Consider the following 57,671-nt stretch of genomic DNA (forward strand, 5'->3'; position numbering starts at 1 on the left):
AAAACAGTTCTGATTCAGATATCGAATTGGTCTCTTCGGCGTGTCGTGGGCACGTGTCGCTATCCTCCGGCGTCCCGGAGTCGTAGCGTGTGTGAGCAAAGTTACGCGTGAGACGCCGGTTCAAGGATGAGAGACACGTTGTGTGAGAACGTGATAGTGGTTCTCTGACCGGCGTCATCGAGGAGTAGATGATGGGAGCTTACTCGACAGCGTCGCGGCGTGGTTCGTCCCGCGCCGCAGAAGATGGCGTGTCGGCAACGGCACAGCATCTCGCGTCGAACCAGCAGGGCCGTTCGCTGTCCACGATCGTGTCGCGGACGCTCGCCTGGCTGATCTTCATCGGCGGACTCGTCGGGGCGGTGCTCGGCATCGCGGGCCTGCACGTCGAAATCACGGTCGCCGGACTCATTCTCGCCTGCACCGCGGGACTGGTTCTGCTCAAACTCCGCGCGGGTGGCGGCGAAGCCGACTGACCGCAAACCGGCCGGTCGCCTGCCGACCGGCTCGGCGCCGAGCGTGAGAAACGTAGGCGCGCAACATTTCAGGCGCCTACCGTGATCTGTATGAGGATCGAGATCACCACCGACGCCGCCGAGTTCCGCTCGGTCGCGGGGGCGTTCCTGCTCCGCGATCCGCTGCGGCACACCGTGCTCACCACGAGCGTCGCCAACCACGTCACGGGCCTGGACGCCCCGGCCGAAGCATCGCGTTTTCTGTCCGTCCTCGGCGAGGACGCGGCGGTGATCGGCGCCGCCATGCGCGTGGCCGGTCGCGACGCGTATCTCGGTGCGCTACCGCCCGACGGGATTCCCGCGGTGGCTCGCGCGCTGGCCGAGGTCGTCCCCGAGAACGCGGGCGTCGAGGGCGTGGTCGCCGACGCCACCGCTTTCGCCGAGCAGTGGCACGGCCTGCTCGGCAGGGACTTTCGCGAGTCGTACCGTGCCCGGCTGCACCGGCTCGGCGCGCTGCGGATCCCGGACGTGGCCGGAGCGCCGCGTCGCGCCCTGGTCTCCGATGTCGCGCTGTGCGCGAAGTGGATGGCGGCCATGGAGGAGGAGTCCGAAGCGGGACCCCGCCTGGACGAGGCCGCGATCCGGCGCCGGGTGGAGGCGGGCCGCTGGTGGCTGTGGGAACGCGAGGGAGAGCCGGTCAGCCTTGCCGCGCATCAGATCCCGATCCAGGGTTGGTCGCGGATCGGGCCGGTATACACCCCGCCCGACGCGCGCGGCCACGGTTACGCCTCCGCGGTGACCGCGCACGTCGCGCGGCTGCTGCGGACCGAGAACCTCGACGTATGCCTGTTCGCCGATCCGGCCAACGCTACGGCCAACCGGATCTACCGTGCGCTCGGCTTCCACCCGACCCACGAGTTCGCCCACTACGTCTTCGAATAACCGGCCGGGTACGCAGGGGCGGCGGCGAACCCGGCGAACGGACTCCGCGGTCCTGGTCATCCATTCCGCAGGGAAGAACTCAGTTCAGCGGCGCGGACCTCCACCAATCCATGAACTCCGCTTCAGTGGCGATGAATCCGGCGCTGTACATCAGCATGGCTGCTCGGCCGGGGTCCGTCGGGAAGGCGGTGACCATGCGCGGGCGCAGGTTGCGGCTGCCGCGCAGGGTGTAGTTGGTGTAACTGTGACCGCTGTCGTTGGTGGCGTTCGCGCGATCGTTCGGCGGTAAGGTCGCGAGGACGCCCTGCGCGTCAGCGGGCGAGCCGTAGAGGTAGAAGTCGAAGGACGCCTTGTTCGGCCCGCCGAAGCAGCTCCACATCATCAGCCAGGGGCCGAAATCCGGATCGTCGTGGTCGCGTGTCGTCGCCTCGTCCGGAGCATGGGCGAAACAGCCCGCCTTGTTGTATCCGGTGCCGGAGTGCACCAAGCGGTCGGCGGAGGTCTCCGGCAGCATGCCGGGGAACGCGGCGCTCAGCGCGGCCGCGCGTGCGCCGATCGTGGCCCGGTCCGTGGTGGCCGAGACACTCGTCGCCGGTCGCCCGGTGGTCGGCGAGGCGGTGGCGTCGGTGTGCGGCGCGGACACCGTGGTGGTCGGCGCGGCGGAGCCGGACGGGGTGTCGTAGAAGGAGGGCGCGGCGAGTGCACCGGCCAGACCCAGTGCCAGCGTCAGACCGATCACGGCCCCCAGCCGATCTCTCCGCCGGGGGCGCCGCTGCGGACGACGGCCCCCACCCGCGCCGGGAAGCGGTGGGTCCGGGGGCGGATGATTCGGCGGAAGCCACCCAGTGGGTGCGGCCAGCGCCTGCCGTGCGGCGGCGGCGAACTCGGCGCACGAACCGAATCGATCGGCAGGCCGCTTGGCCATCGCTGTGGCCAGCACGCCGTCCAGCGCTCGCGGCAAGCCGGGCCGCAGCCTGCTGACCTCGGGCGGCGGCGCGCCGAGATGCCCCTGGATCACCGCGACCGGATTGGTGGCGTCGAACGGCACCGTGCCGGTCAGCAGCCGGAACAGGGTGCAGGCCAGTGAATACTGGTCGGCGCGGTGATCCAGCGGCGCACCGGACAGCTGTTCCGGTGCGGCGTAGGCGAGGGTGGCGGTGAAGGTGCCGGTCTGGGTGAGCCGTCCGGTGTCGTCGCGGAACCGGGCGATGCCGAAGTCGGAGAGGTAGACCCGCTCCTGGTCCCCCGCGACGCGCTCCAGCAGGATGTTCGCCGGTTTCACGTCGCGGTGCAGCACGCCGCGGCTGTGCGCGAAGTCCAGCGCCTTGGCCGTCTCGGCGATGATCTGCACCGCCCGCTGCGGCGGCAGCGCCCACGCCTCCAAAGCCGCGGCGTCGGTGCCGTCGATGTAGCGCATGCAGATCCACGGCTGCTCACCTTCGACGCCGCGGTCGAACACCGTGACGATGTTCGGGTGGTCCAGCCGCGCGACGAGGTCGGCCTCCCGCTCGAAACGGGTGCGGGACTCGGTGTCGTCGAACAGGTCCGGGTTCAGCAGCTTCATCGCCGTCAACCGGGGCAGCCGCGGATGCCGGGCCAGGTACACCGATCCCATCCCGCCGCGGCCGAGCAGGCGTTCGATGGTGTACCCCGCGAAGACCTCACCGGTGTGCGGCATCGGTCAGTTCAGCGGAGCCGAGCGCCACCAGCGCAGCAGCTCGTCGACCGTGGTGTGGGAGAAACCGTCGGTGTACATCAGGTACTGGGTCCGATCGGGGTCGCCGGTGAACGCGGTGACCATCTTGGCGCCGTCGTCGACGTACTTGTAGTTGGTGTAGGACTTCCCGCCGTTGGTGTCGGTGGATTTGGCGGCCGACGAGGGCAGGCCCTTCAACACCGCCTGGACGTCGGCCGGCGTCTTGTAGACGTAGATGCGGTAGTACGGATCCTCGTTGTTGCCGCCCTTGAAGCAGCGCCACTGCGCGGCCCAGTCGCCGAAGTCCGGTTCGCCCTTCGACGGTGACGGCGGCGAACTCGGCGAGGCCAGCCAGCACTCGGCGCCGTTGTACCCCACCTCCTCGGTCTTGGAGGCGGGCACCATCCGCGGGAACTCCGCGCTGACCGACTCGGGGGTCGCGTCGACGAGATTCGGTTTCACCGCCGAAGTGGTCGTCGTGCCCGCGTTGTTCGAGCCGGAATCGGAGACGGCGCCGATGATGCCGAGCACCACGACGATCAGCACGACGACGCCCACCACCACACCGATGATCAGGCCGGTGTTCTTCTTGGGCGGCGGCGCGGCCGAGGGGTGGACGTGCGCGCCGTGCGGCGGGGCGAAGGTGGAGAACCCGGTCTGCTGCTGGGGAAACGGGTTGGCGGCCGTCGGCTGCGGCGCGGGACCGGTGTGCGGGCGCGAGTTCACCACCGGCGCGGGCGGCGGAGTGGCGGGCGACCCCGAGGCGAGCGCGTTCGGCCCGCTGGTCTGCGGCGTGTGCACCTGGTGGCCGGGCCCGCTGACGTAGTGGCCCTGCGCAGCCGGATACGGCGATCCCGTGGTCGGGATCTGCGGGCCGGTCGCCGGGCGCGGTCCCGCCGTCGCGTGCGGCGGACCGGTGACCGGGCGCGGACCGCCCACCACCGGCATCGACGGCACGCTGGAACCGGTCAGCGCCTGCTTGGCGGCGGCGGCGAATTCCGCGCAACTGCCGTACCTGTCGTCGGGTCGCTTGGCCATCGCCTTGGCCAGCACGCCGTCCAGCGCGAAGGGCAGGCCAGGCCGGACGCTGCTCAGCGCCGGCGGTGTGCCTTGCAGATGCCCTTGGATGACCGCGGCGGGGTTCGTCGCGGAGAACGGGCCGGTGCCGGTGAACAACCAGAACAGCGAGCAGGCCAGCGAATACTGATCGGAGCGGTGATCGAGCGACGCGCCGGTGAGCTGTTCGGGCGATGCGTAGGCGAGCGTCGCGGTGAAAGTGCCGGTCTGGGTGAGATGACCGGTGTCGTCGCGCAGCCGCGCGATGCCGAAGTCGGTGAGATACACCCGTTCACCGCGACCGGCGGTGGAGCGGGCCAGCAGGATGTTCGCGGGTTTCACGTCGCGGTGCAGCACCCCGTTGCCGTGCGCGTAATCCAGCGCGTCGGCGGTCTCCTTGATGATCTGCACCGCGCGCTCGGGCGGCAGCGACTTCGGTTCCACCGAGGCGGCGTCGATGCCGTCGACGTACTGCATCGAAATCCACAGCTGCTCGTCCTCGAGGCCGCGGTCGTAGACCGTGACGATGTTCGGGTGATCGAGCTGGGCGACCAGATCCGCCTCCCGTTCGAACCGCGCCCGCACCTCCTTGTCGAAGAACATCTCCCGATTCAGCAGCTTCAGCGCGGTCATCCGCGGCAGCCGCGGATGTTTCGCCAGATAGACCGAGCCCATGCCACCGCGGCCGAGTTGCCGCTCGATGACATAGCCGGCGAAAACGTCACCGCTGGCCAGCATGACTGCTCCACTTCCCGCCGCCCGCCGGGACCCACCGGCGAACAGGCGTACAGCAAAAGAATGCGTGGCCGGAGATGGGCCCGACCACGGAAAACATCGAAACCATAGCAGTAGTCGCGCCTTGCCTATCGCTCGTCGAGCGTGGTGACGCGTGGGCGATCGACCTGGGCCGCGCCGTCCGGCGGAGGCCGGGGGTCCGGAGGTTGCTGGTGCGGTCGCACCGCGGAGCCCGGACGCATGGGAAGGTTGGGCAATTCGATCAGGCCGGGATGCGCAGGGCGGCGCGGCGGCAGGAAACTCGGGCGCGGCGCGGCCGGGCGCGGGGTTCCCTGCGGGATCGGCCGGTGCTGCGGCGCGGCCGGGGCGGTGCGGTACGTCGGCGCGGCCGGGTACCCGTCGGGGCGGATGCCGTGCGGCGCCGTCCGGGGACCCGCATGGTCGGCGATGGCGTGTTTCGCCGCGGCGGCGAACTCGGCGCAACTGGTGAAGCGATCGTCGGGCCGCTTGGCCATGGCGCGAGCCAGCACCGGATCCAGCGCGGGCGGCAGGCCGGGACGTGCACGGCTGAGCACCGGGATCGGCGCGTACAGATGGCTGTTCACCACGGCCGCCGGGTTGGCACCCGGATACGGCGGCGCGCCGGTGAGCATCCAGAACAACGTGCACGCCAGCGAGTACTGATCGGCGCGGTCGTCCAGCGGCCTGCCGATCAATTGCTCAGGGGCGCCGAAGGCGAGCGTCGCGGTGATCGTGCCGGACGAGCCGATCGTGCTCTCCGCGCCGCGGATGCCCGCGATCCCGAAATCGGTGAGCAGCACCCGTTCCTGCTGCCCGATCGGCGCCTTGGCCAGCAGGATGTTGGCCGGTTTCACGTCGCGGTGCAGCACCTGGTTCGCGTGCGCGAAGTCCAGCGCCGCCGCGGTGTCGGCCACGATCTGCACCGCGCGCCACGGAGCGAGCACGTCGACGTCGGCGCAGGAGGCGTCCGCGCCGGGCACGTACTGCATCGAGATCCACAACTGCCGGTCCTCGGCGCCGCGATCGAACACCGTGACGATGTTCGGATGATCGAGGCGCGCCACCAGATCGGCCTCGCGTTCGAAGCGGCGGCGGATGTCGGTGTCGGCGTACAGTTCGCGTTTCAGCAGCTTCAGTGCCGTCAGTCGGGGCAGCCGAGGATGCTGGGCCAGGTACACCGTGCCCATACCGCCATGGCCGAGAACGCGTTTGACGACGTAGCCCGCGAAGATCTCGCCGGTCTGCAACACCTTTACACCCCCTTGTCGAGTCGAGCGCGCGGACGCTATCCATGTATCTCGATCAGCCATCGGGATGCAACAGTCGCGGCGCGACATCGATTGTCGTCGGTAGCAGCCAGTACTGTGACCCGCATGCGCATTGGAGCACACGTCCGGCTCGACAGCGACCCGATCGGCTTCGGGGAGAAACTCGGCGCCGACGTCATCCAGATGTTCGTGGTCGATCCGCAGAGCTGGGACAAACCCACCCCGCACCCGCGGACCGAGGAGATCCTCGCCAGCCCGATCGAGGTCGTGGTGCACTCCTCCTATCAGATCAACGTCGCGAGCCTGAACAACCGGCTGCGCATGCCGTCGCGCAACGCGGTCGCCCAGCAGGCGAAGGCGGCCGCCGACCTGGGCGCGTTCGGTCTGGTGGTGCACGGCGGGCATGTGCGTTCCGACGCCGAGCTCGAGACCGGAATCGACAATTGGCGCAAACTGTTCGAGCGTCAGCAGGACAAAGGCGGCTTCGCGGTGCCGATCCTGATCGAGAACACCGCGGGCGGCAACCACGCCATGGCCAGGCATTTCGACTCCATCGCCCGGTTGTGGGACGCGGTCGGCGATTACGGCGCCGGATTCTGCCTCGACACCTGCCACGCCTGGGCCGGCGGTGAGGAGCTGATCGGCGTCGTCGACCGGATCAGGGCGATCACCGGCCGGATCGACCTGGTCCACTTGAACTCCTCGCGCGACGAATTCGACTCCGGCGCCGACCGGCACGCCAACTTCGCCGACGGCACCATCGACCCGCAACTGCTCGCCGAGGTGTGCCGCACGGCGGACGCGCCGGTGGTCCTGGAGACTCCGGCCGACGGCCTCGCGGAGGACCTGGCCTACCTCCGCGAGCACTGTGGTTGATCTGCGGCGCTGGTTGTTCGGTGCGTGAGCCCGACCGCAAGTCGGTGCTCGGATCGGCTTGCGTTCGGTGGGCCGAAGTGGCCGTTCTTGCGCGCCGTTTGCGATCAGGGCGACGAAAACCCTGGTCAGCGGGGTTGTTCGGGTGGTCTGCTCTCTGGAGCAGTAACCGATCTCGACAGCGAAGGTGATCTCATGACGGTCGCACCCGCCACCCCATCCACGGCCTCGGTGACCAGGCTCGGCGCTCGTATCGGCGCGCGGATCGACAACGTCCGGCTCGGCGGCGACCTGGATCCGGCCACCGTCGACGTGATCCACCGCGCGCTGCTGGAGCACAAGGTCATCTTCTTCCGCGGGCAGGACCACCTGACCGAGGACGGGCAGTACGAGTTCGCCCAGCTGCTCGGCTCGCCGACCACCCCGCACCCGACGGTCACCTCGCACGGCGTGAAGAGCTTGGCGATCGATTCCGAGCACGGCCGCGCCAACAGCTGGCACACCGACGTCTCCTTCGTCGACCGCGTCCCGAAGGCGTCCATCCTGCGCGCGGTGCGCCTGCCGTCCTACGGCGGCGCCACCACCTGGGCGTCCACCGTCGCGGCCTACGAGTCGCTGCCCGAGCCGCTCAAGCGGCTCGCCGAGTCCCTGCGCGCCGTGCACACCAACGTCTACGACTACGCCCGCGTCGAGGAGACCCCGCGCCCCAACACGGCCGCCTACCGCGCCGAGTTCGAGTCCACGTACTACGAGACCGAGCACCCGGTGGTGCGCGTGCATCCCGAGACCGGGGAGCGGGCGCTGCTGCTCGGCCACTTCGTCAAGCACTTCGTCGGGCTGTCCAGCACGGAGTCGCACGCGCTGTTCCGGCTGTTCCAGGACCGGGTGACCCGCCTGGAGAACACCGCCCGCTGGAACTGGGAGCCGGGCGACGTCGCCATCTGGGACAACCGCGCCACCCAGCACTACGCCATCGACGACTACGACGACCAGCCCCGCAAGCTGACCCGCATCACCCTGGCCGGCGACGTCCCGGTCGGCGTCGACGGCGCGTCGAGCACCATCATCGCGGGCAACGCCGAGCACTACTCGATCGTCGAGGACACCCAGCTGCTCGCGTCCTGAACGAGGACCCCGCATGGTTGCCGGTCCTCCGGCCGTTGAGGGGCCATGCGGTGTCCTTGCGTCAGCGGTGAGCCGTCGCCAAGCGGCCCGACCCGCCATACCGGCAGGTCGGGCCCACGAAACGTCGTAAATGACCGAACCGTGAGGCGTCGCTCGGGTGCGAGACTTCCCGGGGCCGCGAACACGCAGCGCCGCAGGCGCTGCAAAAACCAACACAGCCCATACTGGTTGCCATGAGTATTCGGCCGCTGGACGGGGTGCGCGTCCTGGAACTCGGCAATTACATCGCCGCGCCGACCGCCGGGCGCATTCTCGGCGACTTCGGCGCCGAGGTGATCAAGGTGGAACGCCCGAAGGCGGGCGACGAGCTGCGCAACTGGCGGCTCTACGGCGGTGACACCTCGATGCTCTACCGGACGATCAACCGGAACAAGAAGTCGATCACCCTGGATCTGCGCACCGACGCGGGGCGCGGGATCGTGCTCGACCTGATCCGGCGCTGCGATGTGCTGCTGGAGAATTTCCGGCCCGGCATGCTGGAGAAGTGGGGTTTGGGCCCGGAGGTGCTGAACGAGGCGAATCCGGATCTGGTGATCACCAGGATCTCCGCCTACGGCCAGACCGGGCCCATGTCGGAGCGTCCTGGGTTCGCCGCGGTGGCCGAGGCGGTCGGCGGTCTGCGCGAACTGGTGGGTGATCCGGATCGTCCGCCCGTGCGCACCGGCGTCTCGATCGGTGACTCCATCGCGGGCATCTACGCCGCGTTCGGCACCGTGATGGCGCTGTTCCAGCGCGAGCGCCGCGCCGAGCGGGACGGGCCGGTCCCGTTACGTGAGCGCGTCATCGACGTGGCGCTGAACGAGGCGATCCTGTCGGTGATGGAATCGCTGGTGCCGGATTATCTCGCCTACGGTATCCAGCGCGAACGCGTCGGCGGCCGGATGGAGGGCATCGCGCCGAGCAACGCCTACCCGTGCGCGGACGGGACCAGCATCATCATCGGCGGCAACGGTGACGCCATCTTCCAGCGCTACATGGCGGTCATCGAGCGGCCCGATCTGGCCGCGGATCCGGACCTGCAGGACAACGCGGGCCGCTGGCGCAATCGCGAGCGGCTGGACGCGGCGATCGGGGAGTGGACGGTCAGGCACACCCGCACCGAGGCGCTGAAACTGCTGGATGCCGCCGCGATCCCGTGCGGGCCGATCTATACCGCGGCCGACATCGTGGCCGACGAGCAGTACCGGGCGCGCAACATGATCCAGTCGTTCACCGTGGACGTCGGCGCGCCGGAGCCGAAGGAAGTCGGCTTTCCCGGCATCGTCCCGGTGATCGGCGAGCGATCCCTGCCCATCCGCAGTGTCGGGCCCGACCTGGGCGAGCACACCCGGGAGGTGCTGTCCGGTCTGCTCGGCATGAGCGAGGCCGAGATCGACGCGTTGGAGGCGCGATGAACACGCGACCACACGACCGGAGGCGTCCGAAGGGACGCGATGCGGGGGAGTTGCGCTCGCCGGGCGCCAGCAGGCCCGTCGTGCAGCCGAATCCGACCGGCGCGGGCGAGAAGCCGTGGGGCGGCGTGATGTGCGGCCACCACCGGGCGCGGGAGCAGCGATGACCGCGCCGGTGTTGCGCGATGTCACGTTGCGCGACGGACTGCAGCTGACCGGCAAACTCCTGCCCGTGCAGCGCAAGGTGGATATAGTGCGGCGCTTGCTCGCGCTGGGGGTGCCCGCGCTGGAGATCGGCTCGATGGCGCGCCCTGACCTGGTCGCGCCGATGGCGAACACCATGGAGCTGGTCGCCGCGTTGACGCCGGAGGAACTGCGCCGCTGCTGGGTGTGGGTGGCGACGCCGCGCCACGTGGAGAAGGCCGCCGCGGCGGGGGTGCGCAATTTCCAGTACTGCTTCTCGGTCTCCGACGCGCACAACCGGGCGAACATCGGACGCGACACCGAGGCCAGCGTCGCCGCCATGCCGGACGCGGTGCGCCTGGCGCAAGAGGTGGGCGGCTCGATCCAGCTCTGCTTGGCCACGGCGTTCACCTGCCCGTTCGACGGCCCGGTCGATCCGGAGCGGGTGCTGGCCATCGCCAGGGACCCACGCACCGAGGGCGCGGACGACATCGTCCTGGCCGACACGCTCGGACAAGCCCATCCCGGCGAGGTGTCCGCGCTGGTGACGGCGGTGCGGGAGCGCACGCCCGCACGGCGCGTCGTGTTCCACGGCCACGACACCTGGGGCATGGGCGTGGCCAACACCCTCGCCGCGGTCGCGGCGGGCGCGGACATGGTCGACGGCGCGCTGGGCGGCCTCGGCGGCTGCCCCTTCGCCCCCGGCGCCAGCGGCAACACCGCCTCCGAGGACATCCTGTTCGCCACCAGACCGGACTGGTTCACCCCCGCCGCCTTGGCCGCACTGGTCGACCTCTCGGAAGAACTCCTGGCCGAACTCGGCGAACCCAACCGCTCCCGCACCCTGGAAGGCGCCCGCTCCGAGGCATCCGCCTTCGAGTGGGTCGTAGGTAGGGCTTGAAACACAGGGTGTTCCCTGATGGCGTGTGAGGGCTCAGCCGGTAAGACTGGACGGCATGACTTCGCAAGCCTTGGGCGCCGACACCGCCGAACTGGCGGCATCGACCGATGTCGCGGCCCACGCCATCGAACTGACCAAGGTCTACGGATCGGGTGATACCCAGGTCAGGGCATTGGATGGGGTGTCGGCCGAGTTCGCGAAGGGCGAGTTCACCGCGATCATGGGGCCGTCCGGATCGGGCAAGTCGACGCTCATGCACTGTCTGGCCGGGCTCGACAGCGCCAGCTCGGGCGCCGTCCGCATCGGTGACACCGATCTCACCACGCTGTCGGACAAGCAGATGACGCGCCTGCGCCGGGACCGGATCGGCTTCGTCTTCCAGGCGTTCAACCTGGTGCCGACGCTGACGGCGCTGGAGAACATCACGTTGCCGCTGGACATCGCGGGCCGCACACCCGATCGCGAATGGCTGGAGACGGTGGTGCGGCGGCTGGGGTTGGTCGGCCGGCTCACCCACCGCCCCAGCGAGCTGTCCGGCGGACAGCAGCAGCGGGTGGCCTGCGCCCGCGCGCTCGTGGGTAAACCGGACATCATCTTCGGCGACGAACCGACCGGCAATCTGGACTCGCGCTCCTCGGAGGAGGTGCTGTCGATCCTGCGCGCCGCGGTGGACGAGTTCGGGCAGACGGTCGTCATCGTCACCCACGAACCGCACGCGGCCGGGTTCGCCGACCGGGTGGTGTTCCTCGCCGACGGACGCATCGTCGACGAGATGCGCGATCCGACCGCCGACACCGTGCTCGACCGGATGAAAGCGTTGGAGCAGGCGTGAGCGGGGGTTCGCGGAAGATTCGGGGGCGGGCGTGATGGCCGGAAGTCCGATGCGCAAAGTCGCGCTGCGCAATCTCGCCGCCCACAAGGTGCGGCTGGTGCTGACCCTCTTGTCGGTGGTGCTCGGCACCGCGTTCATCGCGGGTTCGTTCGTGTTCACCGACACCTTGCAGAGCACTTTCGACGGGATCTTCGCCAACGAGGCGAAGGGCGTCGACGTCCGGGTGAGCCCGAAAGAGCGCCAGGCGCAAGGTGTGCCGAACAACGTGGTGGACGAGCTGGGGAAGTACCCGGGCGTCCGCACGGTCGCGCCCGGCGTGAACGGGCCGGTGGTGCTGCTCGATCCGACCGGAAAGAAATCCGTGCAGACCGGCGGCGCGCCGACGTTCGGCAAGTCGTACGTGCCGCCGGAGCGGGCCGTCGCGGAGCCGGAGAAGTTCCTGCAGGGCGTCCCGCCCGCCCGGCCCGGCGAGATCGCGCTGAACACCGGCGGGGCCGAGCGGGCCGGGCTGAAGATCGGTGACCGCACCAAGATCCTCATCCCGTCCCAGCCCGATCCGATCGACGTGACGCTCACCGGCATCTACGAAATCCCGTCCGACACCGGCGGTCTCATCGGAGTGCTGTTCGACGACACGCAGGCGCGCAAGCTGTTCACCGACGGCCTGCACGTCGCCTACGTGGACCTGGCGGTTACCGGCATCCCCGGCGACGAGTTGCGCGACAATCTGGCGAAGGCGCTGCCCGGCTACAAGGTGCAGAACGGCGATCAGGTGCGGGCCGACCTGAAGAAGGAAGTCTCCAACGCGCTCAACTTCATCAACTACTTCCTGCTCGCCTTCGGCGCGATCGCGCTGATCGTCGGCACGTTCATCATCTACAACACCTTCTCGATGATCGTCGCGCAACGCCTGCGGGAGCTGGCGTTGCTGCGCGCGGTCGGCGCGAGCAGGCGGCAGGTCGGCACGTCGGTGGTGGCGGAGGCGTTCGTCATCGGGTTGATCGGCAGTGTGATCGGTCTGGCGGGCGGCGTCGCGCTGGCGTTCGGATTGTCGGCGGTGCTCAACGCCTTCGACCTCGGGCTGCCCACCGGATCGATGGCGGTGCGGCCGCGCACCATCGTGGTCGGGCTGCTGGTCGGCCTCGCGGTGACGATGGTGAGCGCCTACGCGCCCGCGCGGCGTGCCTCGCGCATCCCGCCCGTGCAGGCCATGCGTGAGGAGTTCGCGTCCACCGGTGACTCGCTGCGCCTGCGCACGATCTTCGGCGCCGTGCTCGCGGTGATCGGTGCGGCCCTGGTCGTGCTGGGCGCGCAGCGCACCGGCGGCACGGCGGCCGCCACGGTCGGTGTTGGTGCGCTCGGGCTGGTCTTCGCGGTGCTGCTCGCCTCGCCCGCACTGTCGCGGCCGCTGGTCGGCGGGCTCGGGACGCTGGTGCGCCCGTTCGGGCCGATCGGCCGGATGGCGCGCAACAACGCGGCCCGCAATCCGCGTCGCACCGCCGCGACGGCGTTCGCGCTGACGCTGGGCCTGATGCTCGTCTCGGCGATCGGCATGCTGGGCGCTTCGGCGAAGGAGAGCGTCGGTGTGCTGGTCGACAAGGGCGTGCGCGCCGATTACGTGCTGGCCGGACCGCAACTGCTCGGTGTGCCGTTCGGCGCTGTCGACGCCGTGCGCACCAAGGTGCCGGACGTGGCGCAAGTGGCGGGGATGCGCGGGGCCGCCTTCAAGCTCGGTGACGAGCAGGTGTTCGCCACGTCGCCGGACGCTCCGCTGGCGGGTGTGCTGAACTACGAGATCGTGCGCGGCAGCGACACGCTCGGCGCCAGGGACGTGCTGGTATCCGAGGACGAGGCGAACGACCGCGGGTGGAAAGTCGGCGACCAGGTGACCCCCACCAGCGTCGACGGCAAGAAGGTCCCGCTCACCGTCACCGGTGTGTACAAGAAGAACCCGCTGCTGGGCCCGATGGTCGTGTCGCAGACGGTCTACGACGAGGTGGTCCCGCTCAACTTCCGGACCAACTTCCTGGTGCTGATCAAGGCGCGACCGGGCGCGGACCTGAGCGCGATGCGCGCCGGCCTGGAGCAGGCCACCGAACAATTCGTCGTGGTGCAGGTGCAGGACCGCGAGGAGTTCAAGGGCGCGCAGGGCAAGCAGATCAACACCCTGCTGGCCATCCTGTACGGCCTGCTCGCCTTGGCGGTGGTGATCGCGATCCTGGGCATCGTCAACACTCTGGCGCTGTCGGTGGTGGAGCGCCGTCGTGAGATCGGCACGCTGCGCGCGGTCGGTATGCAGCGCGCCCAAGTGCGCCGCACCATCTACTTGGAATCGATGCTGATCGCGGTGTTCGGCGCGATCGTCGGCATGGTGCTCGGGCTCGGCCTCGGCGTCGGATTCCTGCGCACGCTCCGCGATCTGGGACTCGACCAGATCGCCATCCCGTGGAACCAGCTGGTCCTGGTGCTGATCAGTTCGGCGGTCGTCGGAGTGCTGGCCGCTCTCTGGCCCGCGGTGCGGGCGGCGCGCACGCCACCGCTGGCCGCCATCGCCGATCTCTGAGTGTCCGTGCGGCGCGTGATGATCGCGCGCCGCACGGAACGAGCCCCCGCCCGGCTCGGGTCGGCTGGACGGCCCCGCCGAGTCGAACGGCGCTGCTTCGGAGAGCGGGACAGACGGGTATCCCCGGTATCTCGACCACGGGGCAGCATGTCGCGAGTTCGTCCGGAGGGCCGATTCGGTGGCGGCGACCGCGACTCGAGGTGCGCCACAGGTAGTCTGGCGTCGGAGGGAGGGGGCCTGATGCTGATCGATTTCGTTCCCGACGGGAGGCTGTACCCTTTCGAGTCGCGCTGGTTCGACTCGTCCGTGGGTCGGGTGCACTACATCGACGAGGGGACCGGACCACCGATCCTGTTCTGTCATGGCGCTCCGACGTGGAGTTTCCTCTACCGCCACCTCGTGCGGGGCCTGCGCGACCGGTACCGGTGCGTCGCCGTCGACTACCTGGGCTTCGGATTGTCCGAACGTCCCCCTGGCTTCGGCTACACCATCGCCGAGCACACCGCGGTCCTCGGCGAGCTGATCGATCATCTGCGGCTCGACGGCTTCGTGCTGATGGGACACGATTGGGGCGGTCCCATCGGTCTTGGCGCGTCCACCGCGCGCGCGGATCGGGTGCGAGGGCTCGTGCTCGGGAACACCTTGTTCTGGCCGACCGAGGCGATGGCCAATCGGGTCTTCAGCATGATCATGAGTAGCCCTCCGATGCAGAAGCGGATACTCGAGCAGAATTTCCTCGTCGAGCGCGTCCTGCTCGCGGAGCTGGGAAGCAAACTCACCACGGCCGAGGCCGACCACTATCGCGCCGTGCAGCCCACCGCGGAAGCCCGTCGCGGACTCGCCGTGCTGCCCAGGGAGATCCGCGCCGCGCGCCCGCTGCTGGACCAACTCGCCCGAGACGTGCCCGCCCTGCTCGGCGACAAGCCGGCCCTGCTGGTGTGGGGGATGCGAGACATGGCGTTCCGTCCGAACGCCTATATCCCGCGAATGCGCGCCACCTTCACCGATATCGACATAGTCGAGCTGCCGCGCGCGGCACTTCGTTCAGGAGCACGCACCGGATGTGATCACGGCGGCGATCGCGAAGCGATTCCCGTAAGCACGGTCGCCGAACGTCAAGCTCGCCGACCAACCGCCGCCGATCCCGGCCGAGCAGCCCGATGAGGCTGAAAGTGGCACGTCGAATGGCTCGCTGAGGGGGACGTGGGCGCCGCGACGGATGGCCAGATGCTGTGTTCCGCGTGCGCGGCGGTGCCCTGCGGTGCGCAGCAGGAATCGCGAGATTGCTTGTGGGACAAGCAAACTCGATTCGGCGCGCGGTGCTGTATGCCCCGTCACATCTTGCTGAAGTTGTCCGGCCGGTAGTGCTAGTTTAAACGGAGGTTACCACTCCACTTAATTCTCGGTAAACGGCCTGATTCAACGGGGAAGGAGGCCGAGCGATGGTCGCTGTGGACTTCGGGGGTGCGGGCGCCGGACTCGGGGTCGCGCCGGGCGGAGTCGTCGAACGGGTGCGGGCGGCCGTGCGCGGGCGCGGCGGCGAAGCGGTCGGGCAGCTCGTGCTCATCACGGTGCTCTACCTCGGCTACCGCGCCGGGCGGTTGATCACCGCCGACGACACCGGGCGCGCCCTGGTCAACGCCCACCGGCTGCTCGGATTCGAGGACCGGCTCGGCCTGACGGACGAGCAATCGGTGCAGGCGTTGTTCGTGAACCGGGAATTCCTCGCCGTTCCGGCCAATTTCTATTACGCGAGCGCGCATTTCACCGTGGCCGTCGGAGTCCTGCTGTGGTTGTGGACGTTCCGTCCGGAGCACTATCGGTGGACCAGGAATCTCATGGTGGCGCTGACCGGTGCGGCGCTCGTGGTGCACATACTCTTGCCGCTCGCACCTCCGCGCATGCTGCCCGACCAAGGGTTCGTCGATCTGGCCGCGCGATACGGCCAATCCGTCTACGGCGACGCCGATTCCGGCGGTCTGTCCAATCAGTTCGCGGCCATGCCTTCGCTGCACGTCGGCTGGGCGCTGCTGCTCGGTGTGGCGGTGGTCGCCGCGACCCGCACGCCGTGGCGCTGGCTCGCCCTGGCCCATCCCGCGCTGACCACGCTCGTGGTGGTGGGCACCGCCAACCACTACTGGCTGGACACCGTCGTCGCCGTCCTGTTGCTGGCGGTGTCGGCCGTTCTCCATCCCCTCGTCGTGCCCGCAGCCGCGACGGCATGGGGCGTGATGGGTCCCGTTCCACCGAAAACCATGCTGACCAGCTCATAACTGCCCGCCACACGCCCGGCGGCGCTGACCGGAAATGCGCTGCGCCGCGCGTACGATCGCAGCCGTCCTAGTTCGCCCGTCCGGACAAGGAGTTGCCATGGAACTGATGACCATCGCGGATTTGCTGTCTTCGCTGGCGATTCAAGTGTTCGCCCTGTTGGGCGGGTTCCCCGGGGGTTACCCCGGCTGACCCGCTCCGGCCGTGGCCTTTCGCGCCGCGCTTCCTCGTGGCGAGTGTCTCCCGCATGAGCGCGGACAGGTCCCGACCGGTGAGTGCCGATTCCGATGAAGACAGTGGGCCGCGGTGGGCTGGAACGAGTAAGTCCAGGTCACTGCGGCCCGGGCGTCCTGACAGGGGAATACCGAAGGCGCGGCCGCAGCGTTGCGGACCGTGATCCGCAGATCGTGTAGCGGAACGGGGGCGCACCCACGGGTCGACACCACCCACGCCGAGACGTACTTGTCCCTGCGGCGGCGCTGCCGCACCACCGTGCGCGACGACGCTGGAGACCGGGCCGGAGCGAACTACCGGCGCAGGTTGCGGTCGAACAGGGCCAGCAGTTCCCGGTAGTGCCGTTCGTCGGCCTCGGGGTCGTAAGCGGAAGTGTCGGCCTGGGTGAAGCCGTGCTGGGCCCGCTCGTAGACCTCGGTCCGGTGCCGGACGCCCGCGGCCTCGAGTGCCTTGTCGAACTGGGCGATGTGCTCCGCGGTCATGTGGTGATCCTCGCCCGCGTGGGCGAAATACAACTCGCCGGAGATGTTTCCGACGATCAGGTGCGGACTGTCCGGGGTGTCGGTGACGAGCGGTCCGCCGTGGAACCCGGCCACCGCGGCCACCCGCTCGGGGAACATCGCGGCGGCCAGCACCGCCAGCCGCGCACCCATGCAGTAGCCGGTGACGCCGATCTTCCCCGCGGCGACCAGCGGCGAGTCCGCCAGCCACGCGAGGTAGGCGGCGACATCGGAACGCAGGAGTTCCGGTGTCAGCTCACGAATCATCGGGAAGACCTGTTGGAAGATCTCCGGCCGCTCCGCTGGATCGATGAAATCCGGCAGGTCGACCACGGGCGCCCGCCCGTGCCGGTAGTAGGCGTTCGGCAACAGGACGGTGTAACCGTGACCGGCGATGCGATCGGCCAACGACCGCAGGCTGGGCCGCACCCCGAAACCGTCCTGGATCACCAGCACGCCCGGATGAGCGGCGCCGTCGTCGGGGTAGGCGACATACGCGTCTGCGACACCATCGGCCGTGTGAATGTCGATCGTCCTACCGTGCACCGCAGTCATCGTCGAATTCTCCTGTCGCCTGGATCGTTTCGAACCTACCTCGAGCGGGATCGGCCGACTCGACGCGCTACCGTTGCCGGTGCATCGACCGTGGCCCCTTTCTCTGTCAGGCACCTGTGGCGGAGCGGACGATGCTCGTTCCTCCGCCGATCCAGGTAGCGCCCTCCGTGAAACCCGGTGTGGCACGGAATGAGCGATTACTGCTGCTGGTGTTCGTAGAAGGCGCGAACCTGGGCGGCGTGGCCGTGCTGGTCCAGCTCGACGACGTCGAGTACGCGATTGCCGTTCTCGCGCCGGTAGAGGAGGGCGTACCCGCCGGGGTTGGTCAGTAGTGCTTCTTCGGTGAAGGACAGTTCGGGCGCGAGTCGCAACCCCGATTCGAAGTGCTTGCGCAGTTCGGACTTGCCGCGCAGTCTGCCATCGGGTTTGCCCCATCGGCGCGTCACTGTGGAGGCGACGAAGTCCACGTCGTCGGCGTAACAGGCCATGATGGCATCGAGGTCGCGTGCGTTCCATGCTGCCAGCCAGGCGTCGGCGTGGGCTCGAGCTTCCATATCCGCATTATCGACCACGCCGCCTGCGCTAGTGCTGGGCGGCGTTGGCGTTGGCCCAGGTCTGGACGTCGCCGCGGTCGAGAGCCAGTGCCAGGAGCTCCGGGAACTTGTCGGGTGTGCAAGCGAAGGCCGGGATGCCGAGTCCGGCGAGGGCCGCGGCGTTGTCGTGGTCGAAGGCGGGGGCGCCGTCGTCGGAGAGCGCCAGCAGCACCACGACCTGGACGCCGGACCCCTGCAACGAGCGGACGCGGCGCAGCATCTCGTCGCGGATGCCGCCCTCGTAGAGGTCGGAGATCAGGACGAAAAGCGTGTCGGCCGGGCGGGTGACCAGGGTCTGGCAGTAGGCGATGGCCCGGTTGATGTCGGTGCCGCCGCCGAGTTGCGTGCCGAACAGCACCTCCACCGGGTCGTCGAGTTTGTCGGTGAGGTCGACGATCTCGGTGTCGAAGACCACCAGCGCGGTGCGCAGCGACCGCATCGACGCGAGCACCGCGCCGAACACCGACGCGTACACGACGCTGGCGGCCATCGAACCGGATTGGTCGATGGCCAGCACCACGTCCCGCCGCACCGCCTGGGCCTTGCGGCCGTAGCCGACCAGGCGTTCGGGCACCACGGTGCGATGCTCGGGCAGATAGGTGGCGAGATTCTTGCGAATCGTGCGGTCCCAGTCGATATCCCGCAATTTCGGCCGGGTGACACGGGCGGCGCGATTCAGCGCGCCGGAGACCGCGGCGACGGTATGCGCCGCGATGCGCTGCTCGATCTCCCGCACCACCTTCTCCACCACCATGCGCGCGGTGGCCTTGGTGGTCTCCGGCATCACCCGGTTCAGGCTCAGCAAGGTGCCGACCAGGTGCACGTCCGGCTCCACCGCCTCGAGCAGCTCCGGCTCCAGCAGCAATTGAGTGAGATCGAGTCGCTCCACGGCGTCGCGTTGCATGACCTCGACAACGGAGGCCGGAAAATAGCTGCGAATGTCACCGAGCCAGCGGGCCACGCGCGGCGCCGAACCCTGCAAACCGCCGGTGCGTTTGCCGGGTGAGGTCTCCTCATCGGTGTTGTACAGCGCCGACAGCGCCCGGTCCATGGCCGCGTCCGTGCCGGAGCCCAGCCCGCCGAGTCCTTCTTCCGCGGCCGCGCCGAGCACCAATCGCCAACGCCGGGACTGCGCTTCGTCGGTCATGCGGCGCCCTTCCGAGTATGAGCGGCGATCTCGCTGCGGTCTCGCCGGACTGCCTGTTCCCTCATGGTGTATCCGATCTCGGCACCCGGCGTGGTCGCGCTCCGCCGCCACCTCAGGGCCGGACTGCTCGTGCCGCGTCCTTTCCGGTATGCGCGGACGGCACGTGCAGACGCTGAGCTGCCGCCTCCGGTCCTGATCCGCTCGGACTCCCCGCCTTCGGGTGTGGGCGGAGCCTGCGTAGCAGTGCTGCGCTGCCGTCTGCGGGTCCGCTCGCTGGTGCAGGGCGCGCTTCGGGGATGGGCGGGGCCTTGCGCGGTGGTGCTGCGCTGTCGTCTGCGGACCTGGCGGCTCGTGCTCTGTGTGCTTTCGGTAGGGACGGCGTGGTGCTGCCGCGAGGCCGACCTCCATGCTCGGCCGCTCATACCGTGACCCCCAGAATCTCCGCTGCCGCCCGCACCGCGACTGTGGCGCGATCGACGTCGATGCCCGCGGCGGCCGCCGTGGGGGACACCGATCCGCCGTCGCGCACCGCCTGCCCGATCGCGCGGCGCTCACCCGATTCGAACGCGCCGAAGGTGCGGCGTAGCAGCGGCAGCGTCTCGACGAACGTGTCGTCGCCGAGGCCGCGCAGCCAGTCGTCGATGAGCCGCAGCAGTTCCCGATCGTGTACCAGCAGCAGGCCGCGACCGCCGAGGAAACCGTCGATCCACGCCGCCTTCGCCGCGGCGGTGGCGCCCACCGACAGCGCGGCGGCGAGCCTGCGCGCGGATTCGGCGTCATCGATGCGGCCCGCGTCGGCGAGCAAGCGGACCGCGCGCCCCACCAGCGCGCCGTGCACGTCGTCGCGGTCGGCGATCCGGCGCAGCGCGGCGAGCCACTCACCGGTGGCCCAGCCGTCGTCCCTGGTGTGGATGGCGGTGTGCGCCGCGTCCAGCAGACCGCGCAGTTCGGTGGCGGCGTCGGTATCCAATCCGGTGACCGCCGCGGGCAGGCCCGCGCAGATGCGCACCAGCAACCCGTCGGCCACGTGGGCCAGGGCTTTGGTGTCGGTGCCGCGCACGTCGCCGTAGCGCAGCGTGCGGATCAGGCCGGGCAGCGCGGCCAGCAGGTGGGTGACGTCGTGGTCGAGCGCCGCGGTGGATTCCAGCCGGGCGATCAATCCGTCGGTGGCGCCGCCCAGATCGGCCAGCAGCGCGACTTCCAGCGCTGCGGTCAATTCGCCGACCGAACGGTCCGAGCGGGTGGCGGTGTCGAGAATCTTCGCCTCCGCCGCGGTGCGGATGGTCGTGCCCCAGCGTGAGGCCTCGATGATCGAGATCGCGTACTCGGGATGCCATTGCAGCGTCCAGGTTTCCCGGAAGGTGCCGGTGCTGCGCACATCGCTGGTGGTGAGCGTGCCCCACTCGATGTCGAGCACCCGCAGCCGGTGCAGCAGGCGCGACCGCGCGACCTCGCGTTCCTTGCGCAGATCCAGGTCGACGGTGCGGATCGAAGGTTCCTGCTTCATCCGCAGCGATCGGATGGTGGCGCGCAGGTCGGCGTCCAGCGGCACGGTCGGCGTCTGCTCGGGAACGGCGCCCAGCGCCTCGCCGACGACGAGTTCGCCGATCACCAACCGCAGCATGGTCTCGTCGCCGCCGCACAGCACCGACCGGGTGGCCTCGGTGACCTCCGACAGACCGGCGAGCGGGCGACCGCGCAGCGCGGCGAGGGTGTCGGCGAGCCGGACGGCCTCGATGACATGCGCGCTGGAGACCGGCAGATCGTGAGCGCGCAGCACACCGGCGACCTTGGTCAGCCAGCGGGCGATCGGCCGCTCGGTGGCGGTGAACAGGTGGTGGTACCAGCCCGGCGAGGTGACGCCCGCGCCGTAACCGGACGTCGTGGACAACCGCGAATGCGTCCACGGCACCCAGGTGAGCTTGGCTTTGGCCTTCGGCAGACCCTTGAGCAACCGGGCATCGGGCGCGGCGGGACCGAGCGCCCCGGTGAGCGCGGGCGCATGCCACGCACCGCACACCACCGCCAGCCGCACCGCGCCGTCTTTGAGCGCCTTGCGCATCGTCTGGCGCATATAGGCCTCGCGCCGCAGGGTGTGGGCGTCGACGACGAGGGGCTCTGGCGGTTCTGGCACGAGGGTCGGTTCGGCGACCGCCTCCGCGACCGAATCCAACTCCGGTGCGGTGGCATTCGTTGATCCATCCGGTGCCGGCCGCACGGTCGGAGGTCGGTCGCTCGCGGCGCGACCGCCACCCGATTCGGCAGATTCCCGCAGCGCCCCCATCGCCTCGGTGATCGCGTCGAACGCGTCGGCGTCCGGCACCGATTCCACGACGGCGTCCCACCAGCGTTCGGCGTCGTCGTAGCCGCCGGCCGCGGCGAGCGCGGCGAGTGGATCGAAGCGGTCGCCGGGCTCGTCCTCCGTCGCGAGCGTGACGCTCGCGGGCAGATCGCAGAACCGCACGGGCACCTCGTGGTCGGCGGCGTAGCGCAGCGCCTGCCATTCGGGGGAGAACACCGCGTACGGCCAGAACGCGGCCTTGGCGGGGGCGTCGGGAACGTACGCCAGCAGCGCGACCGGCGGGGTCATCCCCTCCGCCGCGACGAAGCCGACCAGCGGATCGGCGTCGGCGGGCCCCTCGATCAGGATCATGTCGGGGCGGAACCGCGCCAGGGCCAGCCGCAGCGAGCGCGCCGAGCCGGGACCATGGTGGCGGATGCCGAAAACCCTGGTCACGGGGGCTGGTTCGGAGGTCACCCGGTGACCTCGCGGCAGGCGCGGTAGAAGTCCGCCCAGTCCGGTCGCTCGCGAACCACGGCCTCCAGATACTCCGTCCACACCACGGCGTCGGCCACCGGATCCTTGATCACCGAGCCGAGCACCGCGCCAGCGATATCGGAGGCGCGCAGCACACCGTCACCGAAGTGCGCCGAGAGCGCGATGCCGTTGGTGATCACCGAGATCGCCTCGGCCGTCGACAGCGTCCCGGACGGCGACTTCAGCTTGGTCCGGCCGTCGGCCGTGCTGCCCGAGCGCAGCTCGCGGAAGACCCGCACCACCCGTCGCACCTCTTCGGCCGCCGCGGGCACGGCGGGCAGTTCCAGCGCGGAACCGAGTTGCTCGACCCGCCTGCTGACGATGGCGACCTCCTCGTCCTCGCTCGCGGGCAGCGGCAGCACCACCGTATTGAACCGGCGGCGCAACGCGGAGGACAACTCGTTCACTCCGCGGTCGCGATCGTTGGCGGTGGCGATGACGTTGAAGCCCTTGGCCGCCTGCACCTCCGTGCCGAGTTCCGGCAGCGGCAGTGTCTTTTCGGACAGGATGGTGATCAGCGCGTCCTGCACGTCCGACGGGATGCGGGTGAGCTCTTCGATCCTGGCGATGGAGCCGGTCCGCATGGCCGTGAGCACCGGCGACGGGACCAGCGCCGCGTCGCTCGGCCCTTCCGCGAGCAACCGCGCGTAGTTCCAGCCGTAGCGGATCGCCTCCTCCGCCGTGCCCGAGGTGCCCTGCACCAGCAGCGTCGACGCACCGCTGATGGCAGCGGAGAGATGCTCCGACACCCACGTTTTGGCGGTGCCTGGCACGCCGAGCAGCAGCAGCGCCCGGTCGGTGGCCAGCGTCGCGACCGCCACCTCCATGAGCCTGCGCGGGCCGACGTACTTCGGGGTGATCACGGCGCCGTCGGGCAGGGTGCCACCGAGCAGGTAGGTGACCACCGCCCAGGGCGACAACCGCCACGACGGCGGGCGGGGCCGGTCGTCGGCGGCGGCGAGGGCGCGCAGCTCGTCGGCATACGCCTGTTCGGCGTGGGGGCGCAGCAGGCCGGGCGTCGGGTCGGTGGTGGTCACTGCAACTCCTCGAGCATCATCGAGCGGTGGTTGAGGTCATGGGCGAGCTGGTCGAAGGCCCGCTCCCAGGCGGGATCGTCGCATTTGCGGGCCACCGCGGACAGCGTGCTCGCGGCGGCGACGGGGAGGTGGACCGAGGCCGCGGCGAGCAGTGACCGGTGCGCGTTCGGCGCCGCGCCGTGCGTCTCGGGCCGCCGCGCCGCCGCCCGCGCCCGCTCGAACAGCAGCAGCACCACGTGCTGGGCCAGCGCTTGCGGCCACGGATGGCCCATCGCGGGCAGCAGCGCCTCGATCTCCGACAGCCACGAGCCGTCCAGCCGCACCAGGTGCGCGGTCCGGTCCGGCAGCGGAAGCAGCGCGAACAGCTCGCGCCTGCGCAGCATCGCCAGGTCGGTGGGCACGCCCGCTTCGAACAGCGCTCGCGCCCACGCCGAGTCGCGTTGGGCCAGTGCGGCGTCCACCCAGCCGTCGAAGATCGGCTGCCGGAACCGGTCTTCGATCGTGGCGCGCACCGCCTGCTGTGGCGTGCCGAGCACACCGGCCCAGTGCGTCAGCGGGGTCGCGGCGACCACCTGCCGCAGCCGGGCCGCGGACACGTCGGGCGCGCCGTTCCAGCGGTAGGCGAATTCGACGGTGCGATCGGTGATCCCGTCGCGCTGCGCGGCGGCGTCGGGCCGGTCCGGCATCGTGAGCACCACGTTCGTGTGCCGCATCCGGTGCTCGGCGCGGATCCATGCGCTCGCCCGCGCGCGCATCCGCTGCGAGAACGCCGATCCCGGCAGCAGCGCGAGCAGTCCGGCGGCGGTGCGGCGCACGTCGGCGCGCCGGTCGTCCAGCGCCGTTTCCAGCAGGGGCTCGTCGTCCTCGCCGAGTCCGTCGGCGAGCACGGCCAGCAGTTCGGCCTTCAGCGGCCCGGATTCCTTCGGCCACGCCGCGGTGAGTTCCGCTCGCGCCGCGCCCGGGTCGGCGCGCCGGAGGTCTGCGAGCCAATCGCGCCGCTCGGGTGGCCGTCCGAAAAGCCAGGTGTCCGAGGATGATTCGGCGGACGGCTGCCGCACCAGATCACGCCACGCCGGATGCCGGGCCGCCAGCCAGCTGCCGCGAGTGCCGGCGAGGCGCAGCAGCGACTCGCGCAAAGTCGCGTTGATCCGCGCGTGCTCGAGCAATTGCTCGCACAGCGCGTCGGGCGCTCGATAATCGTGCGGTCGCGCCGCCTCGAACCATTCGGGCAGGAACGCCGAGCGTTCCCGGAGCATGCGCGCCAGGCGGTCGGCTGCGGGGCGCGGAAGCGACGGACGGGGATCGTCCGCCGCGGGCTCCGGCGCCGCCGCGGTGGCAGGCGCTACCCCGCCGCGCGTGTAGAGGTCGTGCAGCGCGGCGGTTTCGAGCAACCGCAACGCGGGATCATGCGGCAACCGCTCGGCCGCTCGCGCGATCGGGGGCGCCAGCGTCGCGAGATCCGGGGCACGACGTGCGGTGCCGAGCAACGCGACGGAGGTGAGACCCGCGCTGCCGGTCGGCGCCGCCTGCGGAGGGGCCGTGTCGGGCACGAAGGTCTCGGTGTTCGCCAGATCGATCACCTCACCCGCGGTGAACACCGAGATCGGCTCCAAACCGTCGGCGCTCCACTCGCCGGCCACCGTCACCGGATGACCGCCGGAGACCGCCAGCAGCGTCCACGGTTGTTCACCGGGCCGGATCGGCAGCGCGGTTCCGTCGGATTCGGTGACGTACCAGCCCTGTTCGGTGCGGGTGGGCACCACATCGGTCAGCAGCATCGGCCACGAGCGCAGCCACGGATCGGCGCCGAGCGCGGACGCGTGCGCGGCCAGCGCGGCGGCGACGGTGGCCCGGTGGTCGCTGTCGGCGGGCAGCGTGGTGAACGGTTCCGCGGCGCTGTGCCGTTCGCCCCACAGCGCGCGCAGCGGCGCGGCGCCCGGATAGAAATGCAGCTGCGCGTCGGCCAGTTGCCCCAGGGCGGGAACGTCGGCGGGAAAACCAGGGGAGCCGAAGGAATGGTCGACCACCACCGCCCAGCGCCTGCTTTCGCGCCCGTACAACCAGGTGCGCCGGGTGTAGAGGCGCTCGTCCTCGGTGATCCGCGAGCCGAACACCATCCATCGGTCGCGGACCGGAGCTTCGGCGCGCACCGCCTCGGCCGGATTGGGATAGCCGACGTGGGTGCGGATGCTGGCGCGCAGCGCGGGCGGCGCCGCGTCGAGCTGCCGGTGCGCGGCGACCAACAGGTGCATGCGCGCGTACTCGCGCAGCACCACCTCCGGCCAGTCGGTTCTGGTGGCCACGGCGGCCGGGAGCCTGCGCAGGGCGGAAGCGAGGCCGGGAGCCTGCGCGTCGACCATCCTGGCGGCCACGGCCTCGAAGGCGCGATAGGAGCGATCGACCTGCGCGAGCCCGGTGCGCACCTGATCCCCGAGCCAGACGTCGAGTTCCTCCAACCCCGCCGTCACCCGCACCCGGCGCTGTTCGGCCGTGGCCGGGCTCGGGATGCGTGGCCGGTCGGCGGTGGCGGCGGCCCGCGCCGTGCGGCCGCCGATCCAGGCAGCCGCGTAGTCCGCGGTCTCCGGCGCGACGGCGACCTCGCCCGCGGACCAGCGCAGCAACAGCGACAGCGCGTGCTTGCAGGGGAACTTGCGGCTCGGGCAGGAGCACCGGTACGCCGGGCCGGACAGGTCGACGATCGTCTGATAAGGCGTGGCGCCGCTGCCCTGGCACCGGCCCCACAGCGCCGTGCCGTGCTGCCCGCACTCGCGCCAGCGGCCCACCAGCTTGCGCGCCGCCGACAGCGAATTCGCGTCCGGCGCCAGCGCCGTGACCTGCGCTTCGGTCCACGGCGTTGTCATCGGCCCGCTCCGGCTCGCTGCTGCCTCATCGCCTTCCTTCGCTGCTCGGTTGACCGGATTTCTACCCCAGCGCACCGACAAGTGTCGCCACCGGTGCGGCCGCGCGCACGGAACCGCTTGTGCCGGTTCCGCATTGACCGTTCGCGAAAATCTTGCGCCGATCGGGACGCTCTGGCATTCTGTCCTGTTCGGCTCGACCGAGCCACCCGGAACGGGTGTAGACACCATCGAGGCTGCCCGCCGGGGTTGGCGCGAGGGGTGGACATCGAGACGCGGCGCAGACGTTTCGATGACCATATCCATCCCCGCGGGCAGATTCGCTCGGGCGCGATGCGCGATCCGGACGCGATCGGGTAGCGTTTCGCACAGCTTCGACAAGGCGCCGCACACGGGGTCGGAGGACGTGGTGCGGCTCGATGGTGGAGGGGATTTTTCGCATGCGCCTGGATCCCGACGCTGTCCAGGCCGCCGGTTCCGCGGACGCGCCGCTGCGGCTCTCGGAGGTGGTGGCCAGGCGCCTGGCCGAAGATCCAGCGGTCACACCGTCGGTCACGCGGACCGTGTTGCGCGCACTCGGCGCCGCCGAATCGGACGACGCGTCAACGGCTTTCGATCACTCCGGAATCTTCCTCAGCGCCATCCGGGTGTGCGGCTTCCGCGGCATCGGCCCGGAGACCACGTTGCAACTGCCGCCCGGCCCCGGCCTCACGCTCGTGGTCGGCCGCAACGGCAGCGGCAAATCCAGTTTCGCCGAGGCCGCGGAGCTGGCCATGACCGGAGGCAACCGCCGGTGGGACGGTCGCTCGGCGGCGTGGCGGGAAGGCTGGCGCAACCTGCACGACGGCACGGCCGCCCGCATCGAGCTCGACTTGCTCACCGCGGGCGCGGCGCCGCGCCTCACCATCGCCAAGGAATGGGCGGCCGACGCCGACCTGCCGGACGCGCACTGGACCCAGCGGTTTCCGCCCGAGCCGCCGACGGAGTTCGACGCCGACCGCTGGGCCGCCCAGCTCGAGCTCTACCGCCCCTTCCTGTCCTACAGCGAACTCGGCGCGCTGGTGGACGGGAAGCCGAGCGACCTGTTCGACGCGCTGCACCAGCTGCTCGGCCTCGACGAACTCACCCTGGCGCAGGAACGGATCCGGATGCGCCGCCTCGAGCTGGAACGCGCCGTGCGGGATTCGCGTCAGGAACGCCTGGAGCTGCTCGAACTGCTCGCGTCGGTGGCCGACGACCGGGCGGTGCGGGTCGCCGGGCTGCTGCGGCCCGCCCAGCCGGATCTGGCCGCCGTCGCCCGGGAAGTGCTCGGCGCGGTGGACGACCCGGCCGGACCGGACGGTCTGCGCGCGATCGTGCGGCTCGCGCTGCCCGAGAACACCGAAGTGGAGGCGGTGGCCACCCGGCTGGAGGAGTGGGGCGCGGCGCTCGCCGCGGGAGCTACCGCCGACGCCGAAGCCGATCTGCGCCTGCTCGAACTGCTGCGCAAGGCACGGGAACATCAGGCGGCGAGCGGGCCGTGCCCGTGCCCTGTGTGCGGCGGCGGCGCACTCGACGCGGCGTGGGCGCGGGAGACCGATGCGGCCATCGAGCGGCTGAGCGCCCGGGTGGACGCGCTCACCACCGCCAGGGTCGAACTCGGCAAGGCCGTGCGCGCCGCGCGGGCGCTCCCCGACCTCGTTCCCGCCGAGCTGGATTTCGACCCGCGCAATCCGCCGTCGGTGGACACCACGGCGGTGCGCGAGGCATGGGCCGAGTGGGCCGCGTTGACCACCACCGAATACACCGATGACCTGCCCGCCCGGCTGCGCGCCGCGCACGCCCGGCTGGTCGGCGAACTCGACCTGCTGCAACAGGGCACGCGCAAGGAACTCGACCGCCTGGACGAGGTGTGGACGCCGCTGGTGCCGCGGATCGTGGCCTGGCTGGAAGGGGCGCGTGAGGTGGCCGCGCACGCGCCGGAGCTGCGCACGGTGAAGAAGGCCGAGGACTGGCTGAAGTCGGCCACCGCAGGCCTGCGCGGCGAGCGCATGACCCCGCTGGAGACGACGGCCAGGTGGGTGTGGCGCACGCTGCGGCAGCAGAGCAACGTCGAACTGGGCGCGATCCGTCTGCAAGGCAACGCGGGCACCGCGCGCCGCGTGCTGCTCGACGTGACCGTCGACGAGGTGGACGGCGCCGCGCTCGGCGTGATGAGCCAGGGCGAGCTGCACGCGCTCGGCCTCTCGCTGTTCCTGCCGCGCGCCACGGTGGAGCAGAGCCCGTTCCGCTTCGTCATGATCGACGACCCGGTGCAGGCGATGGACCCGGCCAAGGTGGACGGCCTGGCCCAAGTGCTCGCCACGGTCGCCTGGAGCAGGCAGGTGGTGGTGTTCACCCACGACGAGCGCCTCGCCGAGGCGGTGCGGCGCATGCAGCTCGACGCGACCGTGCTGGAAGTGCAGCGCCGCGACCGCTCGGTGGTCGAGGTGCGGGTGTCCAGCGACCCGGTTCGCCGCTACCTCGACGACGCCCGCGCTCTGGTGCGCACCCCGCAGCTGCCCGCGGCGATCGCCGACGAACTGGTGGCCACGTGCTGCCGCTCCGCGGTGGAGGCGGCCAGCCTGGCCAGGGCGCGGCGCAGCTTGCTCGCCGCGGGCATGGATCACCACGAGGTGGAACGCCACATCGATGCCGCGCATTCGACGCGGGCGAAGGTGGCGCTCGCGGTCTTCGGGGTCGGCAGCAGGGTCGACGACTTGAACAAGAACCTCATCGCGCGCGAAGGACGGTGGGTGGTGGACGCACTGCGCGACGCCACGGCGGGCGCGCACGTTCCGATCGGGCGCGATATGCGCGAGCTGATCGGTGAGACCGAGAAATTCGTCGCGTGGCTGGCCCGGTGAGGCGCCGATGACCGGGCGGCGTCGGCCGGTCGGCGCACGCCGTGGACCCGCGGGCGGCGGGCGCGCGACCCGGCACGGGCAGCGTGGGCGGAACAACGGCGCGCACCGCTCGCACGCGAATCGGCCGTCGGTCGCCGAACGGCTGGAGACCGTCGATCTGCTGCTCGCCGGATCGGTGACCGCGGCGGGCGGGCTCTGGTCGAGGGCGACGGCCTGGATTCTGCGAATCGCCCTCGAGCAGGCCGTGGACGAACTGTGGCTGCGGCTGGCCCCCGCGCTGGTCCGCTGTCCGATGCGGGCCCAGCTGATCGCGCTGCGCGCCTTCGCGGGACCGGACGTGGCGGCGCGCGTGGCCGTGCTCTGGGCCGCGCTGTCGCGCGCGGCCCACCACCACGATTACGAACTCGCTCCCAGCGTCACCGACCTGCGCCGTTGGCGGGAGCAGACCGTCGCCCTGGCCGCGGACCTCGAGGCCGTGCAGGCGCGCCGGGATTGATTCCGGGTGGGCGCCAGGTCGGCAAGACCGGCGGCGTGAGCGGATCGGCTCGGAAGCGGTGGCGACGTGCCTGCGGCGGGCGCCGTTCAGGCCGGAAGGACAATCATTACCCGGAGATGGCGGGAAGCGTGTGCCCACGGAGGCGCCGTGCAGGCCGGACGGGCAAGGCGTGTGCGGATCAGGAGCAGTGATGGCAGTGGGGTTCGGAAAGGACGCGGCATGAATGCGACGCGGCGATGCCCGTGTGGGCGTGGTGAGGCTTTCGACGACTGCTGCGGCCCGGTGCTGAGCGGCGAGCGTCCCGCTCCCACCGCCGAAGCGCTGATGCGCTCGCGCTACACCGCGTTCGCGGTGGGCGACACCGGCTATCTGCTGCGTTCCTGGCATCCGCGCACCCGCCCGCGCGAGCTGACCCTCGATCCCGCCCAGCGCTGGTTGTTCCTGGAGATCACCGGGACCGAGCGCGGCGGACTGTTCGACGACAGCGGCACGGTGGAGTTCGTCGCGCACTACCGGGACGCCGACGGCCGCGGCGCCCTGCACGAGACCAGCAGGTTCACCCGAGCCGACGGCGCCTGGGTCTACCTGGACGGCACGCACGAGGACTGAGCGGTAGCGTCAGCGGGCATGGCACGCGTCGCGATCGAGTACTGCACCCAATGCCGCTGGCTGTTGCGGGCGAGCTGGATGGCACAGGAGTTGCTCAGCACGTTCGCCACCGACCTGGACGAAGTGGCGCTGCGGCCCGGTTCGGGCGGGGTCTTCCGGATCACCGTGGACGGCGAACAGATCTGGGAGCGCAAAGCCGACGGCGGATTCCCCGACATCGCGGTGCTGAAGCAGCGGGTGCGCGACCGGGTCGCACCCGAGCGCGACCTCGGTCACGCCGACCGGCGCGACTGACACCGCGCCGGAAGCTCAACCGCAGCAGCCGCCACCGCAGCAGCCGCCGCCCGCCGGTGGCGCCGCCGGGGTGGACGCGGGCGCGCCGCCTCGGGAGACGGTGGCGAAGGTGGTCAGCAGTTTGACCGTGTCGTCGTGGCCGATCGGGCAGGTCGCGGGGGCCGACGACTCCGTCATCGGACGGGAGACCTCGAACGTGTCGCCGCAGCTGCGGCACCGATAGCTGTAACTCGGCATTCGCCCAGTTTAGGGCTTTCGCCGCCGGTGCGTTCGGATCGGCCTGCGCCAAATTCTTCGCAGCCGCCCGCCGCGTCCGTAGCGTGGCTGGGCAGCGCGGCGATGAAGAGGTGACGGCGATGGCGGACGGCAGCGCGGGAGCGGTACTTCGAGCGTTGCTCGAGCTGGGCCCGGCGCCGCGCAGTTCGATCGCCAGGCACGCGGGCATCTCACCCGCCACGGTGACCTGGCAGACGCGCGCGCTGCTCGACGCCGGGCTGATCATCGAGCTCCCGGAGACGGCGGGCGCGTCCGGGATCGGGCGACCGCACAGCCCGCTGGCGCTCGACACCGCGGGCAATGTGGCCATCGCGGTGCACATCGCGGCCACCCACACCACCGTCGCGCTGGTGGACATCGGCGGCACGCTGCGGCACACGACGAAGGTGCCGCATCGCACGCACGCTCCGTACGACATCCTGGCCACCGCCGCCGCCGAGGTGTGCCGAGTCCGCGACGACTTCGGCGACCTGCGGATCGTCGGCTTGGGCGTCGCGACCGGCGGCCGGGTCGACCGCACGGCCGGATCGGTCGTCGACCACGCGTTCCTGCGCTGGCGCGACGTCCCCGTGCGGGAGTATCTCGCCGCGCGGACCGGGTTGCCGACGCAGCTCGACAGCCACACCAGAGCGCTGATGCACGCCGAGCAGCTGTTCGGCCGCATGGGCGCGACGGCGAGCTCGGTGGTGTTGTTCGTCGGCAACGTGATCGACGTGGCCATCGCGGTGCACGGGCAGGTGCACTACGGGCCGAGGTCGGGCGCCGGTTCGATCGAGTCGCTGCTCGGCCTCGGCGCGGGCAAGAGCGCGCAGGGGGATTCCTCGCTGAACGATTACTACTCCGATCACGCGCTCCTCGAGCGCTACGGGTTAGCGTCGACCGTGCCGGAGCTGGTGGCGGTGGCGGCCGAGAAGACCTCCGTGCGGGACATGTTCCTGGAACGCGCCCGCGTGCTCGGCCGGGTGGTCGCGGCGCTGATCGATCTGCTCGATCCGGAATCGGTGGTGATCGTCGATCGCGGCCGTCGCATCGGCGGCGTCTCGGAGACGTATCTCGCCGCCGTGCGCGAACATTCGCTGCTGTGCGCCGACCCGGCCGAACTGGTGGCCTGCTCGTCGTTCGAGGGACGAGTGCTGGAGATGTCCGCGGGCGCGGTGGTGTTGCACGGCCTCTTCCACACCCCGCTGCGCGCGCTGGAGGCGGCCGTTTGACTCCGACTTATTTTAAGTAGAACGAATATTGACGTGCGGCAGTGGTATTCGGGAAAGTTCTTTCATGAAAGAAACGCACCGCGCCGTTGCCGGGATCGGATCGCCGCGGCGGTGTTGTCCGGGAGCGAAATATCCCCGACGACACCGGATTCGACCCAGGAAATCACCGTGCGCAATTCTCTCCGGCGATTGACACTCCTCACCGCCGCCACCGCTCTGCTCGCCGTCTCGTGTGCCACCGATGAGGGTGGCGACACCGATCTGGAATCCGCTCTGCCGACCACCGTTCCGGCGGGCACCTCGTTGTCGGTGGCGGTCCGCACCACCCGCGTCGCACTGGAAACCTCCGGCGAAATCGCGAAACTGCCGTTCACCGTGTCGGCCTGGCCCGCCGTTCAGGCCGGTCCCGACGTCATCCAAGCCTTCCGCGGCGGTTCGGTGGACATCGCGACGAACGCGGGCATCCCGCCCATCCACGCCCACGCCACCGGCCTGGACGCCAAGATCGTCGGCGTCAAAGTCCGTGACATCCCGAACTATCAGCTGGCCACGGCGCCGGGCGTGAGCGTCAACTCGATTCAGGACCTGCGCGGCAAGAAGATCGGCTTCTCGCCCGGTCAGGCCCAGGGCGTCGTGGTGCTGCGCACCCTGCGCGCCGCCGGCATCGGCCTGAACGAGGTGCAGTTGGTGGAACTGAACAGCCCCCAGTTCCTCACTGCCTTGCAGGGCAAGCAGATCGACGTCGCCCCGCTCGGTGAGCCGTCGCTGACCAAATATCTGGACAAGTATCGCGGGCAGGGCGCCACGGCGGTGGCGACGCCCGCGGTGGACGCGCTGAGCGTTCTTTGGGCGCCGACCGCCGTCCTGCGCGACTCCGCCAAACTCGCCGCCGTCCGGCAATTCGTCGAGTTCTGGGCGCGTGGCGAAGTCTGGGCCTGGGAGCATCCCGAGGAATGGATCTCCTCGTATTACGTGAAAGATCAGGAAGTGTCCGCCGCGGACGGCCGCCGAATTCTGGAGACCACTCAGAAACCTTATTTCCCGGACAATTGGGACAAGGCGATCGCATGGGAGCAGGAAACCGTCGACTTGCTCACCGGATCCGGCTTTTTCGGCAAGCCGTTCGACGCGAACGAGTTGTTCGACCGCCGCTTCGAACGAGTCGCCGCCGAGGCGGTGACCGCGAACTACCGCACCCAGGACAACCGGTGAACCGCCCGAGCGCCCGTAACCGTCAGGAGTCGCCATGACCATCGCACTCACTCGCGCCGTCGCGGCGCCGCCGTCGCGAACCGACGGCTTCGTCGAACGCAGGCAACTGCGCAGGCTCGGCCTACGCAAGTCCGTGCCGTTCGCCAGGATGCTCGGCGTTGTGGTCGTTCTCGGCCTCTGGGCGGCGGGCGCGCACTTCGGCTGGCTCGACGAACGCAAGCTGTCGGCGCCGTGGACCGTGCTGGAAACGGGCTGGGACCTGCTGGTCAACGGCTCGCTGGTGGACAACATCGCCGCCTCCGTCCAGCGCGCAGGCATCGGCCTCGGCATCGGCGTGCTGGTCGGCACCACGCTCGCCCTCGTCTCGGGCCTTTCCCGGTTCGGCGAGTCGCTGGTGGACGGCCCCATCCAGGTGAAGCGGGCGATCCCGAGCCTCGGCCTGATCCCCCTGATGATCCTCTGGCTCGGCATCGGCGAATCGTTCAAGATCGTGCTGATCACCCTCGGCGTCGTGATCACCATGTACATCCAGACCCACGCTTCGCTCACCACCATCGATCAGCGGCTGGTGGAACTGTCGGAGGTGCAGCGGGTTTCCCGGGCGACCTTCATCAGAAAGGTCGTGGTGCCGGGTTCGCTGCCCGGCTTCTTCCTCGGCCTGCGGCTCTCGGTGACCGGCGCGTGGCTGGCGCTGATCGTGGTCGAATCCGTCAACGCCATCGACGGGCTGGGCAAGATGATGCAGAACGCCCAGAACTACGGCCAGGCCGACGTGATCCTGGTGGGCCTCGCCGTCTACGGCACGTTCGGTCTGGTGTCCGACGGCGTTATCCGGCTGGTCGAGCGGAAGGTGCTGTCATGGCGACGGACGATCGCGGGGTAGGCGTCCAGATCCGCGGCCTGACCCGCGGTTTCGGAGAACGCACCGTGCTCGACGGCATCACGCTGACCATTCCGGCGGGACAGTTCGTCGCACTGCTCGGCCGCAGCGGGTCGGGCAAGAGCACCCTGCTGCGCGCGCTGGCCGGGCTCGACTACGACGTGACCGGCGCCGGGACGCTGCGGGTGCCCGCCAAGACGTCGGTGGTGTTCCAGGACTCCCGCCTGCTGCCATGGCAACGGGTGCTGGCCAACGTGCTCTACGGCCAGCCGCGCTCGCGCAAGGCCGCGGCGGTGCGCGTGCTGACCGAGGTCGGTCTCGCCGGACGCGAACGGGCGTGGCCGAACGAGCTCTCCGGCGGTGAGCAGCAACGGGTTTCGCTGGCCCGCTCGCTCGTCGGCGAGCCGGACCTGCTGCTGGCCGACGAACCCTTCGGCGCGCTGGACGCGCTGACCAGGATCAAGATGCACGAACTGCTGCGGCAGCTGATCCGGCGCCGCCGCCCGACCGTGCTGCTGGTCACCCACGACGTGGACGAGGCGATCGCGCTCGCCGACCGGGTGCTCGTGCTCGATGAGGGGCGCATCACGGTGGACGTGCCGGTGGACCTGCCCGCCGAACGGGACCCGAGCCTGCCCGAATTCCAGCGCGTGCGCCGCGCATTGCTCTCTTCGCTGGGCGTCGCCCCGGCCGCTGTCTGAAAGGACCCGACCATGTCCGGTAAACAACTGCACCTCAACGCCTTCCTGATGTCGGTGGGACACCACGAGGCCGCCTGGCGGCTGCCGGAAAGCGATCCGTACGCGCACACCGACATCAACTACTACGTCGAGCTGGCCCGCACCGCCGAGCGCGGCAAGCTGGACTCGATCTTCTTCGCCGACAGCCCGGTGCTCATGGGCGATCCCGGCCGCAGGCCCAGCGGCAAGCTGGAGCCGACCGTGATCCTCACCGCGGTGGCCGTGCAGACCAGCCGGATCGGCCTGATCGCCACCGCGTCCACCAGCTACAACGACCCCTACAACCTGGCGCGCCGGTTCTCCTCGGTGGACTGGGTGAGCAACGGCAGGGTCGGCTGGAACATCGTCACCACCGCGGGCGCCGACGCCGCGCGCAACTTCGGCCTGGACGACACACCGGACCACCAGCTGCGCTACGAGAAGGCCGCCGAGTTCGTCGAGGTCTCCACCAAGCTGTGGGACAGCTGGGACGACGACGCCATCGTCGCGGACAAGGCCCTCGGCATCCATACCGACGCGAGCAAGGTCCGCAAGATCGCCCACCACGGCGAGTTCTTCAAGGTCGACGGTCCGCTGAACGTGCCGCGCTCGCCGCAGGGCTACCCGGTGCTGGTGCAGGCGGGCTCCTCGGAGGACGGCAAGAACTTCGCCGCCCGCTACGCCGAAGCGGTGTTCACCGCCCAGCAGACGCTCGAGGACGGCAAGGCGTTCTACACCGACCTCAAGCAGCGCGCGATCGCGCTGGGCCGCGATCCGGAGACGATCAAGATCCTGCCCGGCATCGTGCCCGTCATCGGCGACACCGAGGAGCAGGCGCGGGAACTGGACGCCGAACTCGAGCGCTTGATCTCGCCGGAGTACGCGCGCCGCCAGCTGGCCGCGCACTTCAAGCTCCCCGTCGAGCGGCTCGACCTGGACAGCGAGCTGCCCGATGAGCTGCCCACCGAGGACGATATCCAAGGCGCCAAGAGCCGGTTCACGCTCATCGTGAATCTCGCTCGCCGCGAACGGCTCACGCTGCGCCAGCTGATCGGGCGGCTCGGCGGCGGACGCGGGCACCGCACCTTCGCGGGCACGCCCGAACAGGTGGCCGACACCATCGAGCACTGGTTCCGGGAGGGCGCCGCCGACGGGTTCAACATCATGCCCGCCGTGCTGCCCTCGGGCCTGGAGCGCTTCGTCGACCAGGTGGTACCGATTCTCCAGCAGCGCGGGCTGTTCCGCACCGAGTACACCGAGACCACCCTGCGCGGGCACTACGGCCTGGCTCGCCCGGCCAACCAGTACGAGAACGCGGACACGCTCGCGGTCGCCCGATGAGCTCGGTGCAGCCGGATCCGTCCCAGCCGGGATGGATCCGGTACCTCACGCGCCGCTGTCTCGAGCACCGCCGCCTGGTCGTTGCCGCGGGCGCGGGTGCGCTCGCGGCGGCGCTGCTGACGGCGGTGCTGCCTCTCATCGTGCGGCACGTGGTGGACACGCTCACCACGACCGCGGCGTCGGTGACGCCGTGGGCGGCGTTGCTGCTCGTCGTCGGCGCCGCCCGGTTCGGGTCGTCGTTCACCCGCCGGGTGGCGTCGTCGCAGCTGTCGCTGGGCGTGCAGCACGATCTGCGCCGGGACCTGTTCGCCGCGCTGCTGCGGCTGGACGGCCGCGAGCAGGCGGACCTGCGCACCGGTCAGGTGGTCAGCCGGGCGATCACCGACGTCACGCTGATCCAGATGTTCCTACAGCTCATTCCCATGGTGACGGGCAATGTGGTGCTGCTGGCCGGTGCGCTGACCCTGATGACCCTGATGTCGCCCGCCCTGACGGTGATCGCGCTGCTGGTTGTTCCGGCCTTGTGGATCATCACCCGGCGCAGCCAGCGCAAACTCTTCCCGGCCAACTGGGACGCGCAGGCCCGCGCCGCCGAGGTGGCCATGCAGGTCGAGGCCGCCGTCGCCGGGGTGCGGGTGGTGAAGGGGTTCGGCCAGGAGCGGCACGAACTCGACGGATTGGCGGCCAAGGCGCGGGAGTTGTACCGCTCCCGGCTGCGCGTCGCGCGGCTCACCAGCCGGTTCACCCCGGCCATGCAGGCCGTGCCCGCAGCGGGGCAGGCGCTGATCCTCATCGCGGGTGGGCTGCTGGCGTTGTCGCAGTCCATCACGCTGGGCACCTTCTTGGCGTTCATGACCTATCTCGGCTCGTTCGTCAGCCCGATCCGGCAGTTCGCCATGCTGCTGACGGTCAGCCAGCAGGGCAAGGCGTCGCTGGACCGGGTGCGCGAGGTGATCGAGGCGCCTGCGCCGGTGGAACGTCCTCAGGTCGAGGCGGTGCGCGGCAGCACGCCGCCGCGGGTCGAGTTCCGCGGTGTCGGTTTCGGTTTCGACCGCACGCGGGTGCTCGACGGGTTGGAACTGACCGTGGAGCCGGGCGAGACCATGGCGATCGCCGGCGGGGCGGGCAGCGGCAAATCCACGCTCGTGCAGCTGCTGCCGCGCTTGGTCGACCCGGACGCCGGGGCCGTCCTGTTCGACGGCGTCGACATCCGCTATCTGTCCGACGCCCGCGACCAAGTGGCGATGGTGTTCGAGGACACCCACCTGATGGCCGACAGCATCCGAGCCAACGTGGCCTATGGACGCCCGGCCGCCACAGACGATGAGGTCTGGCACGCTCTGCATCTGGCCGCCGCCGACGGGTTCGTCAAGGCATTGCCACAGGGACTGGACACCAGGATCGGCGAGCGCGGGCAGCGGCTGTCCGGTGGACAGCGGCAGCGCATCGCGCTGGCCCGCGCGCTGCTCACCGACGCGCCCATCCTGGTTCTCGACGACGCCACCTCGGCCATCGACGCGCAGGTGGAAGAACAGATCTACGCCAGGATCGCGGCCGAGATGCGCACTCGCACCACCATCGTCGTGGCGCATCGACTGTCCACCCTGGCGCTCGCCGACCGGGTGGCGGTGCTCGACGGCGGCCGGGTTGCGGAACTGGGCACGCTGCGCGATCTGCAACGCTCCGGTGAGCTGTTCCGCGCGCTGTTCACGCCGCCGGAGGTGACGGGGATCGGCGTGGACGCCGGACTCGCCCGTCCCGGCGCGCCGACCTCCCCGCTGTGGGTCGAGCCGGCCGAGGACGACGATGACGGCGCACGCACCCTGGAGCAGGTGGCGAAGGCCTTCTCCCAGCGTGCCGCCGGTGCGCCGACGGGAGCGGGCCGGGCGGCGGGGCCGGGGATGCTCGCCGCCGCGCCGCCGAGCGGTGACGTGCAGGAACTGATCGACCGTCTCCCGCCACCGACCGGCGAACCGGAGGTCCCCGAATCCTTCTCACACACACCCGATCCCCGGTTCTCGCTGCCGCGGCTGCTGCGGCCGTTCGCGGCGCCGCTGCTGGCGGGGCTCGGCCTGGTGGGTCTGGACGCGCTGGCGCAGGTGCTGATCCCGTTCCTGGTGCGCTACGGCATCGACCACGGCGTCCTGGCCGGCGCGCGGGACGTGCTGCTGGTCGCGGCGGCGCTCGCGCTGCTGGTGGTCGCGGTGGACTGGGCGATCAGCGTCGCGCAGGTGCGGGTCACCGGACGCGTGGGCGAACGCCTGCTCTACGGCCTGCGGGTGAAGACCTTCGCGCAGTTGCAGCGGCTCGGGTTGCAGTACTACGAGCGCGAACTCGGCGGCCGGATCATGACCAGGATGACCACCGACGTCGACGGGCTGTCCGCTTTCCTGCAAACCGGCCTGGCCACCGCGCTCACCAGCACGGTGACCATCGCGGGCGTGGTGATCGCGCTGCTGGTCATCGATGCGCGGCTGGCGCTGGTGGTGCTCGCGCTGCTTCCGGTGCTCGTGGTCTCGACGGCGGCGTTCCGGCGCGCGTCGGTGCCCGCCTACAACCTGGCGCGCGAGCGGGTCAGCATCGTCAACGCCTACCTGCAGGAGAACGTCGACAACATCAAGGTGACCCAGGCCTACCGGCGCGAGGAACGCAACCGGGCCGAGTTCGAGCGGCGGTCATGGGACTACCGCGACGCGCGCCTGCGCAGCCAGATCCTGATGGCCGTGTTCTTCCCCTTCATCGAATTCATGTCGGTGGTCGCGACGGCAGCGGTGCTCGCGGTGGGCGTGCACCAGGTGCGCGAGGACGTGCTCACCGCGGGCACCTTGATCGCCTTCCTGCTCTACGTGGATCTGCTGTTCGCCCCGATCCAGCAGTTGTCCCAGGTCTTCGACAGCTACCAGCAGGCGGTGGTCGGCGTCGATCGGCTCGGCGAACTGCTGCGCACGCCGGTCGCCACCCCGGACGCCGCCGACGCGCTTCCGGTGACCAGGCTGAACGGTGCGATCGAGTTGCGCGGCGTCGGGTTCACCTACGACACCCGCGCCGAGCCGGTGCTGTCCGGCATCGACCTGCGCATCGAGCCCGGACAGAAGGTGGCGCTGGTCGGCGAGACGGGCGCGGGCAAATCGACGCTGGTCAAGCTGCTGGCCAGGTTCTACGACCCGACCGATGGCGCGGTGGTGGTGGACGGCGTCGACGTGCGCGACTATCGCTTGCGCGAGTACCGCAAGCGGCTCGGCGTGGTCCCGCAGGAGCCGTTCCTGTTCGGCGACACCGTGCGCGCGGCCATCGCCTACGGCAAGCCGGAGGCCACGCCCGCCGACATCGAATGGGCCGCGCGGGCGGTCGGCGCGCACGAGATGATCGCCGCGCTCGAGCACGGGTACTACCAGCCGATCGGCGACCACGGCCGCAGCATGTCGGCGGGCCAGCGCCAGTTGCTCGCGCTGGCGCGGGCCCAGCTCGTCGAGCCGGACATCCTGATCCTGGACGAGGCCACCGCCTCGCTGGACCTGGCGACCGAGGCCAGGGTGCGCGCCGCGGTGGACGTGCTCACCGCCGGGCGCACGACCATCGTGGTGGCGCACCGGCTCGCCACCGCGGCGGACGCCGATCTCATCGCGGTGGTGGGCGAGGGACGGTTGTTGCAGACCGGCACGCACGCCCGGCTGCTCGACGAGGACGGGCCGTATCGCCGGTTGTGGGCCGCGTATGTGGGCGACGACACGGCGCCGGTCGGCGACCGGGAATCGGAGGCCGCGACCTGATCCGGCCCCGCGGCATGGGAGCACTTTCCTGGCTATCACGGGTGGCGGTGGGCGGCGACCGTCGCCGTGACCGATTCGACACCGCTGGGCCGACCGACGGCCTGAACAGCGGATGAATGCGAGCCGACGCGGCAATGTCATGGCATCGCGACGTTGTCGTACTGATCTTCGACGTACTCTCGAAAAAGAAGTATGAGGAGGTCCGCGATGCGCGCTCAGTTCTCCGAGGCGGTGCCCGGTCCCGACGGCTCCGAGCCCATCGCGCGGACGGAATACGGCGACGTGCGCGGCGTGCGCGAAGGAGCGGTGTCCGTCTGGCGCAGCATCCCGTACGCGGCGGCTCCCACCGGACCGGCCAGATTCGCCCCGCCGCGGGCCCCGCAGCCCTGGGACGGCGTGCGCGACTGCACCGCGTTCGGGCAGATCGCCCCGCAGACGATGGGCACCATGGTTCCCGTCGACTCGGGCCTGACCATGGGCGAGGACTGTCTGTGGCTCAACGTCTGGTCGCCGCGGCCGGAAACCGGCGATCCGGCCCGTGTCCACGAAACCGAGCCGCGCCCGGTGCTGGTCTGGCTGCACGGCGGCGCGTACTGCCTCGGCACCGCCGCGCAGCAGATCTACGACGGGCGCAAGCTGGCGGCGACCGGTGACGTGGTGGTCGTCGGGGTCAACTATCGGCTCGGTGCCCTCGGCTTCCTGGACTTGTCCTCGCTGGGCGACGACTTCGCGCCGAATCTGGGCTTGCACGACCAGATCCGCGCCCTGGAGTGGGTGCGCGACAATATCGCCGCGTTCGGCGGCGACCCCGGCAACGTCACGCTGTTCGGCGAGTCCTCCGGCGCGGGTTGCGTCACCGCGCTGCTCACCGCGCCGCGCGCCGCCGGGCTGTTCCATCGGGCGATCGCGCAGAGCCCGCCCGCCACCACGGTGTTCGGGCAGGAGCGGGCCGCGACGGTGGCGCGGCGGTTCCTCGAACTGATCGAGCTGCCCGCGACCAGGGCGAAGGAACTCCTGGACTGCCCGATCGAGCGCATCGTGGCCGCGGCGGGCGTCTTGCTCGACGAGGTCCCGCTGCGGGAGCCGGGCAGGCTGGCCGCCGCGCCCGTGGTCGACGGCGATCTGCTGCCGACCTACCCGATCGACCGGTTCCAGCGCGGACGATCGCACCGGGTGCCGTTGATCATCGGCACCAACAAGGACGAGGCGTCGCTGTTCCGGCTGCTGCGCTCGCCGATCATGCCGGTGACGCCGGACGCGGTGAACGCGATGCTGCGTGACGTCGCGGCGAGCCACCCGGAGCTGTCCGCCGAGCGCATCGCCGAGATCACCTCGGCCTACCCGGACCTGAACAAGGCGCGCGGCGCGCTGGCGATGTCCACCGACGCGGCGTTCCGGATGCCGGCGCACTGGGTGGCCGACGGCCACGCCGAGCACTCGCCCACCTGGATGTACCGCTTCGACTACGCGACCCCGATGCTGAGGGCGGCCCGGGTCGGCGCCGGTCACGCCACCGAATTGCCTTACGTCTTCGGCAATTTCGGCACGCTGAACCTCGATCCGACCTTCTGGCTCGGCGGGCGCAAGGCGGCCATGGAGGTCTCCGGGCGCATGATGCGCCGCTGGCTGGCCTTCGCCGCGCACGGCGTCCCCGCCGCCCTCGACGGCTCCAAACACTGGCGGCCGTATCGCCTCGGCGCCCGCGCCACCCTGCTCATCGACAGCGTCGATCGGGTGGTCGACGACCCGGACCGTGACCTGCACACCGCCTGGGGTCAGCACGCCGTGGGGTTCTCCTAGCCCGAGCGACCCGATCAGGTTCTGCGCGAAATGAACATGATGTATTCGCAGGGAGCGTTCGTTCGGTTGGCGAAGCCGTGATCCGCGTCGGCCTGGAAGAACAGCGAGTCGCCTCTGTTCAAGGTCTCGCTGATCCCGCCGATCGCGACGGTGACGGTGCCTTCGAGCACCACGAGTTGTTTCTCCGTACCCGGCGGATACGCGGGCAGCAGCCCGGTGGAGACCTGTGCGGGGAGGTAGTGGACGACCATCTCGGCTCCTCCCGCGCCCGGTGCCGCCGACACCATGTGCCGCTCGAAGCCGGTTTCCGGGTCACGGAAAACGGGGCGATCGTCCTTGCGCAGCACAACGGCCACGCCGGGCGCGGCAGCAGCCGTCCCACCGATCAGGTCCGAGAGCGACGCGTCGAGCGCGTCGGCGATCCTGGACGCGACGCCGATCGTCGGGCTCTTCTCACCGCGTTCGACTTTGGACAGCATCGCCCTGCTGACCGACGACTGGGTGGACAGCTGCTCCAGCGTCAGGCCCGCCTCCTCGCGGCGTCGCCGCACGTTGCCGCCGAACGCGCCGGCCAGGTCGTCGCCGTGCTGTGGTTCGGTCGCGTCTCCGTCTTGCTCGACCACCGTGCTCCTCGTTCGATGGGTATCTGGCCGCCCACAGTGTATGTTTCTCCTAAAGAAGAATAAGTCTTCTATCGAAGACGAGTCCATACGATGGAGAGTTTCATGCGTTTGATCTCGAGTGGCCGGCACCATGCCAGGTTCGAATTCGGCGATCTGCAGGTGATCTCGTTGCGCGACGGGTACATCGACATGCCGCCGACCCGGCTGCGCGACGAGGACGGGCGCACGCTCGACGAGCTGCCTGCCGCCGTGCCGCTGGCCGGCGACAACTTGCGGCTGTCGGTCAACGCCTTCTTCGTCACCGACGGCATACGGTCGGTTCTCATCGACACCGGCGCGTCCAACGCCTGGCACGACCCAACCATGGGATTGATCTACGACGCGCTCGACGAGGCGGGAATCGACCGCGCGCAGGTCACCGACGTGGCCATCACCCACAAGCACGAAGACCACGTGAGCGGGCTGATCGCGCCGGACGGTTCAGAGGCGTTTCCCGAACTCGAGCGCGTGTGGATCGGCGCGGGCGACACCTCGGTGTTCACCGGGCGGCTCGAGCCGATCCGCGACCGAGTCGTACCCGTGTCGGAGCAGGTCGGGATCAACGACTGGACCACCGCGATCCCGGCACCGGGCCACACACCCGGGCACACCGTCTACGAGGTCAGCAGCGGCACCGGCCGCTTGCTGGCCTGGGGCGACACCGTTCACGTTCCCACGCTCCAATTCGATCGGCCGAACGTGTCATGGGAACTCGACGGCGACCAGTTCCAGGCCCGCGCCGCGCGAGCGGCCCTCCTCGAACAACTGATCCGTCCACACCACTTCGTGGCAGGCGCCCACCTCGACTCACCCGGCATCGCCCGGGTGACCGCCTCCGGCGACGGTTATGCGCTGGAGTACCTGGCACCACCGATCGGCTGATCGAGCTGTCGGCTCTCGGACAGCACGACAGCGTGTCGCGCATGATTCGTGCCGGATCGAGCGGTTCGCGCCTCAGACGTCGGTGGAGAAGCGGATGCCGCCGTCGGGAATCTCCACGCCGGGCCAGACGCGGGCGCCGCGCAGCAGCTCGCAACGAGCGCCGATGTTCGCGCCGTCGCCGATGACGCCGTCGCGGACCAGCGCGCGGGGGCCGATGCGCGCCCCGAAGCCGATGATGGTGCGTTCGACGGTGGCGCCCGCCTCGATCACCGCGCCGTCGAAGACGACCGCGCCGTCCAACCGCGCGCCCGCCCCGATCTCCGCGCCGCGGCCGACGACCGTGCCGCCGATGAGCAGCGCGCCAGGAGCGACGCCCGCGCTGGGATGCACCAGCGATTCACCGCGCTGACCCGGCAGGGCGGGGGAGGGCGCGATGCCGCGAACCAGGTCGGCGGAACCCCGGACGAAGTCCTCGGGGGTGCCCATGTCGCGCCAGTAGGAGGCGTCGACGTACCCCTGGACGCGGGCGCCTTCGGTCAGCAGCGCAGGGAACACCTCACGCTCCACCGACACCGGACGCCCGGCCGGGATCTTCTCGATGTACTCGCGGCGAAAGACGTAGCATCCGGCGTTGATCTGGTCGGTCGGCGGATCCTGGGTCTTCTCCAGGAACGCGGTGACCCGGCCGTCCGCGTCGGTGGGCACACAGCCGAACGCGCGCGGGTCGCTGACCCGGACCAGGTGCAGCGTCACGTCGGCGCGGGTGGACTCGTGCGTGTCGAGCACCGCGCCGAGGTCGGTGCCGCCGAGCACGTCGCCGTTGAACACCATCACGTTGTCCGCGCGCAGCTTGGGCAGCACGTTGCGGATCGCGCCTCCGGTGCCGAGCGGCTCGGTCTCGGTGACGTACTCGATCTCCAGGCCCAGCTCGGCGCCGTCGCCGAAGTACTCCTCGAACACCTCCGCCTTGAACGACGTGCCCAGCACCACGTGGGTGATCCCGGCCTCCGCGATCCGGGCGAGCAGGTGGGTCAGGAACGGGAGCCCGGCCGTCGGCAGCATCGGCTTGGGCGCCGAGAGGGTCAGCGGCCGTAGCCGGGTTCCCTGCCCGCCGACCAGGATCACCGCGTCGGTGCCTGCATTTCCTGCCATCGAGCTCCCCTGTTCACAAGGTCGTTTTCCGCCGCCGACGCCGGTTACCCGGCGTCGCGCGCCTGCTGGCGCAGGGCAGATCGAACCGCAATCCGCGAGCGGATCGCAAGTCCGGCCCGCAGCGCCAGCCGCAGCGGAGCCTGCCACCAGTGCGGATGCCGATCGGCCTGGAACCGGTAGGCGCTGGCGTGGTGGGCGGGCAGCATCTTCTCGGGATGACGGCCCGCCGCGTGACCCTTGGCATGGGTGACCTCGGCGTCCGGCACGAAAACGTTGTGCCAGCCCGCCTTGCCCATCCGGTCGCCGAAGTCGACGTCCTCCATGTACATGAAGTAGCGGGAATCGAAGCCGTCGATCGAGTCGAACGCCGCGCGCCGCACCAGCAGGCACGACCCCGACAGCCAGCCGACGGCCCGCTCGGAGATCTCCTCGTTCTCCTGCCGGTACCTGCGGGTCCACGGGTTGGACTTCCACACCGTGCCCAGGATCGCGTGTCCGGCGCCGTCGAGCAGGCCGGGCACCCGGCGGGCCGACGGATACACGCTGCCGTCCGGCTCCAGCACCAGCGGTCCGAGCGCGCCCGCGCGCGGCCAGCGCTTGGCGGCGGCGAGCAGCTTGTCGATGGAATCGGTGCCCCAGCGGATGTCCGGGTTCGCGATCACGACGAATTCGATGGCCGGATCGATCTCCGCGACCGCCCGGTTGATCGCGCCGCCGTAACCGATGTTGCCGCCGGTGCGCAGCAGCCGCACGTGGGAATTGGCCTCGGCGACCAGCTCCGGCACACCGTCCACCGACCCGTTGTCGGCGAGGATCACCTGAGGTTTCTCGGCGGTGGCCCCGGCTAGTGTGCTGATGAAGTGCTCGAGGTGCTCACCCGGCGAGTAGGTCACCGTGACGACGGCCAGGCCCGCGGGCGCGGCGGATGCGGAATCACTCACGACAGCCAACCTTAACGGGCGCGGGCGCGCGCCGTCCGTGCATGGTTGAGGGGACCGCGGAGTACGCCTGGTGGACGGAGCCGGACGTCGCTTGCCGATGACTCGCGCATGGCCCGCGACGGCGCCGGGAGACCAGATGGGCGTGGCCGGAGTGCAGGTGGATCACCTCAACCCGACCGCCGCGCCAGCGCGTCACCCAGTGCGGTGCGCCAATCCCGCAGCGGCGTGAGACCGGCGTCGTTCCAGGCTCGCGGCGACAGCACCGAAAACGCCGGCCGCCGTGCGGGTCTGGGGAACGCGGAGGAGTCGCACGGCCGGACGCGCTCCGGATCGGCGCCGACCCCGGCGAACACCGCGCGGGCGAGTTCGAAGCGACTGGCCCGCCCGGCGTTGGTGGCGTGCAGCACCCGTGGCGCGTCCGGCCTGCCCGCCAATTCCAGCAGCGCGGCGGCCAGGTCGGCGGCGTAGGTGGGGGAGCCGACCTCGTCGTCGACCACGTCGACGGTGTCGCGTTCGCGCTCCAGCCGCAGCATCGTGGCGACGAAATCGCCGCCGCGCCCGGTGTATACCCACGCGGTGCGCACTACGTGCGCGTCCGGGCAGCGGCTCAGCACCGCCTGTTCGCCCGCGAGCTTGGACGCCCCGTACACGGAGGTCGGTCCGGTCACATCGCCGGTGTCGTACGGGCGATCGTGGGTACCTGGAAAGACGTAATCGGTGGACAGATGGATCAGCCGGGCGCCGACGTCAGCGCAGACGCCGGCGAGCACGGCGGGTCCGGTGGCGTTGCCCGCGTACGCCGCCTCGGCTTCGGTTTCGGCCAGGTCGACGGCGGTATAGGCGGCGCAGTTGAGCACCACGTCGCCGGGCGCGAGCACCGCGCGCACGGCGGCGGGGTCGGTGATGTCGAGTTCGGCGCGCCCGTAGCCGCTGGCGGCAGGAGCGAGACGTCGCAGTTCCCGGCCCACCTGTCCGCGCGCCCCGGTGACGACGAGGCGAGCGGGCACGGTGGATTCGGGCGCGGTGGGGTCGGTCACGGGCGCAAGTCTGGCACGCCGCCACGTTCCCGGTTACGGCCGTTCGCGAGCACTGTTCGATAGCCTTGTGCTATCGGGGGATCCCCAATCGGGCGGGGCGAGCGGCAACAGGGTGGCGGATCGGTTGCGCACGCGTCGCCGGCACACCGAGTTTCGGCGAGAGGATGCGGACTTGTCGCAGCGGAGGGGCACATCGGCGGCGTCGCGGGCGACCGGACCTGGCGACCGGGCCTTCGGGCCGTTGCGCTCGCTCGCCGTGGCCGCCGCCGTGATCGTGCTGGCGCTCACCGGTTTCGCATGGCACAGCGTCGACGGGCTGGTCGCGAACATCGAGCGCCTCGGTGATCTCGGCCTGGGCGGCAGCCGCGACGGCGCGGTGGACATCCTGCTGGTCGGTGTGGACAGCCGCACCGACGCGCACGGCAACCCGCTGTCGGACGCCGAGCGCGCGATGCTGCACGCGGGCGACGAGGTCGGCACCAACACCGACACCATCATCCTGCTGCGCGTGCCCAACGACGGACGCTCGGCCACCGCGATCTCGATTCCGCGCGATTCCTACGTCACCATTCCCGGGCTGGGGATGGGCAAGATCAACTCCGCTTACGGCGCGACGAAGGCGACCCAGTTCCAGAAGCTCCTCGATCAGGGGGTCTCGAACGCCGACGCGGAACGGCAGTCCACCCAGGCGGGCAGGCAGGCGCTGATCAAGACGGTGGCGGGACTCACCGGCATCACCGTCGACCACTACGCCGAGGTGAGTCTGCTCGGCTTCGCGCTGCTCACCGACGCCGTCGGTGGCGTCGAGGTGTGCCTGAAGAACCCGGTCGACGAGTGGATGTCCGGCGCGAGATTCCCCGCGGGGCGTCAGCGGCTGGACGGCCCACGGGCACTGAGTTTCGTGCGCCAGCGCCACGACCTGCCGCGCGGCGACATCGACCGCATCGTGCGCCAGCAGGTGTTCATGGCCCAGCTGGTGCAGCAGGTGCTCAGCGCGAAGACCCTGGGCAACCCGGTCAAGCTCCAGCAACTCAGCGAAGCGGTGGGGCGGACCATCGTGCTGGACGAGGACTGGGACGTGCTGGCGTTCCTGCAACGGTTGAAGGATCTGTCCGGCGGACAGGTGAAATTCGAGACGATTCCGGTCGCCGACCTCAACGGCGAGACCGGCAACGGCGAATCGGTGGTCAAGGTCGAGCCCAAGGCGGTCAAGTCCTACGTCGCGTCGCTGGTCGGCGACAACCCGGCCCCGCGCAACGCCGATACCGGCTTCGATCCCGCGACGGTGACGGTCAGCGTCTACAACGCGGGCGGCATCGGCGGGCTCGCGGCCGAGGTCGCGCAGGCGCTGAGCGCCAAGGGTTTTCGCCAGGGCACCGTCTCCAACTACAGCGGCAGCCGCGTCACCAGCAGCCGGGTGCTCGCGGCCGACACCGCGAGCCCGAAGGCGCAGGCGGTGGCCAAGGCGCTCGGCGGGCTGACGGTCATCGCCGATCCGGCGCTGTCCCCGGATTCGGTGAGTGTCGTGCTGGCGAGCGACTATTCTGGTCCGGGCTCGTCGGCGAGCCGGATGTTCGATCTGTCCGGAACGTCGACCGCGGCCACCCCAGTCCCGCCCGCTCCACCGATCGACGCAGGCCAGAACGGACCGAAATGCGTGAACTGAACCATGCGTGACATCGACCAGGCACATACGCTCACCGAAGCGGTACTCGATCCCATCCTCGCCCGCGAACCCGCGGGCCCGCGCGTCACCTACTACGACGACGCGACCGGCGCGCGCATCGAGTTGTCCGGCGCGACGCTGGCGAACTGGGCGGCCAAGACCGCCAATCTCGTTCGCGACGAGTTCGGCCTGAGCCCCGGCGCACGAGTCGCCGTGCTGCTCCCGGCGCACTGGCAGACCGCCGCGGTACTGCTGGGTTGCTGGTGGGCGGGCACCGAGGTGGTGCTGCATCCGGACCGGGACGCCGATCTGGCTTTGGTCACCCCGGACCGCCTGGACGACGCCGACGGAGCGGGCGAGGTCGCGGCGCTGTCGCTGGATGCCATGGGTTCGCCGGTGCGCGACCTGCCGGCGGGCGTCACCGACTTCGCCACCTCGGTGCGCGTGCACGGCGACCAGTTCCTCCCGCGCGGCGCGGGCGTCGCGCTCGACGGGATGCCGGTCGCGGAGGTACTCACCGAGGCGCGGAAATCGGCCATGCGCCAGGGCTTCGCCGAAGGGGACCGGGTGCTGTCGAGCACGCCGTGGGACACCCCGGCCGAACTCATCGACGGATACCTCGCGGTGCTGGCCGCGGGCGCGTCGCTGGTGCAGGTGGTCAACCCCGATCCGGCGCTGCGTGATCGGCGCATCGCTTCGGAGCGGGTGACCGCGCAGCGCGGCTGAGCCGCTCCTACCACGGTATAAGCGCCGAATCCGACCTGAGGACGTTCCACAACCCGGCAGGGTTCCGTACGGTGGACTCATCGCCACGACGACGAGGTTGGACTATGAAGCCGCATTATTGGTTCCGCTGGTTGTCCGTGCAGGGCGCGCCTCGTCTCGTCCTGCGCATGCAGGCGCGCCGCGGTGATCCGTTCGCCGAACTGATGGCCGGTCCCGCCGGCTTCGACGACCCCTATCCGCTGATCGAGCGGATGCGCGGCGAGACGAGGCTGCTGCGCACCCCGATCGCGTTCGCGACCTTCGACCACGAGCTGTGCCGCTCGATCCTGCGCGACAGCCGGTTCGGCGTGCGCACCACCGAGAGCTTCAACATTCCCAAGCCGTTGCGCAAGCTCGCCGAGCGTTTCCCGCTGCCGCCGAATCCGGTGGAGCCGCCGTCGATGCTGGTGATCGATCCGCCGGAGCACACCGCGATGCGCAAACCGGTGGCATCGGCCTTCACCCCGCGCGCGATCCGCAGGCTGCGCGACCGCGTCGAAGCGGTCACGGAGGAATTGCTGGACGGTCTGCCCTCGCACGGTTCCGCGGACCTGATCCACTCGTTCGCCTCCCAGGTGCCGATCGCCATCATCTCGGAGATGCTCGGCTTCCCGGACGAGGACAAGGCGCTGTTCCTCGACTGGGGCGATCAGATGACGCCCCTGCTGGACGTCGGTATCCCGTGGCGTGCGCACCGGACAGCGATGCGGGCCATGGAGGTGATGAACGACTATCTCGACCGGCACATCGAGCGGTTGCGCCGCGAGCCGGGCGAGGACATCCTCAGCAGCCTGGTCGCCGCGGGGGAGCTGGACTCCTACGCGCTCAAGGCCACCGCGAGCCTGCTCATGGGCGCGGGCTTCGAGACGACGGTCAACCTGATCGGCAACGGCGCCGCGCAGTTGCTGGCCCATCCGGATCAGCTGGAGCGGCTGCGCGAAGAGCCCGAGCTGTGGCCCAACGCCGTCGAGGAGATCCTGCGCTTCGACTCCCCGGTGCAGACCACGGCGCGCACCGCGCTGACCGACGTGGAGATCGACGGCATGCGGGTGCGCGCGGGCAACACGGTGGTGCTGTCGCTGGCGGGCGCCAATCGCGATCCCGCGGTCTTCACCGATCCGGGGCGATTCGACGTCGGACGCGAGAACGCGAAGGACCATCTGTCGTTCAGCAGCGGCGTGCACGTCTGCCTGGGAGCGAGTCTGGCTCGGATGGAAGGCGTCCATGCCCTGCGGGCCCTGTTCGACCGGTTCCCTGACCTGCGCCTGGACGGCCCGCTGCGGCGGCGCGCGTTGTTCACGCTGCACGGGTACGAGCGGATGCCGGTGCACCTCGGCCAGCGCGCGCAGGCCCCGGAGCCGGTCTGATCAGCCCGTGGTCTTCCAGACGTAGCGGGTCTTCGGGCGTCCGGCCCGGCCGTAGTCGGAGCGGCGGACGACCAGTCCGTCGTCGGCCAGCTTCTCCAGATAGCGCCATGCGGTGATGCGCGAGACGCCGATCGAGGTCGCGGTGTCCGCGGCGGTCACCCCATCGGCTTCGGCCGCGCGCACGGTGCGGGAGATCTCGTCGAGGGTCTGCGGCGCGACCCCCTTGGGGGTCGTCGCGCGCTGGTCGGTGGTGCGCAGGGCGCTCAACGCCCGGTCGATGTCGTGCTGGGAGATGGCGCTCTCACCGGCCGGCAGCGCGGTGCGGAACTCGCGATAGCGGTCCAGTTTGTCGCGGAAGGCGGCGAAGGTGAACGGCTTCAGCAGATACAGCACGACGCCGTGCGACACCGCGGTGCGCACCATGGCCAGATCCCGGGCGGACGTGATCGCGATGACGTCCGGGCGCGGCGCGAGGCCGGTCAGCGCGGCGGCGACGTCCAAGCCGCTGGCGTCGGGGAGACCGATGTCCATCAGCACCAGGTCGATCGGTGTGCCCTCGGCCGCGGCGTCGGCCGCCGCGCGCATCGCCTCGCGTCCGGTGTGGGCGATGCCGACGGGTGTGAATCCGGCGATGCGCTCCACATAGGCGCGGTGCGCCTCCGCGATCAGCGGCTCGTCCTCGACGATCAGCACACGGATCATCGTGCTTCCTTTCGTGGGATCGTCACGGTCACCGCGCTTTCGGGATCCCGTTCGGTGTGAATGCTTCCCCCGTGCCTGGCCACCAAACGGTGGACCAGCGCGAGACCGAGCCCGTGGTGGTCGGCCTTGGTCGAATAACCACGCTGGGACGCGCGGGCGAACATCTCCGCCGACATCCCGGGACCGCTGTCGGCGACCCGGATGTAGAGCGTCGACCCGTCCCCGGCGTCGCCTCGCTGGTGGCGCAGCGTGACCTCCACCCAGCCGGATGTGCTGTCCGCCGCCGCATCGATCGCGTTGTCGACGAGATTGCCCACCAGCGTGACGGTTTCGTGCGGCGACAGCGGGTCCACCGAATCGAGCGCGGTGTCGTCGGTGATGGTCAGCTCGATGCCGCGTTCGGCGGCCTGGTTCACCTTGCCGAGCAGCAGCGCGGCCAAGGCGGGCGCGCCCACCGCCGCGAACAGCCGATCGATCAGCGACTGGGACAACTCGAGTTCCGCGGTGGCGAACTCGACGGCCTCGCGGTGGCGGCCCAGCTCCACCATGGTGACCACGGTGTGCAACCGGTTGGCCGACTCGTGCGCCTGCGCCTGCAACGACGCGGCGAAGCTGCGCACGGAGTCGAGTTCGCCCATCACCGCCTGCAATTCGGTGTGGTCGCGGATGGTCATCACGGTGCCGATCGCCCGGCCTTCCCATTCCACGGTGTCCTGGTTGACCAGCAGAATCCGGTCGGTGGTCACGTGCATCTCGTCGCGGACCGTGCCCCAGCTCATCCGTTGCAGCGACAGCGGCAGGTCGCTGCGGCGCACCTGGCCCGCGGGCAGATCGAGCAGGCGGCGTGCCTCGTCGTTGACCACTTCGGCGTCCTCGCCGGACGCGCCGAACACCACCAGGCCCTCGTGCACCGAGTGCAGCACGGCGTCGTGGTGCTCGTACATCACGCGCAACTCGTCGGGCGCGAGACCGTGCGTTTGCCGACGCAGCCTGCGGCTCAACAGGAACGATCCGCCCGCGGCCAGCACCAGCCCGGCCCCCGCGACGCCGAGGATCACCGGGAACTGGGTGGCGACCTGGTCGCCGATCTTCGCGCGGGTCACGCCAGCGGAGACCAGCGCGACGATCCGCCCGTGGTCGTGCACCGGCGTCACCGCCCGGATGGACGGACCGAGGGTGCCGGTGAACGTCTCGGTGAAGGTCTCCCCGGCCAGCGCGCGATCGATGGTGCCGCTGAACGGCAGCCCGATCATCGCGGGGTTGGTGTGCGTGAAGCGGGTCCGGTCCGGCGCCATGACCACGATGAAATCCATGCCGGTCTCGCGCCGGATCTCCTCGGTCACCGGCTGCAACAGCGCTGTCGGATCCGAGCTGCGCAGCGCGTCGATGGTGGAGGGCGCGTCGGCCACGCTCACCGCGACGTCGGTGACCTCCCTGGTGGTGGTGACGTCGCTGTCGTGCCTGGCGTCCAGGACCGCGAGCACCACGCCGATCCCGATCATCACCGCGAGCACGACCAACTGGAAGACGAACGCCTGCCCGGCGAGGGAGAGCCGACCGCGTCTCACAAGCTCTTCCTCCGCTGAACGTAATGCACCAAACAGTGACCGGGATCACCCGGCCGACCATCATTCTGCCTGGAAGGCGCGAGCCGCCTCGCGCCGGTACCTTTCGAAGGGAAATCCTCGCTATGAGCGACTCGACTCGAACGCGGCACGACCGCACCCATTGGCTGTATCTGGCCGTTATCGTGGCGGTGGTCGCCGGCGTTCTCGTCGGCTGGCTGGCGCCGGGCGTCGCGCAGTCGTTCGCTCCGCTGGGAACCATCTTCGTCAACCTCATCAAGATGATGATCGCTCCGGTCATCTTCTGCACCATCGTGCTCGGGATCGGCTCGGTGCGCGCCGCGGCCACCGTCGGCAAGGTCGGCGGGCTGGCCATCGGCTACTTCCTGGTCATGTCGACCATCGCGCTGGGGATCGGCCTCGTCGTCGGCAACCTGCTGCAACCGGGGGCGGGACTGAATATCGCCACATCGGCCAAAGCCGGTCACACCTTGGCCGACACCGCGCACGGCGCGGGCGGGACCTGGGAGTTCATCCAGAACATCGTGCCTGCCACGCTGCTGTCCTCGCTCACCACCGGCAACGTGCTGCAGGCGCTGTTCGTCGCGCTACTGGTCGGATTCGCGGTGCAGGCCATGGGCGCTCAGGGCGAGCCGATCCTGCGCGGCGTGGCGCTGTTGCAGAAACTCGTGTTCCGGATCCTGGTGATGATCCTGTGGCTCGCGCCGATCGGCGCGTTCGGCGCGATCGCCAACGTGGTGGGCAAGACCGGTCTGGACGCCGTGGCGAAGCTGGGCACGCTGATGCTCGCGTTCTACCTCACCTGCGTGGTCTTCGTCTTCGGTGTGCTCGGTCTGCTGCTGTGGGCCGTGTCGAGGGTGTCGATCTTCAAGCTGGTCCGCTACCTCGCGCGGGAGTACCTGCTGATCGTCGCGACCTCGTCGTCGGAATCGGCGCTGCCGCGGCTGATCGCGAAGATGGACCACATGGGCGTCGAGCGCACCACCGTGGGCGTCGTGGTCCCGACGGGCTATTCGTTCAATCTGGACGGCACCGCCATCTACCTGACCATGGCGTCGCTGTTCATCGCGGAGGCGATGGGCAAGCCGCTGTCCATCGGGGAGCAACTCGGGCTGCTGGTGTTCATGATCGTCGCGTCCAAGGGCGCGGCCGGCGTCACCGGCGCCGGGCTGGCCACCCTGGCGGGCGGGTTGCAGAGTCATCGGCCCGAGTTGCTCGACGGCGTCGGCTTGATCGTCGGCATCGATCGCTTCATGTCCGAGGCGCGAGCGCTGACCAACTTCTCCGGCAACGCGGTCGCCACGGTGCTGATCGGCACTTGGACCAAGACCGTCGACGTGGACCGGGTGCGCGAGGTGCTCGATCGCAAACTCCCCTTCGACGAGCGGACCATGGTCGACGACGGCCACGGGACGCCCGCGCAGGCGCGGGAATCCGAGACCAAGGATCTGGTCGAGGCGTAGCGCGCGCACGACGAAGGGCTCGCGGGATCCGCGGGCCCTTCGTGACGTCCGGAGTCAGGCCGTCCATCTCTCCGGGTGCAGGTAGTGCTGGGTGAGGGCGCCGGCGTGGCCGTGCCCGAATCCGTGCTCGGTCTTCAGCCACTCGACGAGTTCCTTGTGCGAGCTCGAGCCGGTCTCGCGCATGGCGGCCTTCCATTCGTCGATGGAGCGACCGTACTTGGCCTCGATAGAGGGGAAGTAGGACGCGGGGCCGTGCGGCTTGGTCGCCATGGTCGATCTCCTTGCTCGTCGTGCGTTCGATGGTGCAGACGGGACGGACTCCGGGAATTCACCGGATTGCCGGGAGAGTGATCGGGATCATGGTCGTGCGGAACTCCCTGTACGGCCTCGCCGCACTGGGCTCGGCGCCTGCCCATGTCGGTGGCGGAACAGGCTCGCCGCCGTGGGCGCGGCGCGGGCCTGACGGCCGCGCCGGCGAGCCCGTCGCCGGTAGCGTGGGGGTATGGCTGATGTGGTGGTGGTCGGTTCCGGACCGAACGGCCTCGCCGCCGCGGTGATCCTGGCCCGTGCCGGGCTCGCCGTGGAGGTGTACGAGGCCGAGGCGACGGCCGGCGGTGGATCCCGTACGGCGGAGCTGACTTTGCCCGGTTACCGGCACGACGTGTGCGCGGGCGCGCATCCGATGGCGGCGGCCGCACCGCTGTTCCGCGCGTTCGACCTGACCGCGCACGGCGTCGAGTTGCTGGCCCCGGAGGTCTCCTACGCCCATCCGCTCGACGGCGGGGTGGCCGGACTGGCCTGGCGCGACCTGGATCGGACGGTCGACGGGCTCGGCCCCGACGGTCCGGCGTGGCGAAAACTGTTCGCTCCGCTGCTGCGGCACTGGCCGGACGTGGTCGACCTGGCGATGTCGGATCTGCGCCGCGTCCCGTCCGGGCTCGCGACTTCGATCCGTTTCGGCCTGCGCACCCTGGAGCAGGGCTCGCCGCTGTGGAACGTCAGGTTCCGCGACGAGGTCGCACCCGCCTTGCTGACCGGCATCGCCACCCACGCGATCATTCCCCCGCGCGCGATCACGGCCGCGGGCGCGGCCCTGCTGCTCGGCACGCTGGCCCATGCCGGAGGCTGGGTGATTCCCCGCGGCGGCAGTCAGGCGATTCCCGACGCCCTCATCGCCGAATTGGAACGTCTCGGCGGCCGCGTGCACACCGGGCACCGCGTCGACTCGATCGACGAGTTCGCGGGCGCCCGCGCCGTGCTGCTCGATCTCGCTCCGGCCGAACTGTTGCGCATCGCGGGGCACCGTTTACCCGCGCGGTACGCGAACCGGCTGCGGCGGTTCCGGTACGGCGGCGCCGCGTGCAAGATCGACTTCGCCCTCTCCGGACCGGTGCCGTGGCGGGCCGACGGTTGCGCGCTCGCCGGAACGGTGCACGTGATCGGCACCCGCGCCGAGGCCATGGCCGCCGAGCACGCCGTGGCCATGGGAAAACACGCCGAACGGCCCTACGTGCTGTCCATCCAGCCCGGCGTGGTCGATCCGACCCGCGCGCCCGCGGGCGGCCACACCTTCTACACCTATGCCCACGTGCCCAACGGTTCCACCCGCGACGTGAGCGAGGAGGTGATCGGCCAGATCGAGCGGTTCGCCCCGGGTTTCCGCGACCTGATCATCGCGAAGAACGTGATCACCGCGGCGGAAATGCCCGCGCACAACGCCAACTACATCGGCGGCGACATCTCCGCGGGCGCGATGACCCTGCGCCAGTTCGCGTTCCGGCCCGCCCCGCGCTGGAATCCCTACGCCACACCGATTCCCGGCGTCTATCTGTGCTCGTCCGCGACGCCGCCGGGCCCGGGAGTCCACGGCATGTGCGGGTTGCACGCCGCCCGGCACGCCCTGCGCGACCGCTTCGACCTCCGCACCGATCCGCTCGACCTCTTACGCGCCCCTGCGGTCCAGTACCGCTGAGCCCTGCCCGCGGTCGCCGAGTCGCTAAGTCTGGGCGGGCTGGGTGCGGTAGAGATCGGGTTCGAGGTAGATGACGCGCGCCGCGGGCACCGCGGTGCGGACGCGGGATTCGGCGTCGTCGATGGCACCGGCGATCGCCGCGATGTCCAAGCCGGGCACGACGCCCACCTTCGCGGCCACGAGCAGTTCCTCGGGTCCGAGGTATTGCGTCTTGAGATGGATCACCCGATCGATGCGGGTCTCGTCGATCAGGTTCGCGCGGATCAGCCGGTTCTCCTGCGGCGTGGCGCCCTCGCCGATCAGCAGGCTCTGCATCTCCACGATCAGCACGACCGCGATGACGCCGAGCAGCCCACCGATGGCCAGCGTGCCGATGCCGTCCCAGACCGGGTCGTCGGTGAGCATGGTCAGGCCGACGCCCGCGAACGCGAAGATCAGGCCGATCAGCGCGCCGGTGTCCTCCAGCAGCACCACCGGCAGCTCGGGGCTGCGCGAGTTGCGGATGAATCGCCACCAGCTCGCGTCTCCCTTGAGCGGGGCGGACTCGCGCATCGCCGTGGTGAAGCTGTAGGACTCCAACGCGATCGCGATCACGAGGATGACGACCGCCACGATCGGCGAACTCAGCTCCTCCGGGTGCTGGATCTTGTGGATGCCCTCGTAGATGGCGTAGCCGGAGCCGAGGGTGAACAGCACCAGCGCCACGATGAACGAATAGAAGTAGCGGTTGCGCGCGTAACCGAACGGGTGCAGCTCGTCGGCTTCCTTCGCGGCGCGCCGCTGGCCCAGCAGCAGCAGTCCCTGGTTGCCCGTGTCGGCCACGGAGTGCACGGCTTCGGCGAGCATCGATCCCGAACCCGTGATCGCCGCACCGACGAACTTCGCCGCGGCGATCCCCGCGTTCGCGGTCAACGCCGCGACGATCGCCTTCTTGCCACCGCCAGCCGACATGGAAGCATGTCCTCTCTGTTTACGAGATACCAGCGAACAGACTAGGACACTCCGAATCCGGCGTTCCGGATCGGTCAGCCGGTCGCGCCGACGGACGCGCAGAACAGCTGGACGTCACCGTCCACCGCCTGCGCGCGAATATCGGTGTCGGCGGCGGAGATCCACGCCGCGCCACCCCGGGTGAGCTCCAGCGACGAGTCGTTCCGCAGCAGCCGCACCGTGCCCGCCGTGCACAGCACGATCGCCGGACCCGCCGCGGTCAGCGGCACCCGCGCGGAACCGGCGACCAGATCGAAACGGCGCAGCGCGAACTCCGATACCGGCGTGCGATAGCGCACCGACCCGTCACCGGCGGGCTCGGGCAGCACCGTGGGCAGGTCGATCGGCTCGAAGTCCAGCACGCGCAACAGCTCCGGCACGTCGACGTGCTTGGGGGTGAGTCCGCCGCGCAGCACGTTGTCGGAGTTCGCCATGATCTCCACGCCGACCCCGCGCAGGTACGCGTGCAGATTCCCGGCCGCGAGAAACAATCCCTGGCCCGGCTCCAGGGTCACCCGGTTCAGCAGCAGCGCCGCCAGCACGCCCGCGTCGCCCGGGTACGCCTCGGCCAATTCGAGCGTCGTGCGCGCCTCGGCCGTGAACTCACGGGCCCCCTTGCCCGACAGATACCGCACGCAGCCGTCGAGCACCTCGGGCAGCAGCGTGGCCAGCACGTGCTGCGGCAGCGTGATCCACGTGGTGAACAGGGTGCGCAGGCCCGCCTTGTCCGGCTGCGCGGCGAGCAGTTCGCAGTAGGAGCGCAATCCGTCCACCGCCAGCGCGCGCAGCAGTGCGACGGTGCGATGCGGATCGCGGAAGCCGGCCAGCGCCTCCAGCCGGTCCAGCGCGACGACCAGCTCGGGTTTGTGGTTGTCGTCGCGG

The 57,671-nt window shown here is 70.2% G+C and carries 46 protein-coding genes and 1 pseudogene (1 of these 47 cut by a window edge); 28 read left to right on the forward strand and 19 right to left on the reverse strand.

What is annotated here, in order from left to right:
* Positions 1-248: 248 nt before the first annotated feature.
* Together NB3_RS18035 and NB3_RS18040 are read left to right on the forward strand one after the other, a co-directional pair.
* Positions 249-473 carry a hypothetical protein gene (locus NB3_RS18035; protein ID WP_067804403.1) on the forward strand — a complete coding sequence of 75 codons (225 nt, stop codon included), beginning with the start codon at positions 249-251 and terminating at the stop codon, positions 471-473.
* Positions 474-563: 90 nt separating this feature from the next.
* On the forward strand, positions 564-1,394 hold the full coding sequence (locus NB3_RS18040; protein ID WP_067804406.1) for a GNAT family N-acetyltransferase: 831 nt from the start codon (positions 564-566) through the stop codon (positions 1,392-1,394).
* Positions 1,395-1,473: 79 nt separating this feature from the next.
* On the opposite strand, the gene NB3_RS18045 is transcribed toward NB3_RS18040, so the two are convergent.
* The 3 genes from NB3_RS18045 to NB3_RS18055 all read right to left on the reverse strand — a co-directional run bounded on the left by NB3_RS18045 (position 1,474) and on the right by NB3_RS18055 (position 6,152).
* The gene (locus NB3_RS18045; protein ID WP_067804409.1) at positions 1,474-3,072 is read right to left on the reverse strand and encodes a serine/threonine-protein kinase; all 1,599 of its coding nucleotides are present in this window, start codon (positions 3,070-3,072) and stop codon (positions 1,474-1,476) included.
* A gap of 3 nt (positions 3,073-3,075) precedes the next feature.
* The gene (locus NB3_RS18050; protein WP_067804412.1) at positions 3,076-4,884 is read right to left on the reverse strand and encodes a serine/threonine-protein kinase; all 1,809 of its coding nucleotides are present in this window, start codon (positions 4,882-4,884) and stop codon (positions 3,076-3,078) included.
* A 125-nt stretch (positions 4,885-5,009) separates the two neighbouring features.
* The gene (locus tag NB3_RS18055) at positions 5,010-6,152 is read right to left on the reverse strand and encodes a serine/threonine-protein kinase (protein ID WP_084823447.1); all 1,143 of its coding nucleotides are present in this window, start codon (positions 6,150-6,152) and stop codon (positions 5,010-5,012) included.
* A 123-nt stretch (positions 6,153-6,275) separates the two neighbouring features.
* Between NB3_RS18055 and NB3_RS18060 the strand changes: the two genes are divergently transcribed.
* From NB3_RS18060 to NB3_RS18095, 9 genes and pseudogenes are all read left to right on the forward strand, one after another.
* Entirely contained in the window at positions 6,276-7,046 is a 771-nt protein-coding gene (locus NB3_RS18060) for a deoxyribonuclease IV (protein WP_067804414.1), read from the forward strand.
* Positions 7,047-7,238: 192 nt separating this feature from the next.
* Positions 7,239-8,168, forward strand: coding sequence for a TauD/TfdA dioxygenase family protein (locus tag NB3_RS18065; RefSeq protein ID WP_067804416.1), 930 nt, complete (start codon positions 7,239-7,241; stop codon positions 8,166-8,168).
* Between the two features lie 233 nt (positions 8,169-8,401).
* The gene (locus NB3_RS18070) at positions 8,402-9,622 is read left to right on the forward strand and encodes a CaiB/BaiF CoA transferase family protein (RefSeq protein WP_067804418.1); all 1,221 of its coding nucleotides are present in this window, start codon (positions 8,402-8,404) and stop codon (positions 9,620-9,622) included.
* Complete coding sequence (locus NB3_RS35095; RefSeq protein WP_157111847.1) at positions 9,619-9,786, forward strand: hypothetical protein; 168 nt, start codon at positions 9,619-9,621, stop codon at positions 9,784-9,786. Before NB3_RS18070 ends, NB3_RS35095 begins: the two co-directional genes overlap by 4 nt.
* Positions 9,783-10,703 (forward strand): hydroxymethylglutaryl-CoA lyase-like TIM-barrel protein, encoded by a 921-nt coding sequence (locus tag NB3_RS18075; protein ID WP_067804421.1) that lies wholly within the window; start codon positions 9,783-9,785, stop codon positions 10,701-10,703. The genes NB3_RS35095 and NB3_RS18075 overlap by 4 nt, the downstream gene beginning before the upstream one ends.
* Before the next feature lie 55 nt (positions 10,704-10,758).
* Positions 10,759-11,535 carry an ABC transporter ATP-binding protein gene (locus tag NB3_RS18080; RefSeq protein ID WP_067804431.1) on the forward strand — a complete coding sequence of 259 codons (777 nt, stop codon included), beginning with the start codon at positions 10,759-10,761 and terminating at the stop codon, positions 11,533-11,535.
* A gap of 34 nt (positions 11,536-11,569) precedes the next feature.
* A complete protein-coding gene (locus NB3_RS18085) occupies positions 11,570-14,098 on the forward strand; it encodes an ABC transporter permease (RefSeq protein ID WP_067804434.1) in 2,529 nt (842 codons plus the stop codon).
* Positions 14,099-14,338: 240 nt separating this feature from the next.
* Positions 14,339-15,197 (forward strand): annotated as a pseudogene (locus tag NB3_RS18090) (haloalkane dehalogenase).
* A gap of 343 nt (positions 15,198-15,540) precedes the next feature.
* Positions 15,541-16,371 carry a phosphatase PAP2 family protein gene (locus NB3_RS18095; RefSeq protein ID WP_084823448.1) on the forward strand — a complete coding sequence of 277 codons (831 nt, stop codon included), beginning with the start codon at positions 15,541-15,543 and terminating at the stop codon, positions 16,369-16,371.
* A 525-nt stretch (positions 16,372-16,896) separates the two neighbouring features.
* Here the strand turns inward: NB3_RS18095 and NB3_RS18100 are convergent.
* From NB3_RS18100 to NB3_RS18125, 6 genes are all read right to left on the reverse strand, one after another.
* The gene (locus NB3_RS18100) at positions 16,897-17,658 is read right to left on the reverse strand and encodes a dienelactone hydrolase family protein (RefSeq protein WP_067804436.1); all 762 of its coding nucleotides are present in this window, start codon (positions 17,656-17,658) and stop codon (positions 16,897-16,899) included.
* A 197-nt stretch (positions 17,659-17,855) separates the two neighbouring features.
* Positions 17,856-18,212 carry a YybH family protein gene (locus NB3_RS18105; RefSeq protein ID WP_067804439.1) on the reverse strand — a complete coding sequence of 119 codons (357 nt, stop codon included), beginning with the start codon at positions 18,210-18,212 and terminating at the stop codon, positions 17,856-17,858.
* Between the two features lie 28 nt (positions 18,213-18,240).
* Entirely contained in the window at positions 18,241-19,398 is a 1,158-nt protein-coding gene (locus NB3_RS18110; protein ID WP_067804442.1) for a VWA domain-containing protein, read from the reverse strand.
* A 418-nt stretch (positions 19,399-19,816) separates the two neighbouring features.
* Positions 19,817-22,174 carry a DUF5682 family protein gene (locus NB3_RS18115; protein WP_067804614.1) on the reverse strand — a complete coding sequence of 786 codons (2,358 nt, stop codon included), beginning with the start codon at positions 22,172-22,174 and terminating at the stop codon, positions 19,817-19,819.
* The gene (locus NB3_RS18120; protein WP_067804445.1) at positions 22,153-23,253 is read right to left on the reverse strand and encodes an ATP-binding protein; all 1,101 of its coding nucleotides are present in this window, start codon (positions 23,251-23,253) and stop codon (positions 22,153-22,155) included. Before NB3_RS18120 ends, NB3_RS18115 begins: the two co-directional genes overlap by 22 nt.
* On the reverse strand, positions 23,250-26,114 hold the full coding sequence (locus NB3_RS18125; protein WP_067804448.1) for an SWIM zinc finger family protein: 2,865 nt from the start codon (positions 26,112-26,114) through the stop codon (positions 23,250-23,252). The genes NB3_RS18120 and NB3_RS18125 overlap by 4 nt, the downstream gene beginning before the upstream one ends.
* Positions 26,115-26,551: 437 nt before the next feature.
* On the opposite strand from NB3_RS18125, the gene NB3_RS18130 reads away from it, so the two are divergent.
* The 4 genes from NB3_RS18130 (at position 26,552) to NB3_RS18145 (ending at position 30,395) form a co-directional block, all read left to right on the forward strand.
* Complete coding sequence (locus NB3_RS18130) at positions 26,552-28,996, forward strand: ATP-binding protein (RefSeq protein WP_067804451.1); 2,445 nt, start codon at positions 26,552-26,554, stop codon at positions 28,994-28,996.
* A 7-nt stretch (positions 28,997-29,003) separates the two neighbouring features.
* Positions 29,004-29,492 (forward strand): hypothetical protein, encoded by a 489-nt coding sequence (locus NB3_RS18135; RefSeq protein WP_084823450.1) that lies wholly within the window; start codon positions 29,004-29,006, stop codon positions 29,490-29,492.
* Between the two features lie 219 nt (positions 29,493-29,711).
* On the forward strand, positions 29,712-30,101 hold the full coding sequence (locus NB3_RS18140) for a YchJ family protein (RefSeq protein WP_067804454.1): 390 nt from the start codon (positions 29,712-29,714) through the stop codon (positions 30,099-30,101).
* Between the two features lie 18 nt (positions 30,102-30,119).
* Positions 30,120-30,395 carry an Rdx family protein gene (locus NB3_RS18145; RefSeq protein ID WP_067804457.1) on the forward strand — a complete coding sequence of 92 codons (276 nt, stop codon included), beginning with the start codon at positions 30,120-30,122 and terminating at the stop codon, positions 30,393-30,395.
* A 15-nt stretch (positions 30,396-30,410) separates the two neighbouring features.
* On the opposite strand, the gene NB3_RS34210 is transcribed toward NB3_RS18145, so the two are convergent.
* Positions 30,411-30,632: an FmdB family zinc ribbon protein gene (locus tag NB3_RS34210; RefSeq protein ID WP_084823451.1), complete on the reverse strand. Its 222-nt coding sequence runs from the start codon at positions 30,630-30,632 to the stop codon at positions 30,411-30,413.
* Positions 30,633-30,751: 119 nt separating this feature from the next.
* Here NB3_RS34210 and NB3_RS18150 point away from each other — a divergent pair, with 119 nt between their 5' ends.
* The 7 genes from NB3_RS18150 to NB3_RS18180 all read left to right on the forward strand — a co-directional run bounded on the left by NB3_RS18150 (position 30,752) and on the right by NB3_RS18180 (position 41,604).
* Complete coding sequence (locus tag NB3_RS18150; protein WP_067804619.1) at positions 30,752-31,882, forward strand: ROK family transcriptional regulator; 1,131 nt, start codon at positions 30,752-30,754, stop codon at positions 31,880-31,882.
* 168 nt (positions 31,883-32,050) lie between these two features.
* Positions 32,051-33,094, forward strand: a complete 1,044-nt coding sequence (locus NB3_RS18155; protein WP_244891954.1) for an ABC transporter substrate-binding protein — start codon at positions 32,051-32,053, stop codon at positions 33,092-33,094.
* Positions 33,095-33,128: 34 nt separating this feature from the next.
* Positions 33,129-33,977 (forward strand): ABC transporter permease, encoded by an 849-nt coding sequence (locus tag NB3_RS18160; RefSeq protein ID WP_067804460.1) that lies wholly within the window; start codon positions 33,129-33,131, stop codon positions 33,975-33,977.
* Positions 33,953-34,675: an ABC transporter ATP-binding protein gene (locus NB3_RS18165; RefSeq protein ID WP_067804463.1), complete on the forward strand. Its 723-nt coding sequence runs from the start codon at positions 33,953-33,955 to the stop codon at positions 34,673-34,675. Before NB3_RS18160 ends, NB3_RS18165 begins: the two co-directional genes overlap by 25 nt.
* 12 nt (positions 34,676-34,687) lie before the next feature.
* The gene (locus NB3_RS18170) at positions 34,688-36,034 is read left to right on the forward strand and encodes an LLM class flavin-dependent oxidoreductase (protein ID WP_067804466.1); all 1,347 of its coding nucleotides are present in this window, start codon (positions 34,688-34,690) and stop codon (positions 36,032-36,034) included.
* Positions 36,031-39,804, forward strand: a complete 3,774-nt coding sequence (locus NB3_RS36590) for an ABC transporter ATP-binding protein (protein ID WP_067804476.1) — start codon at positions 36,031-36,033, stop codon at positions 39,802-39,804. The genes NB3_RS18170 and NB3_RS36590 overlap by 4 nt, the downstream gene beginning before the upstream one ends.
* 207 nt (positions 39,805-40,011) lie before the next feature.
* The gene (locus tag NB3_RS18180) at positions 40,012-41,604 is read left to right on the forward strand and encodes a carboxylesterase/lipase family protein (RefSeq protein WP_084823453.1); all 1,593 of its coding nucleotides are present in this window, start codon (positions 40,012-40,014) and stop codon (positions 41,602-41,604) included.
* Between the two features lie 14 nt (positions 41,605-41,618).
* Here NB3_RS18180 and NB3_RS18185 read toward each other — a convergent pair whose 3' ends face one another.
* Entirely contained in the window at positions 41,619-42,227 is a 609-nt protein-coding gene (locus NB3_RS18185) for a helix-turn-helix domain-containing protein (RefSeq protein WP_067804479.1), read from the reverse strand.
* A 102-nt stretch (positions 42,228-42,329) separates the two neighbouring features.
* Here NB3_RS18185 and NB3_RS18190 point away from each other — a divergent pair, with 102 nt between their 5' ends.
* On the forward strand, positions 42,330-43,148 hold the full coding sequence (locus tag NB3_RS18190) for an MBL fold metallo-hydrolase (RefSeq protein WP_067804627.1): 819 nt from the start codon (positions 42,330-42,332) through the stop codon (positions 43,146-43,148).
* 72 nt (positions 43,149-43,220) lie between these two features.
* On the opposite strand, the gene manB is transcribed toward NB3_RS18190, so the two are convergent.
* From manB to rfbD, 3 genes are all read right to left on the reverse strand, one after another.
* A complete protein-coding gene (gene manB, locus NB3_RS18195; protein WP_067804482.1) occupies positions 43,221-44,300 on the reverse strand; it encodes a mannose-1-phosphate guanylyltransferase in 1,080 nt (359 codons plus the stop codon).
* Between the two features lie 44 nt (positions 44,301-44,344).
* Positions 44,345-45,241 (reverse strand): glycosyltransferase family 2 protein, encoded by an 897-nt coding sequence (locus tag NB3_RS18200; protein WP_067804485.1) that lies wholly within the window; start codon positions 45,239-45,241, stop codon positions 44,345-44,347.
* A gap of 167 nt (positions 45,242-45,408) precedes the next feature.
* Positions 45,409-46,278, reverse strand: coding sequence for a dTDP-4-dehydrorhamnose reductase (gene rfbD, locus NB3_RS18205; protein ID WP_067804488.1), 870 nt, complete (start codon positions 46,276-46,278; stop codon positions 45,409-45,411).
* 172 nt (positions 46,279-46,450) lie between these two features.
* Here rfbD and NB3_RS18210 point away from each other — a divergent pair, with 172 nt between their 5' ends.
* From NB3_RS18210 to NB3_RS18220, 3 genes are all read left to right on the forward strand, one after another.
* Positions 46,451-47,944, forward strand: coding sequence for an LCP family protein (locus tag NB3_RS18210; RefSeq protein ID WP_371855916.1), 1,494 nt, complete (start codon positions 46,451-46,453; stop codon positions 47,942-47,944).
* A gap of 3 nt (positions 47,945-47,947) precedes the next feature.
* Positions 47,948-48,670: a TIGR03089 family protein gene (locus NB3_RS18215; protein ID WP_067804494.1), complete on the forward strand. Its 723-nt coding sequence runs from the start codon at positions 47,948-47,950 to the stop codon at positions 48,668-48,670.
* Positions 48,671-48,774: 104 nt separating this feature from the next.
* The gene (locus NB3_RS18220; protein WP_067804497.1) at positions 48,775-50,076 is read left to right on the forward strand and encodes a cytochrome P450; all 1,302 of its coding nucleotides are present in this window, start codon (positions 48,775-48,777) and stop codon (positions 50,074-50,076) included.
* On the opposite strand, the gene NB3_RS18225 is transcribed toward NB3_RS18220, so the two are convergent.
* Positions 50,077-50,778 (reverse strand): response regulator, encoded by a 702-nt coding sequence (locus NB3_RS18225; RefSeq protein ID WP_067804500.1) that lies wholly within the window; start codon positions 50,776-50,778, stop codon positions 50,077-50,079.
* Positions 50,775-52,346, reverse strand: a complete 1,572-nt coding sequence (locus NB3_RS18230; RefSeq protein ID WP_371855917.1) for a sensor histidine kinase — start codon at positions 52,344-52,346, stop codon at positions 50,775-50,777. Before NB3_RS18230 ends, NB3_RS18225 begins: the two co-directional genes overlap by 4 nt.
* A 122-nt stretch (positions 52,347-52,468) precedes the next feature.
* Between NB3_RS18230 and NB3_RS18235 the strand changes: the two genes are divergently transcribed.
* The gene (locus NB3_RS18235) at positions 52,469-53,827 is read left to right on the forward strand and encodes a cation:dicarboxylate symporter family transporter (protein WP_067804503.1); all 1,359 of its coding nucleotides are present in this window, start codon (positions 52,469-52,471) and stop codon (positions 53,825-53,827) included.
* Positions 53,828-53,881: 54 nt separating this feature from the next.
* On the opposite strand, the gene NB3_RS18240 is transcribed toward NB3_RS18235, so the two are convergent.
* Positions 53,882-54,097 (reverse strand): DUF4287 domain-containing protein, encoded by a 216-nt coding sequence (locus NB3_RS18240; protein ID WP_067804506.1) that lies wholly within the window; start codon positions 54,095-54,097, stop codon positions 53,882-53,884.
* Positions 54,098-54,329: 232 nt separating this feature from the next.
* Here NB3_RS18240 and NB3_RS18245 point away from each other — a divergent pair, with 232 nt between their 5' ends.
* The gene (locus NB3_RS18245) at positions 54,330-55,799 is read left to right on the forward strand and encodes a phytoene desaturase family protein (RefSeq protein WP_067804509.1); all 1,470 of its coding nucleotides are present in this window, start codon (positions 54,330-54,332) and stop codon (positions 55,797-55,799) included.
* Positions 55,800-55,823: 24 nt separating this feature from the next.
* Here NB3_RS18245 and NB3_RS18250 read toward each other — a convergent pair whose 3' ends face one another.
* Both NB3_RS18250 and manA read right to left on the reverse strand, forming a co-directional pair.
* Positions 55,824-56,750, reverse strand: coding sequence for a cation diffusion facilitator family transporter (locus NB3_RS18250; protein WP_067804512.1), 927 nt, complete (start codon positions 56,748-56,750; stop codon positions 55,824-55,826).
* Positions 56,751-56,824: 74 nt separating this feature from the next.
* Positions 56,825-57,671, reverse strand: the 3' portion of a protein-coding gene (gene manA, locus NB3_RS18255) for a mannose-6-phosphate isomerase, class I (protein WP_067804514.1). 374 nt of this gene lie beyond the right edge of the window; only the last 847 of its 1,221 coding nucleotides appear in the window; its start codon lies beyond the right edge, outside the window; it ends in the stop codon at positions 56,825-56,827.

Source organism: Nocardia beijingensis NBRC 16342 (assembly GCF_001612785.1).
In the GTDB taxonomy this organism is placed as follows: domain Bacteria; phylum Actinomycetota; class Actinomycetes; order Mycobacteriales; family Mycobacteriaceae; genus Nocardia; species Nocardia beijingensis.

What these genes read in the sequence shown, in the direction of transcription:
- NB3_RS18145 (WP_067804457.1), top strand. Translation starts at nt 30,120, where the DNA reads ATGGCACGCGTCGCGATCGAGTACTGCACCCAATGCCGCTGGCTGTTG.
- NB3_RS34210 (WP_084823451.1), bottom strand. Translation starts at nt 30,632, where the DNA reads ATGCCGAGTTACAGCTATCGGTGCCGCAGCTGCGGCGACACGTTCGAG.
- NB3_RS18150 (WP_067804619.1), top strand. Translation starts at nt 30,752, where the DNA reads ATGGCGGACGGCAGCGCGGGAGCGGTACTTCGAGCGTTGCTCGAGCTG.
- NB3_RS18075 (WP_067804421.1), top strand. Translation starts at nt 9,783, where the DNA reads ATGACCGCGCCGGTGTTGCGCGATGTCACGTTGCGCGACGGACTGCAG.
- NB3_RS18045 (WP_067804409.1), bottom strand. Translation starts at nt 3,072, where the DNA reads ATGCCGCACACCGGTGAGGTCTTCGCGGGGTACACCATCGAACGCCTG.
- NB3_RS18125 (WP_067804448.1), bottom strand. Translation starts at nt 26,114, where the DNA reads ATGACAACGCCGTGGACCGAAGCGCAGGTCACGGCGCTGGCGCCGGAC.
- NB3_RS18170 (WP_067804466.1), top strand. Translation starts at nt 34,688, where the DNA reads ATGTCCGGTAAACAACTGCACCTCAACGCCTTCCTGATGTCGGTGGGA.
- NB3_RS18220 (WP_067804497.1), top strand. Translation starts at nt 48,775, where the DNA reads ATGAAGCCGCATTATTGGTTCCGCTGGTTGTCCGTGCAGGGCGCGCCT.
- NB3_RS18095 (WP_084823448.1), top strand. Translation starts at nt 15,541, where the DNA reads ATGGTCGCTGTGGACTTCGGGGGTGCGGGCGCCGGACTCGGGGTCGCG.
- NB3_RS18085 (WP_067804434.1), top strand. Translation starts at nt 11,570, where the DNA reads ATGGCCGGAAGTCCGATGCGCAAAGTCGCGCTGCGCAATCTCGCCGCC.
- NB3_RS18250 (WP_067804512.1), bottom strand. Translation starts at nt 56,750, where the DNA reads ATGTCGGCTGGCGGTGGCAAGAAGGCGATCGTCGCGGCGTTGACCGCG.
- NB3_RS18245 (WP_067804509.1), top strand. Translation starts at nt 54,330, where the DNA reads ATGGCTGATGTGGTGGTGGTCGGTTCCGGACCGAACGGCCTCGCCGCC.
- NB3_RS18050 (WP_067804412.1), bottom strand. Translation starts at nt 4,884, where the DNA reads ATGCTGGCCAGCGGTGACGTTTTCGCCGGCTATGTCATCGAGCGGCAA.
- NB3_RS18040 (WP_067804406.1), top strand. Translation starts at nt 564, where the DNA reads ATGAGGATCGAGATCACCACCGACGCCGCCGAGTTCCGCTCGGTCGCG.
- NB3_RS18110 (WP_067804442.1), bottom strand. Translation starts at nt 19,398, where the DNA reads ATGACCGACGAAGCGCAGTCCCGGCGTTGGCGATTGGTGCTCGGCGCG.
- NB3_RS18215 (WP_067804494.1), top strand. Translation starts at nt 47,948, where the DNA reads ATGCGTGACATCGACCAGGCACATACGCTCACCGAAGCGGTACTCGAT.
- NB3_RS18080 (WP_067804431.1), top strand. Translation starts at nt 10,759, where the DNA reads ATGACTTCGCAAGCCTTGGGCGCCGACACCGCCGAACTGGCGGCATCG.
- NB3_RS18065 (WP_067804416.1), top strand. Translation starts at nt 7,239, where the DNA reads ATGACGGTCGCACCCGCCACCCCATCCACGGCCTCGGTGACCAGGCTC.
- NB3_RS18165 (WP_067804463.1), top strand. Translation starts at nt 33,953, where the DNA reads ATGGCGACGGACGATCGCGGGGTAGGCGTCCAGATCCGCGGCCTGACC.
- NB3_RS18180 (WP_084823453.1), top strand. Translation starts at nt 40,012, where the DNA reads ATGCGCGCTCAGTTCTCCGAGGCGGTGCCCGGTCCCGACGGCTCCGAG.
- NB3_RS18105 (WP_067804439.1), bottom strand. Translation starts at nt 18,212, where the DNA reads ATGGAAGCTCGAGCCCACGCCGACGCCTGGCTGGCAGCATGGAACGCA.
- manB (WP_067804482.1), bottom strand. Translation starts at nt 44,300, where the DNA reads ATGGCAGGAAATGCAGGCACCGACGCGGTGATCCTGGTCGGCGGGCAG.
- NB3_RS18225 (WP_067804500.1), bottom strand. Translation starts at nt 50,778, where the DNA reads ATGATCCGTGTGCTGATCGTCGAGGACGAGCCGCTGATCGCGGAGGCG.
- NB3_RS18100 (WP_067804436.1), bottom strand. Translation starts at nt 17,658, where the DNA reads ATGACTGCGGTGCACGGTAGGACGATCGACATTCACACGGCCGATGGT.
- NB3_RS18135 (WP_084823450.1), top strand. Translation starts at nt 29,004, where the DNA reads ATGACCGGGCGGCGTCGGCCGGTCGGCGCACGCCGTGGACCCGCGGGC.
- NB3_RS18235 (WP_067804503.1), top strand. Translation starts at nt 52,469, where the DNA reads ATGAGCGACTCGACTCGAACGCGGCACGACCGCACCCATTGGCTGTAT.
- NB3_RS18190 (WP_067804627.1), top strand. Translation starts at nt 42,330, where the DNA reads ATGCGTTTGATCTCGAGTGGCCGGCACCATGCCAGGTTCGAATTCGGC.
- NB3_RS18130 (WP_067804451.1), top strand. Translation starts at nt 26,552, where the DNA reads ATGCGCCTGGATCCCGACGCTGTCCAGGCCGCCGGTTCCGCGGACGCG.
- NB3_RS18160 (WP_067804460.1), top strand. Translation starts at nt 33,129, where the DNA reads ATGACCATCGCACTCACTCGCGCCGTCGCGGCGCCGCCGTCGCGAACC.
- NB3_RS18140 (WP_067804454.1), top strand. Translation starts at nt 29,712, where the DNA reads ATGAATGCGACGCGGCGATGCCCGTGTGGGCGTGGTGAGGCTTTCGAC.
- NB3_RS18240 (WP_067804506.1), bottom strand. Translation starts at nt 54,097, where the DNA reads ATGGCGACCAAGCCGCACGGCCCCGCGTCCTACTTCCCCTCTATCGAG.
- NB3_RS18070 (WP_067804418.1), top strand. Translation starts at nt 8,402, where the DNA reads ATGAGTATTCGGCCGCTGGACGGGGTGCGCGTCCTGGAACTCGGCAAT.
- NB3_RS36590 (WP_067804476.1), top strand. Translation starts at nt 36,031, where the DNA reads ATGAGCTCGGTGCAGCCGGATCCGTCCCAGCCGGGATGGATCCGGTAC.
- NB3_RS35095 (WP_157111847.1), top strand. Translation starts at nt 9,619, where the DNA reads ATGAACACGCGACCACACGACCGGAGGCGTCCGAAGGGACGCGATGCG.
- NB3_RS18060 (WP_067804414.1), top strand. Translation starts at nt 6,276, where the DNA reads ATGCGCATTGGAGCACACGTCCGGCTCGACAGCGACCCGATCGGCTTC.